General features: G+C 71.3%; 54 protein-coding genes (2 of these 54 cut by a window edge). 19 read left to right on the top strand and 35 right to left on the bottom strand.

Annotated elements, in window-relative coordinates:
- The 4 genes from ACIO1C_RS08285 to ACIO1C_RS08270 form a co-directional block, all read right to left on the bottom strand.
- On the bottom strand, nt 1-1,402 hold the beginning of the coding sequence (locus ACIO1C_RS08285) for a polymorphic toxin-type HINT domain-containing protein (protein ID WP_401859810.1). The gene continues 5,603 nt to the left of window position 1, outside the view; only the first 1,402 of its 7,005 coding nucleotides appear in the window; its start codon is at nt 1,400-1,402; the stop codon falls past the left edge of the window.
- 113 nt (nt 1,403-1,515) lie between these two features.
- Nucleotides 1,516-5,049: a LamG-like jellyroll fold domain-containing protein gene (locus tag ACIO1C_RS08280; protein WP_401859808.1), complete on the bottom strand. Its 3,534-nt coding sequence runs from the start codon at nt 5,047-5,049 to the stop codon at nt 1,516-1,518.
- A 258-nt stretch (nt 5,050-5,307) separates the two neighbouring features.
- Nucleotides 5,308-5,568, bottom strand: a complete 261-nt coding sequence (locus ACIO1C_RS08275) for a hypothetical protein (RefSeq protein ID WP_401859806.1) — start codon at nt 5,566-5,568, stop codon at nt 5,308-5,310.
- Nucleotides 5,565-5,738 (bottom strand): hypothetical protein, encoded by a 174-nt coding sequence (locus tag ACIO1C_RS08270; protein WP_401859804.1) that lies wholly within the window; start codon nt 5,736-5,738, stop codon nt 5,565-5,567. Before ACIO1C_RS08270 ends, ACIO1C_RS08275 begins: the two co-directional genes overlap by 4 nt.
- 110 nt (nt 5,739-5,848) lie before the next feature.
- Between ACIO1C_RS08270 and ACIO1C_RS08265 the strand changes: the two genes are divergently transcribed.
- The 3 genes from ACIO1C_RS08265 to ACIO1C_RS08255 are packed head-to-tail and all read left to right on the top strand — an operon-like array spanning nt 5,849 to nt 7,098.
- Complete coding sequence (locus ACIO1C_RS08265; protein WP_401859802.1) at nt 5,849-6,685, top strand: helix-turn-helix domain-containing protein; 837 nt, start codon at nt 5,849-5,851, stop codon at nt 6,683-6,685.
- A complete protein-coding gene (locus ACIO1C_RS08260) occupies nt 6,682-6,876 on the top strand; it encodes a DUF397 domain-containing protein (RefSeq protein ID WP_401859800.1) in 195 nt (64 codons plus the stop codon). The genes ACIO1C_RS08265 and ACIO1C_RS08260 overlap by 4 nt, the downstream gene beginning before the upstream one ends.
- A 21-nt stretch (nt 6,877-6,897) precedes the next feature.
- Nucleotides 6,898-7,098: a DUF397 domain-containing protein gene (locus ACIO1C_RS08255; protein ID WP_401859798.1), complete on the top strand. Its 201-nt coding sequence runs from the start codon at nt 6,898-6,900 to the stop codon at nt 7,096-7,098.
- Between the two features lie 25 nt (nt 7,099-7,123).
- On the opposite strand, the gene dusB is transcribed toward ACIO1C_RS08255, so the two are convergent.
- Nucleotides 7,124-8,293 carry a tRNA dihydrouridine synthase DusB gene (gene dusB, locus ACIO1C_RS08250; protein WP_401859797.1) on the bottom strand — a complete coding sequence of 390 codons (1,170 nt, stop codon included), beginning with the start codon at nt 8,291-8,293 and terminating at the stop codon, nt 7,124-7,126.
- Between the two features lie 64 nt (nt 8,294-8,357).
- Here dusB and ACIO1C_RS08245 point away from each other — a divergent pair, with 64 nt between their 5' ends.
- Complete coding sequence (locus tag ACIO1C_RS08245; RefSeq protein ID WP_401859795.1) at nt 8,358-9,830, top strand: MFS transporter; 1,473 nt, start codon at nt 8,358-8,360, stop codon at nt 9,828-9,830.
- Nucleotides 9,831-9,935: 105 nt separating this feature from the next.
- Here ACIO1C_RS08245 and ACIO1C_RS08240 read toward each other — a convergent pair whose 3' ends face one another.
- Complete coding sequence (locus ACIO1C_RS08240) at nt 9,936-10,877, bottom strand: helix-turn-helix transcriptional regulator (RefSeq protein ID WP_401859793.1); 942 nt, start codon at nt 10,875-10,877, stop codon at nt 9,936-9,938.
- 92 nt (nt 10,878-10,969) lie between these two features.
- Between ACIO1C_RS08240 and ACIO1C_RS08235 the strand changes: the two genes are divergently transcribed.
- Complete coding sequence (locus ACIO1C_RS08235) at nt 10,970-12,478, top strand: MFS transporter (RefSeq protein WP_401859996.1); 1,509 nt, start codon at nt 10,970-10,972, stop codon at nt 12,476-12,478.
- A gap of 132 nt (nt 12,479-12,610) precedes the next feature.
- Nucleotides 12,611-13,438: an enoyl-CoA hydratase/isomerase family protein gene (locus ACIO1C_RS08230; protein ID WP_401859791.1), complete on the top strand. Its 828-nt coding sequence runs from the start codon at nt 12,611-12,613 to the stop codon at nt 13,436-13,438.
- 70 nt (nt 13,439-13,508) lie between these two features.
- Here the strand turns inward: ACIO1C_RS08230 and ACIO1C_RS08225 are convergent, their stop codons facing one another.
- Nucleotides 13,509-13,778, bottom strand: a complete 270-nt coding sequence (locus ACIO1C_RS08225; RefSeq protein WP_401859789.1) for a DUF6243 family protein — start codon at nt 13,776-13,778, stop codon at nt 13,509-13,511.
- A 234-nt stretch (nt 13,779-14,012) separates the two neighbouring features.
- Between ACIO1C_RS08225 and ACIO1C_RS08220 the strand changes: the two genes are divergently transcribed.
- On the top strand, nt 14,013-15,050 hold the full coding sequence (locus ACIO1C_RS08220) for an aldo/keto reductase (RefSeq protein ID WP_401859788.1): 1,038 nt from the start codon (nt 14,013-14,015) through the stop codon (nt 15,048-15,050).
- A gap of 99 nt (nt 15,051-15,149) precedes the next feature.
- Nucleotides 15,150-15,734, top strand: a complete 585-nt coding sequence (locus ACIO1C_RS08215; protein ID WP_401859786.1) for a TetR/AcrR family transcriptional regulator — start codon at nt 15,150-15,152, stop codon at nt 15,732-15,734.
- A gap of 17 nt (nt 15,735-15,751) precedes the next feature.
- Here ACIO1C_RS08215 and ACIO1C_RS08210 read toward each other — a convergent pair whose 3' ends face one another.
- Both ACIO1C_RS08210 and ACIO1C_RS08205 read right to left on the bottom strand, forming a co-directional pair.
- Complete coding sequence (locus ACIO1C_RS08210; protein ID WP_327236716.1) at nt 15,752-15,958, bottom strand: hypothetical protein; 207 nt, start codon at nt 15,956-15,958, stop codon at nt 15,752-15,754.
- A 120-nt stretch (nt 15,959-16,078) separates the two neighbouring features.
- A complete protein-coding gene (locus ACIO1C_RS08205; protein ID WP_401859784.1) occupies nt 16,079-17,461 on the bottom strand; it encodes a glycine--tRNA ligase in 1,383 nt (460 codons plus the stop codon).
- Nucleotides 17,462-17,605: 144 nt separating this feature from the next.
- Here ACIO1C_RS08205 and ACIO1C_RS08200 point away from each other — a divergent pair, with 144 nt between their 5' ends.
- The 4 genes from ACIO1C_RS08200 to ACIO1C_RS08185 all read left to right on the top strand — a co-directional run bounded on the left by ACIO1C_RS08200 (nt 17,606) and on the right by ACIO1C_RS08185 (nt 20,828).
- Nucleotides 17,606-18,577: a metal ABC transporter substrate-binding protein gene (locus tag ACIO1C_RS08200; protein WP_401859782.1), complete on the top strand. Its 972-nt coding sequence runs from the start codon at nt 17,606-17,608 to the stop codon at nt 18,575-18,577.
- Nucleotides 18,574-19,362: a metal ABC transporter ATP-binding protein gene (locus ACIO1C_RS08195; RefSeq protein WP_401859780.1), complete on the top strand. Its 789-nt coding sequence runs from the start codon at nt 18,574-18,576 to the stop codon at nt 19,360-19,362. The genes ACIO1C_RS08200 and ACIO1C_RS08195 overlap by 4 nt, the downstream gene beginning before the upstream one ends.
- Nucleotides 19,363-19,364: 2 nt before the next feature.
- Nucleotides 19,365-20,315 carry a metal ABC transporter permease gene (locus tag ACIO1C_RS08190; protein ID WP_401859779.1) on the top strand — a complete coding sequence of 317 codons (951 nt, stop codon included), beginning with the start codon at nt 19,365-19,367 and terminating at the stop codon, nt 20,313-20,315.
- 72 nt (nt 20,316-20,387) lie between these two features.
- On the top strand, nt 20,388-20,828 hold the full coding sequence (locus tag ACIO1C_RS08185; protein ID WP_401859777.1) for a Fur family transcriptional regulator: 441 nt from the start codon (nt 20,388-20,390) through the stop codon (nt 20,826-20,828).
- 70 nt (nt 20,829-20,898) lie between these two features.
- Here the strand turns inward: ACIO1C_RS08185 and ACIO1C_RS08180 are convergent, their stop codons facing one another.
- From ACIO1C_RS08180 to leuA, 7 genes are all read right to left on the bottom strand, one after another.
- Entirely contained in the window at nt 20,899-21,744 is an 846-nt protein-coding gene (locus tag ACIO1C_RS08180; RefSeq protein ID WP_401859775.1) for an isoprenyl transferase, read from the bottom strand.
- A gap of 74 nt (nt 21,745-21,818) precedes the next feature.
- A complete protein-coding gene (recO, locus tag ACIO1C_RS08175; protein WP_167033230.1) occupies nt 21,819-22,568 on the bottom strand; it encodes a DNA repair protein RecO in 750 nt (249 codons plus the stop codon).
- Nucleotides 22,565-23,392, bottom strand: coding sequence for a response regulator (locus tag ACIO1C_RS08170; RefSeq protein WP_401859773.1), 828 nt, complete (start codon nt 23,390-23,392; stop codon nt 22,565-22,567). The genes recO and ACIO1C_RS08170 overlap by 4 nt, the downstream gene beginning before the upstream one ends.
- On the bottom strand, nt 23,389-24,714 hold the full coding sequence (locus ACIO1C_RS08165; RefSeq protein ID WP_401859772.1) for a sensor histidine kinase: 1,326 nt from the start codon (nt 24,712-24,714) through the stop codon (nt 23,389-23,391). Before ACIO1C_RS08165 ends, ACIO1C_RS08170 begins: the two co-directional genes overlap by 4 nt.
- 95 nt (nt 24,715-24,809) lie before the next feature.
- On the bottom strand, nt 24,810-26,903 hold the full coding sequence (locus tag ACIO1C_RS08160; RefSeq protein WP_401859770.1) for an MMPL family transporter: 2,094 nt from the start codon (nt 26,901-26,903) through the stop codon (nt 24,810-24,812).
- A gap of 158 nt (nt 26,904-27,061) precedes the next feature.
- Nucleotides 27,062-27,724, bottom strand: coding sequence for a TerB family tellurite resistance protein (locus tag ACIO1C_RS08155; RefSeq protein WP_401859768.1), 663 nt, complete (start codon nt 27,722-27,724; stop codon nt 27,062-27,064).
- A 208-nt stretch (nt 27,725-27,932) separates the two neighbouring features.
- Complete coding sequence (gene leuA / locus ACIO1C_RS08150) at nt 27,933-29,702, bottom strand: 2-isopropylmalate synthase (RefSeq protein ID WP_401859766.1); 1,770 nt, start codon at nt 29,700-29,702, stop codon at nt 27,933-27,935.
- 280 nt (nt 29,703-29,982) lie between these two features.
- On the opposite strand from leuA, the gene ACIO1C_RS08145 reads away from it, so the two are divergent.
- Nucleotides 29,983-31,053, top strand: coding sequence for a M4 family metallopeptidase (locus tag ACIO1C_RS08145; RefSeq protein ID WP_401859764.1), 1,071 nt, complete (start codon nt 29,983-29,985; stop codon nt 31,051-31,053).
- Nucleotides 31,054-31,139: 86 nt separating this feature from the next.
- On the top strand, nt 31,140-31,406 hold the full coding sequence (locus ACIO1C_RS08140) for a protealysin inhibitor emfourin (protein WP_401859762.1): 267 nt from the start codon (nt 31,140-31,142) through the stop codon (nt 31,404-31,406).
- Here ACIO1C_RS08140 and ACIO1C_RS08135 read toward each other — a convergent pair.
- The 4 genes from ACIO1C_RS08135 to ACIO1C_RS08120 all read right to left on the bottom strand — a co-directional run bounded on the left by ACIO1C_RS08135 (nt 31,380) and on the right by ACIO1C_RS08120 (nt 34,260).
- A complete protein-coding gene (locus ACIO1C_RS08135; RefSeq protein WP_401859760.1) occupies nt 31,380-31,865 on the bottom strand; it encodes a TetR-like C-terminal domain-containing protein in 486 nt (161 codons plus the stop codon). The genes ACIO1C_RS08140 and ACIO1C_RS08135 overlap by 27 nt on opposite strands.
- Nucleotides 31,866-31,936: 71 nt before the next feature.
- The gene (gene era / locus ACIO1C_RS08130) at nt 31,937-32,908 is read right to left on the bottom strand and encodes a GTPase Era (protein WP_401859759.1); all 972 of its coding nucleotides are present in this window, start codon (nt 32,906-32,908) and stop codon (nt 31,937-31,939) included.
- Between the two features lie 84 nt (nt 32,909-32,992).
- The gene (locus tag ACIO1C_RS08125; protein WP_401859757.1) at nt 32,993-33,358 is read right to left on the bottom strand and encodes a cytidine deaminase; all 366 of its coding nucleotides are present in this window, start codon (nt 33,356-33,358) and stop codon (nt 32,993-32,995) included.
- Between the two features lie 80 nt (nt 33,359-33,438).
- Nucleotides 33,439-34,260 carry a helix-turn-helix transcriptional regulator gene (locus ACIO1C_RS08120; RefSeq protein WP_401859994.1) on the bottom strand — a complete coding sequence of 274 codons (822 nt, stop codon included), beginning with the start codon at nt 34,258-34,260 and terminating at the stop codon, nt 33,439-33,441.
- A gap of 149 nt (nt 34,261-34,409) precedes the next feature.
- Here ACIO1C_RS08120 and ACIO1C_RS08115 point away from each other — a divergent pair, with 149 nt between their 5' ends.
- The gene (locus ACIO1C_RS08115; RefSeq protein ID WP_401859755.1) at nt 34,410-35,918 is read left to right on the top strand and encodes an MFS transporter; all 1,509 of its coding nucleotides are present in this window, start codon (nt 34,410-34,412) and stop codon (nt 35,916-35,918) included.
- Between the two features lie 166 nt (nt 35,919-36,084).
- Nucleotides 36,085-37,494: a polysaccharide pyruvyl transferase family protein gene (locus ACIO1C_RS08110; protein WP_401859753.1), complete on the top strand. Its 1,410-nt coding sequence runs from the start codon at nt 36,085-36,087 to the stop codon at nt 37,492-37,494.
- Nucleotides 37,495-37,566: 72 nt separating this feature from the next.
- On the opposite strand, the gene ACIO1C_RS08105 is transcribed toward ACIO1C_RS08110, so the two are convergent.
- The 11 genes from ACIO1C_RS08105 to hrcA all read right to left on the bottom strand — a co-directional run bounded on the left by ACIO1C_RS08105 (nt 37,567) and on the right by hrcA (nt 47,839).
- Nucleotides 37,567-37,926 carry an MmcQ/YjbR family DNA-binding protein gene (locus ACIO1C_RS08105; protein WP_401859992.1) on the bottom strand — a complete coding sequence of 120 codons (360 nt, stop codon included), beginning with the start codon at nt 37,924-37,926 and terminating at the stop codon, nt 37,567-37,569.
- 41 nt (nt 37,927-37,967) lie between these two features.
- Entirely contained in the window at nt 37,968-39,257 is a 1,290-nt protein-coding gene (locus tag ACIO1C_RS08100) for a hemolysin family protein (protein WP_401859751.1), read from the bottom strand.
- Nucleotides 39,254-39,751, bottom strand: coding sequence for an rRNA maturation RNase YbeY (gene ybeY, locus ACIO1C_RS08095; protein WP_161312613.1), 498 nt, complete (start codon nt 39,749-39,751; stop codon nt 39,254-39,256). The genes ACIO1C_RS08100 and ybeY overlap by 4 nt, the downstream gene beginning before the upstream one ends.
- Nucleotides 39,752-39,815: 64 nt before the next feature.
- On the bottom strand, nt 39,816-40,847 hold the full coding sequence (locus tag ACIO1C_RS08090) for a PhoH family protein (RefSeq protein WP_401859749.1): 1,032 nt from the start codon (nt 40,845-40,847) through the stop codon (nt 39,816-39,818).
- 184 nt (nt 40,848-41,031) lie between these two features.
- On the bottom strand, nt 41,032-42,153 hold the full coding sequence (locus ACIO1C_RS08085) for a carbohydrate kinase family protein (protein WP_401859747.1): 1,122 nt from the start codon (nt 42,151-42,153) through the stop codon (nt 41,032-41,034).
- Between the two features lie 199 nt (nt 42,154-42,352).
- Nucleotides 42,353-43,261, bottom strand: a complete 909-nt coding sequence (locus tag ACIO1C_RS08080) for a ribonuclease Z (protein ID WP_401859746.1) — start codon at nt 43,259-43,261, stop codon at nt 42,353-42,355.
- A gap of 5 nt (nt 43,262-43,266) precedes the next feature.
- Complete coding sequence (locus tag ACIO1C_RS08075; protein ID WP_401859744.1) at nt 43,267-43,626, bottom strand: histidine triad nucleotide-binding protein; 360 nt, start codon at nt 43,624-43,626, stop codon at nt 43,267-43,269.
- 85 nt (nt 43,627-43,711) lie between these two features.
- Nucleotides 43,712-44,461: a 16S rRNA (uracil(1498)-N(3))-methyltransferase gene (locus tag ACIO1C_RS08070; protein ID WP_401859742.1), complete on the bottom strand. Its 750-nt coding sequence runs from the start codon at nt 44,459-44,461 to the stop codon at nt 43,712-43,714.
- Nucleotides 44,458-45,534, bottom strand: coding sequence for a nitronate monooxygenase (locus tag ACIO1C_RS08065; RefSeq protein WP_401859740.1), 1,077 nt, complete (start codon nt 45,532-45,534; stop codon nt 44,458-44,460). Before ACIO1C_RS08065 ends, ACIO1C_RS08070 begins: the two co-directional genes overlap by 4 nt.
- A 148-nt stretch (nt 45,535-45,682) precedes the next feature.
- A complete protein-coding gene (dnaJ, locus tag ACIO1C_RS08060; RefSeq protein ID WP_401859738.1) occupies nt 45,683-46,822 on the bottom strand; it encodes a molecular chaperone DnaJ in 1,140 nt (379 codons plus the stop codon).
- Nucleotides 46,823-47,839: a heat-inducible transcriptional repressor HrcA gene (hrcA, locus tag ACIO1C_RS08055; RefSeq protein ID WP_356422269.1), complete on the bottom strand. Its 1,017-nt coding sequence runs from the start codon at nt 47,837-47,839 to the stop codon at nt 46,823-46,825.
- A 192-nt stretch (nt 47,840-48,031) separates the two neighbouring features.
- On the opposite strand from hrcA, the gene ACIO1C_RS08050 reads away from it, so the two are divergent.
- Both ACIO1C_RS08050 and ACIO1C_RS08045 read left to right on the top strand, forming a co-directional pair.
- Nucleotides 48,032-48,793 (top strand): MBL fold metallo-hydrolase, encoded by a 762-nt coding sequence (locus ACIO1C_RS08050; protein ID WP_401859736.1) that lies wholly within the window; start codon nt 48,032-48,034, stop codon nt 48,791-48,793.
- Between the two features lie 30 nt (nt 48,794-48,823).
- Nucleotides 48,824-49,645, top strand: a complete 822-nt coding sequence (locus tag ACIO1C_RS08045; RefSeq protein WP_401859734.1) for a DUF3097 domain-containing protein — start codon at nt 48,824-48,826, stop codon at nt 49,643-49,645.
- Nucleotides 49,646-49,672: 27 nt separating this feature from the next.
- Here the strand turns inward: ACIO1C_RS08045 and ACIO1C_RS08040 are convergent, their stop codons facing one another.
- From ACIO1C_RS08040 to ACIO1C_RS08030, 3 genes are all read right to left on the bottom strand, one after another.
- Nucleotides 49,673-50,806: a serine hydrolase domain-containing protein gene (locus ACIO1C_RS08040; protein WP_401859733.1), complete on the bottom strand. Its 1,134-nt coding sequence runs from the start codon at nt 50,804-50,806 to the stop codon at nt 49,673-49,675.
- Between the two features lie 80 nt (nt 50,807-50,886).
- Nucleotides 50,887-52,119: a radical SAM family heme chaperone HemW gene (hemW, locus tag ACIO1C_RS08035; protein ID WP_401859731.1), complete on the bottom strand. Its 1,233-nt coding sequence runs from the start codon at nt 52,117-52,119 to the stop codon at nt 50,887-50,889.
- Nucleotides 52,120-52,541: 422 nt separating this feature from the next.
- Nucleotides 52,542-54,686 carry a SpoIIE family protein phosphatase gene (locus ACIO1C_RS08030; protein WP_401859729.1) on the bottom strand — a complete coding sequence of 715 codons (2,145 nt, stop codon included), beginning with the start codon at nt 54,684-54,686 and terminating at the stop codon, nt 52,542-52,544.
- A gap of 204 nt (nt 54,687-54,890) precedes the next feature.
- Between ACIO1C_RS08030 and ACIO1C_RS08025 the strand changes: the two genes are divergently transcribed.
- On the top strand, nt 54,891-55,475 hold the full coding sequence (locus ACIO1C_RS08025; RefSeq protein WP_401859728.1) for a two-component system response regulator: 585 nt from the start codon (nt 54,891-54,893) through the stop codon (nt 55,473-55,475).
- 78 nt (nt 55,476-55,553) lie between these two features.
- Here ACIO1C_RS08025 and ACIO1C_RS08020 read toward each other — a convergent pair whose 3' ends face one another.
- Nucleotides 55,554-55,853 carry the final stretch of an AMP-dependent synthetase/ligase gene (locus ACIO1C_RS08020; RefSeq protein WP_401859726.1) on the bottom strand. It continues 1,590 nt past the right edge of the window, so only the last 300 of its 1,890 coding nucleotides appear in the window; its start codon lies off the right edge, out of view — the gene reads right to left on this strand; it ends in the stop codon at nt 55,554-55,556.

The following is a 55,853-nucleotide window of genomic DNA, read 5'->3' as shown; positions in this document are numbered from 1 at the left end:
AGGTGGCGGCGTGGCAGTCCTCGCCGGTGTCGTCGCCGAAGACGGGGGCGGTCCAGGTGGAGTTCGTCTCGGCGGCGCCGGTCGTCCAGCCGGGCAGGCGGTTCTTGCCGAAGACGTACTGGGTCCCGTCGGTGGTGGTGACGGTCCAGAACTCGCCGTCGTTGTCACCGTTCGAGGCGCCTGTGGACCGGACGATCCTTTCGCCGTCGTCGTCCTTCGGGTGCCACGCGCCGGTGGTCTTGTCCTTGATCAGCGGGGTGGATTTGCCCCCGAGGGTCAGGGTCGCGTTGTCGTTGGCCCAGCACTCGTCGTGCTTGTCCTTCTGACCGTCGTCCTCACAGGAGTCGTACGACCGCTCGATGAAGGACGTCGTGAGGTCGAAGCCCTCACCCACCCAGGACGGCTGGTTGTTGGTCGAGGGCAGGCGGCCGTCCACGGACTGGGCGTCGTAGGCCAGTGCCAGGCTGGGTGAGGGGCCGCCGGCGGAGGGCGGCACGGTCAGCGGGTACGACCAGTTGAAGTCGCCGCTGGAACTTCCGGCGGCCCATGAGGCGGAAGGGCTGAGTGAGGTCGCCTGGTAGGAACCGGCACCGGACTTGGTGTCCGCCGTCGCGGCCAGCACGGTCGGCGCGGCGGCCGGGGCCGCGTGCCCGGACGGTGACGCGGGCCCGGACGGTGATACGGGCGCGGCGGGGAGGGCGACGGTCGCGGTCAAGGTGTGGTGCTCGACGTCGTTGGCCGTCTTGAGCGGCGTCTGGACCTGGCACTTGGCTTCGGCGGGGGTCGTCAACGCGCAGGCGGGCAACCGGACCAGGGCGAGCCTGGAGGCATAGTCACCGCCGTAGGCGCCCGCGAAGCCGGAGTAGTCCAGGCTGAGGTCCGTCGAGGCGGAGGCGGCGCTGCCGTCCGCGCGTACGACGGAGAGCAGGGCTCCCTTGATCCCGGCGGCCAGGGCCTGGTCGCGCGTCGCGGTCTTCACCGAGACTTTCGCCGGAGCCGCTGTCTGCTTCTTCGTCCCGCCCGCCTTCGGGGGACTCACGGAAACGGGCAGATGCCCCACCGGCGTGCGCACCGCCGGCTTGTCCTTCGCGGTGACGGCCAGCGTGGTGGTCTGTGCGCTCGGCCAAGTGACCGGTTGTGCGAGGCTCTTGGCGGTCCGCTCGGCGGCGGCCCCGGTCGCCGGGTCCGCCTTCTTGTGCCCGGCTGCCTTGAAGGGCACGGCCGTGCCGGGTGCGACCTTCGCGAGAGCCACCGAGCGGTGGCCCTGGTGCTCCGTCGCCCACGAAGCGGGCGCGGCGGTGAGCCCCGTCGCGGCGATCGCGCCGGCGGTCACCGCGACGATCCACAGACCGGCTCTTCGGCTCAGCCGTTTCCCGGCGAGCCCTACCCCTGTGCCACCCATCACTGCACTCCACGTCTGTGAGATCACGCCGAACCGGGACCGCACGAGCGCGTGCGGGTGCTGCATGTCTTGTCGCTGCTGTCGCTGCTGTCGTCGCCGCCGGGGCCCGCCGCTTACAGGGGGATGGGCAATTCGTCCAGGTAGCGCTGGTTGATGTCGCTCGCGGAGGTGACACCGGTCCACACGCGTACGTCGTCGAGCAGAGCGGTCGCGGGGTTGCCGTACGTTCCGCCGGCGGTACGCCCACGCCCGGCCGAGAAGGCTCCGGTGGCCTGCCACGGAGTGTCGAAGACCGTCCCGTCCCCGGTGTTGTCGTCGGTGTCCGCGTCACCGAGCGCCCCTTGGCGTACGCCGTTGACGTACAGGAGCAGTTGATGACGCGCGCCGTCATAGACGCCGGTGAGCATCGTCCAGGACCCGGGGTCGACCTTTTGGGCGGAGGCGATGTCGGCGGGTACGGACACGACGGCGGCGCCGGTGGAGTCGGAGGCGGTCCGGCCGAACACCCACATGCCCTGGTCCGAGCCGGCCGGCTGGCTGTACCAGAGAGCCCAGGAGTCGCGGGTCGTGCCGGACTGGCCGGCGACCGCGACGGTGTGGGCCACGGTGGTGTCCGACAGGGAGGCCGCGTCGAGCTGGGTCCAGGCGGAGACGGTGAAGTCCCCCCGGGAGTCGACGAGCGGGCCGGGCGCGGAAGCGTAGCCGGTGGCGGTTCCGTCGAGGGAGAGGACGTCGCCCTTGCCGCCGGCGTCCGACACCAAGGAGGCGCCTGAGCCCAGAGACATGGTGTGCCCGTAGCCGGAGGTGTCGGCGAGGGTGCCGCCCGGACCGTCTTCCATGGTCCACTCGGACACCAGCGCGGGCTGGGCGTGTCCGGTCTCCGGATTCTCTTCGGCTTGGAGGTCCGCCGTCTCCTGCGGTGCGACGACCCGGTTCCAGACGCGTACGTCGTCGATCCGACCGCCGAAGTAGTTGTTGGGCACGGAGTTGTACAGGCCGCGGCCGACGTCCAGGGCGCCGGTCGCCTTCCACGCCGTCGTGAACGGGACGGGGCTTCCCTGCGGCTCACCGTTCACGTACAGCTGGATGGTCTGGTCCTGCTTGTCGTACGTTCCGGCCAGATGCGTCCAGACTCCGGGCACCGGTGGCACCTCGGACTTCGACTGGATGATCGTGGTGCCCGTGGCGTTGGCCGTGTATCCGGCGAAGATCCATGCGTTCGCGCCCTGCGAGTAGTACAGCGCGGACGACGCGTTGGTGGTTCCTTCCTGGGAGACGGCCACCTGTGTACGGGAGAGATCGGTGACGCGCACCCATGCGGAGAGAGTGAAACTGCCGGAGGTGTCCACGCCGGGCGCCGCCGTCGCGGCGTAGGAGGAGGTCCCGTCGGTCGACAGCGCGGACGCGCCCTGGCGGGCGAGCGGTGTCCACTGCGCCCCGTGCAGTGTCATGGTGTTCGAGGAGGCACTGTCGGCCGCCAGGGATCCGGTGTTCTCGTCGAAGGACCAGGCAGCCGAAGGCGGCGTGCCTGGGGCGACCTTGAAGAAGTACGACGCGCTCTCGGACGAGTTGCCCGCCGCGTCCCAGGTGGTCACGGTGAGCTGGTTCAGGTCGCGCCGGTCCGGCGCCAGCGTGAGCGCGCTGCTGGTGGTGCCGGCCGGGATCGTCCTGGTGACGGCCTTGTTGTCGTTGAGGGTGTAGGTGTACTTGACGACGTCGTTGGCCGTCTTGACGGTGAAGGCCCCCGAGGCGCCGACACCTCCGAAGGCCGTGCACGTGCCGGGGTCTTCGGCGGTGGCGCATGCCGGATACGTGGTCGAGCTGATCACCGGAGGGGCCGGTTTCTTGGTGTCGATGTGGAAGGCGCAGGCTCCGGTGGTCGTCCAGCCCGAGTACATCGAGGCGGCCGTGCCGTTGAACGAGTAGTGGTACTCGGTACGGGCCTTGAACCAGTAGGTCTGCCCGTCCTTGAGCTTCGGTGTGGTCCAGGTGCCGGTCTTGCCGTCGGTGACGTAGGCCGAGGGGCTCCCGGACGCCACCTGCGGGTCGGCGATGTCCGGGTCGTACTGGTAGAGGGCGAAGTTGGGCCGCAGCGTCGCCTGCGAGCCGTCCGCCGACTGCACGACGGCCGACAGGGTCGGCGTCAGGGTCCTGATGTTGACGGCCACGCTGGAGCTGGCGCCGCACGCCAGCAGCGGGGACGAGAGCTTGAGCCCGGTCGGGGTGCTGGGCGCGCTCACGAACGTGACGGACAGGGTGGGCTTGGTGTCCGACGGCGACGCGAACTGCTTCCAGGCGATCGAGTCCGTCTCACTGGCCCGCAGGCCGAGGGTCGTGGTCGCGGACGACTGGCCGGCCGTGTAACTGACGGCGGAGGTCGCGTCGAAGGAGACGTTTCCGCCGGGGCAGGAGGACGAGTAGCCCTTGGCCGTCGATACGGAGTCGACCTGGGCGGACCAGGACGGCTGATGCGCCCAGGTGGTCGAGGAGGAAATGGCCCCCGTCCGCCACAACTGGACGCTCTTCGCGGAGCAGTTGGCGGACCAGACCTCCAGTGCCGTGAAGGTCGCCGACAGGACCTTCTTGCCGCCCAGGGTGTGGGTGTCGAACTGGTAGAGGGAACGGGCGAATTTGTCGTCCAGGAAGGCGTCGTATCCGACACCGAGCGCGTGGGACGTCTTCCAGAAAGAGGTGGAGGTCGAGTTGGACCAGACCGTCGTCCAGCCGGACAGGGACGCGCTGGTCGTCTGCGGGTCGAGGACCACCGGGAAGGTCGTATCCGGATCGGTCAGGAAGTCCTGATCCGGTGTGATCGTCAACTCGGCGGACGTGAGGGCCACATCCATGACGGAGGTCTTCGCGCCGGGGTCGGGGCCGTCCAGGACGCTGCCGGTGTCCTGCGCGGGCGTTGACGCCGGCGTTGCGGTCCGCCGTACGGTCGCCGACCCTGCGACCGTCGCCGTCGAGTCGTACATCAGCCCGGTCCCGGTCGTGAACACCGGTCTGCCGTCACCGCTCACCAAGGCCGCGCCGCCCGCGCCGCTATCCCGGACGGCGACACCGTCCAGCGACACCGGGAACGCTATGCGGGCCAGGTCGGCGCCGGTGGCGGCGCCGCGGGTCTTGACGACGAGGTTTTCACTGAAACCGTCGGGCGTGGCTTCAACGACCAGGTCGATCCCCGGCATGACGTTCTGGTACGTGGCGGTCGCACCGGCCAGGACCGGCGCGGGAAGCGTCCACGGGGAGCCCACGGTGTACGTCTTGCCCGCGTCGCCCATGCGGGCGAGCGGGGCGGTGGAGCCGCCACCGGAGAACTCCATCGGCACGGCGGCGGCCTTGGGCACGACCGCTCCCGCCGCGTCCAGCCGCAGGTCCGTATCGACCGGGACCCAGGCGCCACCCTGCTGCACCCGGACCGGCCCCGGGCTGACATCGACGGTGAACGTGCCGTCCGGGTGGGCGGTGACGAGTTGGGTCGGTGTCGTCTCGTCGGCCACGACGACCGGCGCGTCGGACGACACCGCCTTCTGGGAGGCGGCCGCCTCGGGCGACAAGTTGTCGCTCGCTGAGCTGGCTTGACCGGTGGCGGTCGGTGTGGCGGCAGCCGCCTGCTGGGCGGCGAACCCGCCCAGTGCCTGCGCCACGAGCCCCACGGACAGCACCCAGGTCCAACGCGCGGACCTAGGTCTGCCAGACCCCTTGGACGTCGACAACTGACCCACCCCACCCCTACGGGGCTTCAGCCGCCCCTCCCGCCCCCAGGCACCAAGTAGTTGGCGCCTGCATCTACTGATCATGGAGCTTGACAGGAGTAGACCAATCCAAGGGCAACCGGAACCCCACGATCCGGTCATGTGATCACCATGCCTTCACATGGGACACGAAAACTTCCCAAAATCGAGTTACGGCCGACCTCGTCGGCTGCGCCTGTTGCGCTCGGCAAGGCGCGCACTGAGGGTGCCCGGGGCCGACTCGGAAGGCTCTTCGTAGTCGGGGCAAAGGGAATTGCCGCATTCGCAGGGCGGCCAGCGGAGGGTGGAGCCCGGAATCAGGTCCGCGCCTTCGGCGCCGGGATCCGACTTCGGAACGATCAGGACGCCGTCCTTGCCGAATTCCTCCGTCAGCCGCGCGAGAACTCGCCGTGCGTTGCTCTTGTCCGTCATTCCGCCAACCGCCTCAGTCCATGGAGCACCCGCTCCAGCAGTTCGTCCGTCACCGGGGCGAAGGCCGCCCCGTCGTCCGGTACGAGGCGATGGAAGCCTCGGCCGTCCACGGCGGCCTCAAGCTGGGCCGATCCGTCGGGGGCCGGGGGTTCCAGGGCTCGGTCACACATGGGGGTTGGGCCCTCCGTCATCGCTTCATCACCGTCTGTGCAACAAGGATCGGTGTCCGCGAGTAGGCTCCAACAGGGGGTAGACCTTGACGGCCCGAGCATTAAGAGCGGTGATTCCTCTGGCAGGCAAAGAGTTGGACCCGTACACCAGTCCGGAGGCGTTCCTGGGCGCGGAGTTACGTCTCCGCAGAGAGGCCCGGGGATGGAGCCAGACGAAATTGGCGGCGGTGGCGCATATGACGGGGAGTCGTATCGCGCAGATTGAACTCGGTTCCGTACCAGCGACGTTGCCCAACGCGACGGCGCTTGACGTCGCGCTGGAGACGGGCGGGTTGTTCGCCAGGCTGCACAGTTTCGCGAGTATGTCTCCCAGTTCCACGGATCGGGTCCGGCCATACGCGGACCTGGAGAGTGCCGCCACAGCCATCAGCAGCTACACGTCGTCGTTCATCCCCGGGCTGTTGCAGACGGAGGGATACGTACGAGCCCTGATCAATGGGTCGCGTTTGCAGGACAGCGACGAAGAGGTGGAACGCCGGATCCAGCACCGCCTGCAACGTCAGGAGATCCTTCACCGGGCGAAGTCACCGACTCTCTGGTTCGTCCTGGAGGAGGAACTGCTCCGGCGCCCCACCTGCGGGCCCGAGGCCATGGCCGAGCAGCTCGACCACTTGGCCCAATTGGCGCAGAGCTCAAGAGCCGTCATTCAGATCATCCGCACCGACGTGGGCGCCCACCCCGCGCTGGGCGGGACACTGTGCCTTCTGGACCTTCCAGACAGGCCAAGGGTGGCTTACCTTGAAGGAGCCTTTACGGGCCAACTCTTCATGAATCCGGAGCGAGTTGCGAAGTACGCGCTGGCCTATGATCACTCCCGGATCAGGGCTTGTAGCCCCGCAGAGTCAGCTGACCTGATCCAGGCCGCGATGAAGGAGATCCGGAGATGATCAGCAGTCACGACGCCGCCATTCGCTGGCGCAAGAGCAGCTACAGCAACGGCGAGGGTGGAGAGTGTCTGGAGGTCTCCGACGACTTCCCCAGTCTCGTCCCCGTCCGCGACAGCAAGAACCCGGGCGGCGCCACCCTCACGCTCGCCGCCCCCGCCTGGGCGAAGTTCGTGGCCCACATCGCCCGCTGACACACAAGAGGAGACGCAGTCATGAGCAACGTCCGACCCGATCTCAGCACCGCCCACTGGCGCAAGAGCAGTTACAGCAGCGGCGACGGCGGGGAATGCCTCGAAGTGGCCGATGGCTTCGCCGGGCTCGTCCCCATCCGCGACAGCAAGATCCCCACCGGGCCGACGCTCACACTCCCCGCCGCCGCGTGGGGCGACTTCGTCGCGTACGTCGCGCGCTGAGGCCCGTACCAACGCAAAGGCGGCTTCAGCCGCCCGACGTGTCGAGTTCCGCGTCCGCGCTCACGCCCGAGCAGTCGTACGGGTCCTTCAACCAGCCGTCCGGCAGGACCACCCGGTTGTTGCCCGACGTGCGGCCCCGAGGGCCATCCGCGCCGTCGGGCCACGGCTGGTCCAGGTCCAACTCCGAGAGCAGCGCGTCCAGTTCGGCCAGGGACGAGGTGATCGCCAGGCGTCGGCGCATCTCGGAGCCGACCGCGAAGCCCTTCAAGTACCACGCCACGTGCTTACGGAAGTCGATCACGCCCCGCGCCTCGTCGCCGATCCACTCCCCCAGCAGCTGCGCGTGACGGAGCATCACGACCGACACCTCGCGCAGGCCGGGGCGCGCCGGGGCCCCCGTACCCTCGAAAGCGGCCACCAGGTCGCCGAACAGCCACGGCCGGCCCAGGCAGCCACGGCCGACGACCACTCCGTCGCAGCCGGTCTCGCGCATCATCCGCAGCGCGTCGTCCGCCGACCAGATGTCGCCGTTGCCGAGGACCGGGATCTCCGGCACGTGCTCCTTGAGGCGCGCGATCGCGTCCCAGTCCGCCGTACCGCCGTAGTGCTGCGCCGCCGTCCTGCCGTGCAGGGCGATCGCCGTGACGCCCTCCTCGACCGCGATCCGCCCCGCGTCGAGGTAGGTGATGTGGTCGTCGTCGATGCCCTTGCGCATCTTCATGGTCACGGGGAGGTCGCCGGCGTTCGAGACCGCTTCGTGGAGGATCGCGCGGAGCAGGGGCCTCTTGTACGGGAGCGCCGAGCCGCCGCCCTTGCGGGTGACCTTGGGGACCGGGCAGCCGAAGTTCAGGTCGATGTGGTCGGCGAGGCCCTCGTCCACGATCATGCGGACCGCTTTGCCGACGGTGACCGGGTCGACTCCGTACAGCTGGATCGAGCGCGGGGTCTCCGACGCGTCGAAGCGGATCAGCTGCATCGTCTTCTCGTTGCGTTCCACGAGCGCGCGTGTGGTGATCATCTCACTGACGAACAGTCCCTTGCCCCCGCTGAACTCGCGGCAGAGCGTCCGGAACGGCGCGTTGGTGATCCCGGCCATGGGGGCGAGCACCACCGGCGGACGTACCGCGTACGGGCCGATGGCCAGCGGAGACAGCGTCGCGAGCGGCGCGGCGGACGAGGAGAGTGCTGCGGTCATCTCACCATTGTGGCCCACCACCCCCTCCCGCCGAGAATGGTTAGTTAGACGTACTATCGTGCGCATGCCTGAGCTGAGCCCCCGGCGGCGGACGCTGGTGCTGGTGATCTGCTGCATGAGCCTGCTGATCGTCAGCCTCGACAACACCATCCTGAATGTCGCCCTGCCCACGTTGCAGAAGGAACTGCACGCGTCGGTAGCCGGGCTCCAGTGGACCATCGACGCGTACACCCTCGTCCTGGCCTCGCTGCTGATGCTCGCGGGTTCCACCGCCGACCGGATCGGCCGGCGCAAGGTCTTCATGACCGGGCTGGTGATCTTCACGGTCGGCTCGGCGCTCTGCTCCGCCGCGCCGAACCTGGAGTCGCTGGTCGCGTTCCGGATCCTCCAGGCCGTCGGCGGCTCGATGCTCAACCCGGTCGCGGTGTCGATCATCACCAACACCTTCACCGAGCGGCGCGAGCGCGCCCGCGCCATCGGCGCCTGGGGCGCGGTGGTCGGGATCTCCCTGGCGCTGGGGCCGATCATCGGCGGGCTGCTGGTGGACACGATCAGCTGGCGGGCGATCTTCTGGCTGAACATCCCGATCGGGATCACCGCGCTGATCCTGACCTGGCGGTACGTCCCCGAGTCCCGCGCGCCCAAGGCCCGCAGGCCGGACCCGGTGGGCCAGCTGCTGGTCATCGGGATGCTGGCGACCCTCACGTACGCGATCATCGAGGCGCCCAAGTCCGGCTGGACCTCGCCGGAGATCCTGTCCTTCGTGGGCTTCTCGATACTGTCGCTGGTCGCGCTGATCCTGTACGAGCCGAGGCGCGACGAGCCATTGATCGACCTGCGGTTCTTCAGCAGCGCGCCGTTCAGCGGCGCGACGCTGATCGCCGTGTGCGCGTTCGCCGGGCTGAGCGGGTTCCTCTTCCTGAACACGCTCTATCTCCAGGATGTGCGAGGGCTGTCGGCCTTGAAGGCCGGGCTGTACATCCTGCCGATGGCGGCCATGACCTTTGTGTGTGCCCCGCTGTCGGGGCGGCTGGTGGGCAACCGGGGGCCCCGGCTGTCGCTGCTGGTCGCCGGGGTCGCGATGACGGCGAGCGGGGTGCTGTTCGCCGTGTTCAAGGCGGAGCAGCACACTCCGCTGCTCTTCACCGGGTACGTGATCTTCGGCATCGGCTTCGGCATGGTGAACGCGCCGATCACCAACACCGCCGTCTCCGGCATGCCCAACGCGCAGGCGGGGGTGGCCGCCGCTGTCGCCTCGACCAGCCGTCAGATCGGGCAGACGCTGGGGGTGGCGGTGATCGGGGCCGTACTGGCGGGCGGGGTGGCCTTGTCGGCCACGGGCCGGATGGCCTCGGCTGCCGGAAGGCAGGACTTCGCGGACGCGAGCCGGCCGGCGTGGTGGATCATCACGGGGTGTGGTCTCGCCGTATTGCTGGTGGGGTTGCTGAGCAGCGGGCGGTGGGCGCGGGGCACGGCGGTGCGTACGGCACAGCGGCTGGATCCGACGGGGGCTCAGGCGGCGGCGGCGCGGGCGTGAAGGGTCCTCTTCTGTAGGAGGCGGGGCCGGCTTCCGTAGGGGGACGGGTTCGCTTCCGTAAGGGGCGGGTTCGCTTCCGTAGGAGACGGGTGCGCCTCCGTACGGTCAGACCGCCGCCGGCTGCCGCGCCTCAAGCGTCTTCAGCATCAGGAGCTTCTCCAGCCGGGCCTGGGACTCGTCGTCCTCGGGGACGTAACTGACCAGCCGGGGCCCCGACGTCGGCCCGAGCCAGAGATTCGTGTGCACCACGTTGAGCGTGCCGACCTGGGCGTTCACGAACCGCTTGCTCCTGCCCGTGTTGCCGATCACCTCGTGCCGCTCCCAGATCTCGCAGAACTCCGGTGAGGCGTTCCGCAGCCGCGCGAGCAGGGCCTTCCAGGGCGGCTCCGCGAGGTGTTCGGCCATGTCGGAGCGGAAGCGCGCCACCAGGGTCTGCTTGGTCTCCCGGGGACTGGTGAGGGCGGCCTGCCACTGCGCATTGGTGAAGGCGAGCCAGATGCAGTTACGGTCCTCGGGCGGCAGGGCGTCCATGTCGCACATCATCACGGCGTAGGTGCGGTTGTACGCGAGGATGTCGTACCGGCTGTTCTGCACACAGGCCGGGAAGGGCTCCAGGCGCTCCAGCATCCGCCGTACCGACGGGGTGATGGTGGGGCTCGGCGCGCCGGGCGCGGGGTCCACGGCGCCGGCCAGGGCGAAGAGGTGGGAGCGCTCGCTGGGGTCGAGGAGCAGGGCGCGGGCGAGGGCGTCGAGCACCTGGGCGGAGACCTGGATGGGCCTGGCCTGTTCGAGCCAGGTGTACCAGGTGACGCCCACGGCGGAGAGCTGGGCGACCTCTTCCCGGCGCAGTCCTGGCGTACGGCGGCGGATGCCGCGCGGCAGGCCGACCTGTTCGGGCATGATGCGCTCGCGTCGGCTGCGCAGGAAGCCGGCCAGTTCGTGGCGCCGGATGTCCGGCTCCCGGAGGGCGTGTCCTTCGGGGGTGGATGCGCCCGGTATCGCCGCCTGGGGGGCCATCGTGCCGTGTTCCTGCACCATCGTTGCCATTCCTCCAGGTTGCGGGAGACCTCAGCCCATTGCCAGGTACTCCTGGTACCAGGATAAAGACACTCTGGTACCAGGCTTCGTCCGGGGTGACTCTGGCTCTCGTGAGTACAGCATCCCGTCCTCAGTCCGGCGTTCCGGCCCCGGCTCCTCTTGTTTCCTCCGTCCCCGCTCCCGCTCCGGGATCCGCCCCGGGATCCGCCCCGGCCGTCCATGACCACGGTCCGGTCCTCGGCACCCTCGGCCTGTTCACCGTGCTCCTCGGGGCGGCCCTTCCGCTGATCGACTTCTTCATCGTCAACGTCGCCCTCCCGACCATCGACAAGGACCTGTCGGCGGGCCCCGCCCTGCTCGAACTGGTCGTGGCCGGTTACGGAGTCGCGTACGCCGTCCTGCTCGTCCTCGGCGGACGGCTCGGCGACACGCTCGGCCGCAGGCGCCTGTTCATGGCCGGCATCGCGGCCTTCGGCATCACCTCGCTGGCCTGCGGCCTGGCGCCCAACGCCTGGACGCTGGTGGGCGCGAGGGTGGCCCAGGGCGCGGCGGCGGCGCTGATGCTGCCGCAGGTGCTGGCCACCATCCACGCGACGACGGCCGGGGAACGGCGGGCGAAGGCGATCAGCCTGTACGGCGCGACCGCGGGGCTCTCCATGGTGGCGGGCCAGATCCTGGGCGGCGTGCTGGTGGCGGCGGACATCGCCGGGACCGGCTGGCGGGTGATCTTCCTGGTGAACGTACCGGTCGCGCTGGTCGGTCTGTTCCTGGCGTTCCGTACGGTGCCGGAGACCAAGTCGCAGAAGCCCGCGCCGATCGACGTACCGGGCACGCTGCTGCTGACCACCGCGCTGGTGACCCTGCTGGTGCCGCTGACCGAGGGGCGGGCGGCGGGGTGGCCGCTGTGGACCTGGGTCACGCTGGGGGTCTTCCCGGTGGCCACGGCGGCGTTCCTTTGGGTGGAGCGGCGGGAGGACCGGCAGGGGCGGATACCGCTGCTGCCGCCGAGCCTGTTCCGGCTGGTCTCGCTGCGGCGCGGGGTGGGCCTGACCGTCCCGTTCGCGATCTGCTTCGGCGGGTTCATGTTCGTGCTCGCGATCGCGCTCCAGCAGGGCCTCGACATGAGCGCCATCGGGTCGGGGCTGGCGCTGGTGCCGCTGGCGGTGACGTTCTTCGCGGCGTCGCTGGCGGGCCCGCGGCTGCTCGCGCGCTTCGGGACGCGGGTGCTGACGGTCGGCGCGGCGATCCAGTTCACCGGGCTGGGGCTGCTGGCCCTGCTGGTCTGGCGGGACTGGCCGTCGGTCGGCGCGCTGGACCTGCTGCCGGGGGTGGCTGTGGCCGGTCTGGGCGGTGGCCTCCAGCTGCCGAACCTGTTCCGGATCGTGCTCTCGGACGTACCGCCCGAGCGGGCGGGCGTGGGCAGTGGCGTGATGGTCACGGCGCAGCAGGCGTCGCTGGCGCTGGGGGTGGCCACGCTGGGGACGCTGTTCCTGAGCCTGACGGACTCCGACGGCATGGGGGACGCGCTGGCGGTCACCCTGGTGGCGATGATGGGGCTGATCCTGCTGACGGGGCTGCTGAGCCTGCGGCTGCCGCGCACGGTGAGCTGAGGACGCGTTGTCCGTCCCCGTACCCTCACCGCCTGACTCGCGGCCTCACCACCTGACTCGTACCCTCACCACCTGACTCGCGGCCTCACCGCCTGAGTCGGAAATTCCGAATCGCCCCATAGGGTCTATTTCATGACACAGCTCACACTCACCAAGTCCTCCCCCTCCCTGTGGCGGGTGTCCATCAACAACCCCCCGGTCAACCTGGTCGGGGCGCGGTTCATCATCGAGCTGCGCGCGATCCTCGAAGCCGCCGAGAGCGACCCGGACCTCGCGGTGGTCCTTTTCGAGAGCGCCGATCCCGAGTACTTCATCGCGCACTGGGACCTCGCCGACGACGGTTCGGCGCTCGCCGGCCAGCCGCCGCTGCTGGAGGGCATGTCGCCGTTCACGGACGTTCTGATCCGCCTGAGCAAGCTCCCCGCGCTCACCGTGAGCGCGATTCGCGGGCGGGTACGGGGGGCGGGCAGCGAGTTCGTACTCGCCACGGACATCCGGTTCGCGAGCCTGGAGCGCGCCGTGCTCGGCCAGTTCGAGATCACGGCCGGCGTCATCCCGGGCGGCGGCGCCGTCGCGCGCCTGCCGCGTCTGGTGGGGCGCGGGCGGGCGCTGGAGATCCTGGCGGGTGGCGAGGACTTCGACGGGGCCCTCGCGGAGCGGTACGGATACGTCAACAGGGCGGTGCCCGACGCCGAGTTCGACGCGTTCATCGATGAGTTCGTGCGGCGCGTCTCGGGGTTCTCGGTCAGCGCGATCCGGGAACTGAAGCGCGAGGTCGATCCGCGGACGCTCCCGAAGGAGGACGAACTCGCCACACAGGCGAACCTGTTCCTCGCGGCACTGGCGACTCCTGAGGTGCAGGAGTGGGCGAGGCAGGCGTTCGAGAACGGTCTTCAGAAGGACGGGCCGTTCGAGGAGAACCTCGCGGAGTACTCGGCGAGGTTCGCCCCGAAGCGATAGGCCGGGCGTCGGTGGTGGCCCGGTTGGTGGCGCGGCCGGTCGCGGTTGGGGCGCGGCCGGTCGCGGTTGGTCAGGACGCGGACGTGTCGGTCGCTCCGCCCGCCGTACCGGCCTCGCTGTCGGCGCCGGTGGCGTCGGCGGCACCGGTGGCGCCTTCGGTGTCGGGCTGCTGGTCGTCGCCGACGGCGCGCTCGCGCATCTTGCGCAGCAGCTCCTGCTTCTGGTCGGCGGCGACCGCGCGGTCGGCGTTACGGGCCGGGCCGTTGCCCTGCTGGTCGGCGCGGGACAGCTTCTTGCGCTGCCCGCCGACGCCGAGAAGATTGTTGCGGCTCTTTGCCACGGGGTTCTCCCGAAGTGATGTGAAGTGATCTGCGGAATCGTCGGTGGGGGGCGGCCCGTGGCCGCCGCGCTCTCACTCGTAGATCTGGAAGAACATGCCCGTGACGCTACCACCGGGTGGGGGGCGGTCGTCACGCGGTTATTCGCCCACATCGGCCGAAACCCCAGGAAGGGTCGCTCGAAGTAGTGAATGACAGATATTGAAATCTGTCATCGGTCATGCCAAGGTTGTCGCATGACATCTTCCGAGAAGGTCGCTCCCGCTTCCGTCCCCACCCGCACGCTCGGCTCGACCGGCCCCCGGGTCTCCGCGCTCGGCCTGGGCGCGATGGGCATGTCCGCGCTGTACGAAGGGGGTGACCGCGCCGAATCCCTCGCCACGCTCCATGCCGCGCTGGACGCCGGGGTCACCCTGATCGACACGGGCGACTTCTACGGCATGGGCAGCAACGAGATGCTGATCAACGAAGCGCTCCGCACCGCCCCCGCCGGCGCCCGGGAGCGCGCGGTGATCAGCGTGAAGTTCGGCGGCATGCGCGACCCGGACAACGGATGGGGGCCGGTCGACGGCCGCCCGGCCGCGGTGCGGAACTTCGCGGCGTATTCGTTGCAGCGCCTGGGCACGGACCACATCGACATCTACCGGATCGCGCGCGTCGACCCGGCCGTGCCCATCGAGGAGACGGTCGGCGCCATCGCCGAGCTGGTCCAGGCGGGGCATGTGCGGCACATCGGCCTCTCGGAGGCGGGCGCGGACACGATCCGCCGGGCGGCGTCCGTCGCCCCGATATCCGACCTCCAGATCGAGTATTCGCTGATCTCGCGCGGCATCGAGGACACGATCCTGCCGACCGTCCGGGAGCTGGGCATAGGCATCACGGCGTACGGCGTGCTGTCGCGCGGTCTCATCAGCGGCCACTTCACCCCGGACCGCGAGCTGGCGGCGACCGACTTCCGGGCGATCAGCCCCCGCTTCCAGGGAGAGAACCTCCGCCACAACCTCGATCTGGTCGAGTCCCTGCGCAAGGTCGCCGAACAGAAGGGAGTCACGGTCGCGCAGATCGCCATCGCCTGGGTGCTGTCGCGTGGGGAGGACATCGTGCCGCTGGTCGGTGCCCGCCACCGCGACCGGCTGACCGAGTCCCTCGCCGCGCTGGACGTGACGCTCGACGCCGGTGACCTGGCCGCGATCGAGCGGGCCGTCCCGGCCGGCGCGGCCCTGGGCGACCGGTACCCGAGCGCCCAGATGGCGCACCTGGACAGCGAACACTGAGCGGCGGGCGGCGCGGACCGGACACCGGCCCGGCGGGGTGGCCGGCGGGTAATGTCAGTGGGTGAGGGCCGCCGCACCAGCCAGAAAGGTCGCTCCCCGATGACCACCGAGACCCTGACCGCCGAGCGCATCCTCGAAGCGACCGAAGAGGTCCTGCGCCGTTACGGTCCGGCGAAGGCCACGGTTGTCGACGTGGCACGGCTGCTCGGTGTCAGCCACGGCAGCGTGTACCGCCACTTCCGTACGAAGGCGGCGCTGCGCGAGGCGGTCACCCAGCGCTGGCTGGAGCGCACGGAGAGCACGCTGGAGGGCATCACCGACGCCACGACCCCCGGGGGCGCGGAGAAGCTGCGCGGCTGGCTGCTGGCGCTGTTCGACGCCAAGCGGCACAAGGCGGGCGACGACCCGGAGTTGTTCGCCACGTACAACACGCTCGCCCGGGAGAACAGCGGGGTGACGGAGACGCACCTGTCGATACTGACCGGCCAGCTCACCCGGATCGTCGAAGAGGGCGTGCGGGCGGGCGAGTTCACCGCCCCGGACCCGCAGCGGGTGGCCGTCGCGGTCTTCGCGGCGACGGCCCGGTTCCACGACCCGACGTACGCCCCGGAGTGGCAGAAGCCGTCGATGGACGACGAGTTCAGCGCGGTGTGCGACCTGGTGGTCCGGGGCCTGCGGACCTGAACCGGGCGCGGCCCCTCTCAGTCCTTCGCCGGGTTCACCGTGGCCTGGTGAGCCTCCGTCAGGTGTTCCTCGGCCTTGAGCCAGGGCAGGAACTGCGCGTTGATGCGCCAGTCGCAGGTGTCACATATCAACGAGCGCAGGACACCTGACTTCTGGACGCGTACGACATGCTCGCGTCCGTGCTGGTCCCATCGGCGGACGGTGCTGGTGGTCGTGGACGGCATCCGAGCCTCCTGTTGTGACGCGTGGGGCATGGGGCATGGGGCGTTGACGTACCGCCAGTGTGCGACGAAGCCCCCGGCTCCGTAACGGAACCGGGGGCTTCGAGCCGGGAACGTGATGCGTCAGCAGCCGAGGAGACGGCCGCCGAGGTACGCCTGGATCTGGTCCAGGGAGACCCGCTCCTGCTGCATGGTGTCGCGCTCGCGCACGGTCACCGCGTTGTCGTCCAGGGTGTCGAAGTCGACGGTGACGCAGAACGGCGTACCGATCTCGTCCTGGCGGCGGTAGCGGCGGCCGATGGCGCCCGCGTCGTCGAACTCGATGTTCCAGTTGCGCCGCAGGTCCTCGGCGAGGCCCTTGGCCTTCGGCGAGAGCTGCGCGTTGCGGGACAGCGGCAGGATCGCGACCTTCACCGGCGCGAGGCGCGGGTCGAGGCGGAGCACGGTGCGCTTCTCCAGCACGCCCTTCGCGTTGGGCGCCTCGTCCTCGTTGTACGCGTCGAGGAGGAAGGCGAGCATCGCGCGGCCGACACCGGCGGCCGGCTCGATGACGTAGGGGGTCCAGCGCTCGCCGGCCTCCTGGTCGAAGTACAGCAGGTCGTGGCCCGAGGCCTTGGAGTGGACGGTGAGGTCGTAGTCGGTGCGGTTGGCCACGCCTTCCAGCTCACCCCACTCGCTGCCGCCGAAGGAGAAGCGGTACTCGATGTCCACGGTGCGCTTCGCGTAGTGGGCGAGCTTCTCCTGGGCGTGCTCGAACCAGCGCATGTTCTCCTCGCGCAGGCCGAGGTCGCGGTACCAGTTCCAGCGCTGCTCCATCCAGTACTCGTGCCACTTCTCGTCCTCGCCCGGCTTGACGAAGAACTCCATCTCCATCTGCTCGAACTCACGGGTGCGGAAGATGAAGTTGCCCGGAGTGATCTCGTTCCGGAAGGACTTGCCCATCTGCGCGATGCCGAAGGGCGGCTTCTTGCGCGACGTCTGGAGGACCTGGCCGAAGTTGGTGAAAATGCCCTGCGCCGTCTCGGGGCGCAGGTAGGCGACCGAGCCGGTGTCCTGGGTCGGGCCCAGGTGGGTGGAGAGCAGACCCGAGAACGACTTGGGCTCGGTGAAGGTGCCCTTGTTGCCGCAGTGGGGGCAGTTGATGTCGGCAAGGCCGTTCACCGGGGGCTTGCCGTGCTTCTCCTCGTACCCCTCCTCCAAGTGGTCCGCGCGGTAGCGCTTGTGGCAGGAGGTGCATTCGGTCAGCGGGTCCGTGAAGGTCGCGACGTGGCCGGACGCCTCCCAGACCTCAGTGGCAAGGATCACCGACGAGTCGATACCGACGACGTCCTCGCGCGAAGTGACCATGGAGCGCCACCACTGGCGCTTGAGGTTTTCCTTCAGCTCGACTCCGAGCGGCCCGTAGTCCCAGGCGGCCCGCTGACCACCGTAGATCTCACTGGACGGGTAGACGAAGCCACGGCGCTTGCTCAGGTTGACGATGGTGTCGATCTTGTCGGCGGCCACGGTGCTCTCTTCATTACGACGGCGACGAACGGCGAATGCCCCAGATTAGCGGCGGCCGCACCCCCTGTATCAAATCGGTGTGCGGGAACGGCCAGGACCGCACCTTGTTGACAATCGTTTCCACTTTTGTTGAAAATGACTGTCATGAACGTACGACGCCTGATACCCACCGCCGCCACCGCCGGAGCAGTCACGCTCGGCCTGCTGGCACTGTCCGCCTGCTCCTCCTCAGACACGGCCGGGGGGAAGAGCGGCGGCAAGCTGGCGGTGACCGCGTCGTTCTACCCCATGCAGTTCCTGGCCCAGCAGATAGGCGGCGATCATGTCTCCGTCACGACGCTGACCAAGCCGGGCACCGAGCCGCACGACCTGGAACTGAGCCCCCGGCAGACCGCCGGCCTCGGCCAGGCGGACGTCGTCCTGTACCTCAAGGGCATCGCCCCCGCCGTGGACGACGCCATCGGCCAGTCCGGAGCGCGGGAGATCGTCGATGCGACCGCGCTCACAACGATGGAGCGGCACGGCACCGAGGTCGGCCCCGCCCACGAAGGCCACGAAGGGGACGAGAGCCACGGGGAGGAGGAATCCGCGGACGGCAACGACCCGCACATCTGGCTGGACCCGGTGAGGTACGCCCAGGTCGCGAAGGGTGTCGGCGCCGCCCTGGAGAAGGCGGACCCGGACCACGCCGCCACGTACCGTACGAACACCGCCACCCTCGTCGGGAAGCTCGGCGCCCTCGACACCGCCTTCAAGCAGGGCCTCGCCCACACCACCACCAAGACCTTCATCACCACCCACGCCGCCTTCGGCTACCTCGCCGAGCGGTACGGCCTGGAGCAGGAGGCGATCGCCGGGGTCGACCCCGAGGCGGAGCCCAGCCCCGCGCGTGTGAAGGAGCTGGGGACCATCGCCCGGCAGGACAAGGTCAGCACCGTGTTCTTCGAGACGCTCGCCAGCGACAGGACCGCGAAGACCATCGCCGGGGACACCGGCCTGAAGACCGACGTCCTGGATCCGCTTGAGGGAATCACGGCGAAGTCCAAGGGGTCGGACTACCTCCAGGTCATGAAGGCCAACCTGGCCGCGCTCCAGAACGCGCTGGGCGCCAAGTGAGCGCCCCCGGCACCCCCGGCGCCCCCGGCCCCCCCGTCATCGCGCTCCGCGGCGCGACGGCCGTCCTCGGCGCCCGCATCGTGCTGCGCGGCATCGACCTCACCGTGCACCACGGCGAGGTGGTCGCCCTGCTCGGCGCCAACGGCTCCGGCAAGTCCACGGCCGTCCGCGCGGTGATCGGCCAGGTCCCGCTCACCACCGGCGAGGTCTCGCTGTTCTCGACCCCCCTGCGCCGCTTCCGCGACTGGTCGCGCGTCGGATACGTACCGCAGCGCACCACGGCGGAGGGCGGGGTGCCCGCGACGGTCCGCGAGATCGTCTCCGCCGGGCGCCTGTCCCGTACGAAACTGCGGTGGCCCGGCAGGGCGGACCGGGCGGCCGTCGAGCGCGTCATCGAGCTGGTGGGCCTCGCGGACCGCGCCAAGGACTCCGTGAACGCGCTGTCCGGCGGCCAGTACCAGCGGGTGCTGATCGCCAGGGCGCTCGCCTCCGAGCCCGAACTCCTGATCATGGACGAGCCGATGGCCGGCGTCGACCTCGCCAGCCAGGAGATCCTCGCGGCGACCCTGCGCGAACAGGTCGCGGCCGGTACGACGGTGCTGCTCGTCCTGCACGAACTGGGGCCGCTGGAGCCCCTGATCGACCGCGCGGTGGTGCTGCGCGAGGGCTGTGTCCTGCACGACGGACCGCCGCCCCGGGCCGTCGGCCAGCACGCCCTCCCGGGCCACGACCACGTCCACCCCCACGCGGTCGGCGAGCCGCTCCGTACAGGACTGCTGAGCTGACCATGGAAATCCTCCAGGCCCCGTTCATGCAGCGCGCGCTGATCGCCGCCGTGCTGATCGGCGTCACCGCCCCCGCCATCGGCATCTACCTCGTACAGCGCCGCCAGGCGCTCATGGGCGACGGCATCGGGCACGTGGCCCTCACCGGCGTCGGTCTCGGCTTCCTGCTGTCCTGGAGCCCCGTGTGGACGGCGACGCTGGTCTCGGTGGCCGGCGCGATCACGATGGAACTGATCCGGGCGTACGGGCGCACCCGCGGCGACATCGCGCTCGCCATGCTCTTCTACGGCGGGATGTCCGGCGGAGTCCTGCTGATCAACCTCGCGCCGAACGGCTCCAACGCCAATCTGCTCTCGTTCCTCTTCGGCTCGCTGTCGACGGTCTCGTCCCAGGACGTGATCTCGATCTCCGTGCTCGCCGCCTTCGTGGTGCTGGTCACGGTGGGGCTGCGGCGCCAGCTCTTCGCGGTCAGCCAGGACGAGGAGTTCGCGCGGGTCACCGGGCTGCCCGTACGGACCCTGAACCTGCTGGTGGCCGTCACGGCGGCCGTGACGGTGACCGTCGCGATGCGGGTCGTGGGGCTGCTGCTGGTGAGCGCGCTGATGGTGGTGCCGGTGGCGGCCGCCCAGCAGGTCACGCGGTCGTTCGCGGTCACGTTCGTGCTCGCCGTCGTGATCGGGACGGCGGTCTCGGTGGGCGGCACGGTCACCTCGTACTACCAGGACGTGCCGCCGGGCGCGACCATCGTATTGCTGGCCATCGGGCTGTTCGTGGTCCTGACCGTCCTCGCCACCCCGCTGGCGAGGAGGCGGGCGCGGGCCCTGGATGGTGAACGGTCCGACCCGGCGACGGAACCGTCCGAACTCGCGACGGAACCGTCCGTACCGGCCACGGAACCGTCCGCACCGGGCCTCCCCGCCGCCCGGCGGGCCGGTGATGACATCCCGGTGTGAGCGCGAGCTGGCAGAATGGCCCGACGTAAGCGGGCGACGCCCGGCGGTACGGGCAGAGGCAAGGAGGCACCTGTGACGACTGCGACCGGCGATGGAGCGGGCCCGGCCCCCGTGCGCGGCCGATCCACCCGCCAGCGGGCCGCGGTGGCGGCGGCGCTGGACCAGGTGGACGAGTTCCGCAGCGCGCAGGAGCTCCACGACATGCTCAAGCACCGCGGTGACTCGGTCGGCCTGACGACCGTCTACCGCACCCTCCAGTCCCTCGCCGACGCCGGCGAGGTGGACGTCCTGCGGACGAACGACGGGGAGTCGGTCTACCGGCGCTGCTCGACCGGCGACCACCACCACCATCTGGTGTGCCGGATCTGCGGCAAGGCCGTGGAGGTCGAGGGCCCCGCCGTCGAGCAGTGGGCGGAGACGGTCGCCGCGCAGCACGGCTATGTGGCGGTGGCGCACACGGTGGAGATCTTCGGCACCTGCGCGGAGTGCGCGGCGGCGGCGGTCAAGAACTAGAACGAAGCCCGGGGTCGCCGTACAGGTCACAGTCCATGGCCCGTACGGCGTTCCCGCGCCGCCCCGCCGCTCAGTTGTCCTGCGGCTCCTCGATCTCGTTGTCCTCGCCCGTCGACAGGTTGGGCAGCGCGCCGCCGAACCGCCGGTCCCGGGAGGCGAATTCCAGACAGGCCCGCCACAGGTCCCGCCGGTCGAAGTCGGGCCACAGCACGTCCTGGAAGACCATCTCGGCGTAACTGCTCTGCCAGATCAGGTAGTTGGACGTACGCTGCTCACCGCTCGGACGCAGGAAGAGATCCACGTCCGGCATGTCCGGGTAGTACAGGTACTTGGCGAAGGTCTTCTCGTTGACCTTCGACGGGTCGAGCTTTCCCGACGCGACATCGGCGGCGAGCGCCTGCGCCGCGTCCGCGATCTCCGCCCGGCCGCCGTAGTTGACGCAGAAGTACAGCGTCATGGCGTCGTTGTCCTTGGTCTGCTCCTGCGCGACCTGGAGCTCCTGGACGACCGACTTCCACATCTTCGGCATCCGGCCGACCCAGCGGATCCTGATGCCCAGCTCGTCCATCTCGTCGCGGCGGCGGCGGATGACATCGCGGTTGAAGTTCATCAGGAACCGCACCTCGTCGGGGGTGCGCTTCCAGTTCTCCGTGGAGAACGCGTACAGCGAGAGGTTCTTGACGCCCATCTCCAGGCAGCCCTTGAGGACGTCGAGTACCACACCCTCGCCGACCTTGTGCCCCTCGGTGCGCGGCAGGCCGCGCTCCTTGGCCCAGCGTCCGTTCCCGTCCATCACGCACGCCACGTGCTTCGGCACCAGCTCGCTCTGGATCCGCGGCGGTACCGCGCCGGAGGGATGCGGCTCGGGCGTCTTGTACTCGCGGCGGGTACGTCCCAGGATTCCGCGTCGTGCCATGCGCTCTTGTCTCCTCGTGCTGCCGTGCTCTTCAGGTGCCCGTACTCTTCAGGTCTTCTCCGCGGACGCGGTCTTCAGGTCTTCTCGACGTATCTGAGCGAGCGCAGACCGCGCTCCAGATGCCAGTGCAGATAGGCGGACACCAGCCCGCTGCCCTCCCTGACATGCCGTGCCTCGCACGCGTCGGCCGTCTCCCAGTCACCGGTCAGCAGCGCGCTGAGCAGGACGACGGCCTCCGCAGAGGGTACGACGCTGCCCGGCACCCGGCAGTCGCCGCATATCACTCCGCCCGCCGCGACCGAGAAGAAACGGTTCGGCCCGGCGAGCCCGCACTTCGCGCAGTCGTCGAAACTCGGCGCGTAGCCGTTGACCGCGAGGGAGCGCAGCAGGAAGGCGTCCAGGATCAGATGCGGGGCGTGCTCCCCGCGGGCGAGCGTGCGCAGCCCGCCGACGAGCAGCAGGTACTGCTGGACGGCCGGCTCGCCCTCGTGGTCCGTGAACCGCTCCGCGGTCTCCAGCATCGCCGTGCCGGCGGTGTAGCGGGCGTAGTCGGTGACGATGCCGCCCCCGTACGGGGCGATGGTCTCGCTCTGGGTGCAGAGCGGCAGCCCGCGCCCGATCAGCTCGCTGCCGCGCGCGAAGAACTGCACGTCGACGTGGGAGAACGGCTCCAGCCGCGCCCCGAACTTCGACTTGGTGCGCCGCACCCCCCGGGCGACGGCCCGGACGCGTCCGTGGCCGCGGGTCAGAAGCGTGATGATGCGGTCGGCCTCACCGAGCTTCTGGGTGCGCAGCACGACGCCGTCGTCCCGGAACAGACTCATGGGCCCCATTGTCCCGCATGGCCGGGGCTCTCCCCCGCGCCCGGGACCACCAGTCCCGACTCGTACGCCACGATGACCAGTTGCGCGCGGTCGCGGGCGCCCAGTTTGCCCATGATGCGGCTGACATGGGTCTTGGCGGTGAGCGGGCTGAGCCCGAGGGTCTCGGCGATCTCCGTGTTGGTGAGGCCGCGGGCGACCAGGGCGAGGACCTGGCGTTCGCGGGTGGAGAGGCATGCGGGGCCGCCCTTGCCCGAGGGGGCGGCCGGGGCGCGCAGGACGCGGGCGATGAGCCGGGAGGTGGGGCCCGGCGAGAGGAGCGCGTCGCCGGCGGCGACGGTACGGATGGCGGCGAGGAGGTCGGCGGGGCGGGTGTCCTTGACCAGGAAGCCGGACGCGCCGGCGCGCAGCGCCTCCAGGATGTGGTCGTCGGTGTCGTACGTGGTCAGGACCAGCACCTTCACCCCGGCGAGGTCGTCGTCCGCCGCGATGAGGCGGGTGGCCTCGATGCCGTCGAGGTCGGGCATCCGTACGTCCATGACGACCAGGTCGGCGCGGGCCGAGCGGGCCAGGGCGACGGCCTCGCGGCCGGTGCCCGCCTGGCCGACGACCTCCATGTCGCCGGCGGAACCGACGAGCATCGCGAAGGCGGCGCGTACGAGCGTCTGGTCGTCGGCGAGCAGCACCCTGATGCGGCCGGGCGCGCCCGGACCGCCCGCGCCGCCGCGTCCCTCCGTACCGCTGAGTCCTCCCGCACCGCCGCGTCCCTCCGTACCGCCGAGTCCTCCCGCACCGCTGAGTCGCCCCGTACCGCTCTCCCCGTTCATATGACCGCCCCGGGTGCCCCGTCGGGTTCCTGTGCCGCGTACGGCTCCTGTACGGGCCGCACGGCCTGCGCCGCCCGCGCGCGCAGCGGCAGGATCGCGGCGACCTCGAACCCGCCCTCCTCCCGTGGCTCCGCGCTGAGCGTGCCACCGACACTGCGGGCGCGCTCCCGCATGCCGACGATGCCGAAGCCGGATCCCGGCGTACCGCCACCGCCACCGCCGGACGACGGATCGCCGTCGTCGGTGACCACGACCCGCAGCACCGCGTCGCTCGCCTCGACGCGCACCGCCGCCGCGGCGCCCGGACCCGCGTGCCGTACGGAATTGGTCAGCGCCTCCTGCACGATGCGGTACGCGGCCGCCGCCACCGCGGGCGGGACGTACGGCGCCTCGTCGGTACGGAGCGTGAGCCGGGCCCCCGCCCTGCGGACCAGCCCGGGCAGCGACGCCAGATCGGGCAGCGGCCCCTCCCCCGCCGCGCCCGCCGCCGGGCGCCGTTCCGCCGGGCCCGTCCCCTCACCCGTCCCCTCCCGCAGCACCTCCAGCGTGGTGCGGACCTCGGCGCGGGCGTCGCGGCAGGTCTCGGCGATCTCTTCGAGCGCCTGGGCGACGGCCGCGCGGTCGAGCCGGTCGGGCGTGACGGTGAGGATGTGCGAGGCCACGGAGGTCCGTACCCCGATGAGCGTGATGCTGTGCGCGAGCAGGTCGTGCAGGTCCCGGGCGATCCGCACGCGCTCCTCGGCGACCCGGCGGGCCGCCTCCTCCTCGCGGGTGCGCTCCGCCCGCTCCGCGCGCTCGACGAGCGAGTCGGCGTACCGGCGGTAGATCCGTACGTCCATGCCGACCATGAGGAAGGCGACGATCCAGCCGGAGATGCGCAGCACCTCCAGCGCGTCGTGCGGACTGGAGGTGCCGGCGATCGCCGTCGTCACCCCCACCACCATGGCCCCGGTCAGCAGCGTGCGACGCGGCCGGCCGGTGGCACCGACGGTGTAGAGCGCGGTCATGGTGGCCGGGATGGGCGCGTTGTGGTTGTAGTCCAGCGCGTGGTACGGCGCGACAAAGGCCACCATGGTCAGCAGGACCAGTAGCGGGGCGCGCCGCCGCCACACCAGGGGCAGCACAACGGCGAACAGCAGCGCCCACCCGAGCACGTCCGGCCGCCTTCCGTCACCGCCGACCAGAGCGATCACCACGGCGACCACGCCGAGCCCGGCGGCGAGCAGCGCGTCGTTGCGCCGCGCGTGCGGGGCGGTGAGGGGATCGCGGATCAGGACGGCGGCCACACGCTGGCCGAGGCTCACGTTCCGGGCGGTTTCCACACGCACATCCTCCGACAGAAGTCCGGCAGCAGTCCGGCAGCAGTCCGGCAAGGGACGCCCCTCCCGGAGGGAGGGGCGTCCGTGGCTGACATCTCTCAGACCGCGACCCGCTCCGGCTCCTCCGGCGCGGGGGCCTGCGCGGCGCCCGGCCTGCTCAGCGCGCCCGGCCACCAGATCTTCCGGCCCAGGAGCACCGAAGCCGCCGTGACCAGGTAGGTGCGGACCAGGAAGGTGTCGAGGAGTACGCCCACCGCGATCACGAAGCCCAGTTCGACCAGTTGCACCAGGGGCATGTTCGTCAGGACCCCGAAGGTCGCGGCCAGGACGAGGCCCGCCGAGGCGATGACCGCGCCCGTCGCGCGCAGGGAGCCGAGGGCCGCCTCCGTCGGGTCCGCGCCGGCCAGTGCCTCCTCGCGGGTCCGGTGCATCAGGAAGATGCCGTAGTCGACTCCGAGGGCGACGAGGAAGACGAACGACATCAGGGGGAGTCCCGGATCGGTGCCCTCCAGGCCGAAGACGGGGCCGAAGAACAGGCCGCCCAGGCCCAGTGCCGCGCCCCACACCGCGACCACCGCGGCGACCAGCACCAGGGGCGCGACCAGGCTGCGCAGCAGCGCGATCAGGATCAGCAGGACGGCGGCCAGCACCAGCGGGACGATGATGTCCCGGTCCCGCGCGTTGGTGTCGTCGAGGTCGATCTGCTCGGCGCTCGCCCCGCCCACGTACGACCCGTCGAGGCTTCCCCGCAGCGCCTCGATCGTGGCCGTCTCCGCCGCGGACTGGGGCGGGCTGTCGGCGAGGACGGTGATCTCGGTCCAGCCGTCGCCGGTACGGCCCCGCTCGGCGGACCCGACTCCTTCGGTGGCGCGGGCCGTGGCCAGTGCCTGGTCCGCCCGCGCGGCCGGGGCGATCACGCTGATGGGCCCGCTGCCCTGCTCCGGGTAGGCCTCGGCGAGGGTCTTCATCGCGGTGATCGAGTCGGGGGTGGAGGTGAAACTGTCCTCCTGCTTGACGTTGCCGGGCAGGTTGAGGACCCCGAGGGCGAGCGCGCCGAGGATCACCACACCGGCCGCGAGCACCGCGACCGGCCGGCGCCCGGCCGAGCCGCCCATCGCGGCGAACAGGCCGCGCCGCTCCTTGTGTTCGCCGCCGTACGCGGGCACCAGCGGCCAGAAGACCCGCCGTCCCAGGAGGACGAGCAGTGCGGGCAGCAGGGTGGTCATGGCGACCAGCGCGCACAGCACACCGACCGCCGCCGCGGGGCCCATCCCCCGGCTGCTGTTGAGGTCCGCGGCGAGCAGGCACAGCATCCCCGCCGAGACGGTGCCGGCGGAGGCGAGGATCGCGGGGGCGCTCCGGCGCAGGGCGGTGCGCATCGCGTCGTACGGCGCCGGGACGCGGCGCAGCTCCTCCCGGTAGCGGGCGACGAGGAGCAGCGCGTAGTCCGTCCCCACGCCGAAGACGAGGATCGTCGTCACCCCGGCGCTCTGTCCGCTGACGGTGAGGCCGAAGGCCTGGTGGAGTCCGTACGTGACCCCCATGGACAGCACGTCCGCGATCCCGGCCACGACGAGCGGCACGAGCCACAGGACCGGGCTGCGGTAGATCAGGATCAGCAGGACGGCGACGACGCCCACGGTCGTGTAGAGCAGCGGGCCGCCGAGCGCCTCGTAGACCTCCTCCGCGTCGGTGGCGAGCGCCCCGGAGCCGCCGACGTCGACGCGCAGCCCGTCCCCGCCCTCGGCGACCGCGCGTACGTCCCCGACGAAGACGTCCCTCGCCGCCTCGTCCTGTCCCGGCTCGGTGCTGGAGACCGGGTACATGAGGGTCGTGCCGTCCTGGGACGGGATCGCCCGCGGCGCCCGGCCGCCGGTGAGTTCGTGGGTACGCGCGATCTCGGCGGTCTGCTCCGCCGCCGTGCGCCGGTCGGCGGCGGTGAGTCCGCCGTCGCGGTGGTACACGAGGACGAGGTCGGTGGAGTTGCCGCCGGGCAGCCGCTCCTGGATCTTCGCGACCTGCGTGGAGTCGGCGCTGGCCGGCAGGTAGTCGATCGGCCGGTCGCGCTGGACGTCGCCGAGCTTCCCGGCGAAAAATCCGCCGACGGCGATGACGGCGATCCACAGGACGAGCACCGCCCAGGGCAGTGCGGTACGGCGCGGGCCTGGCGGCGCGCTCGGTGTGGCCCTCATCGTGGATCCCCTCTGCGTGACGGTCCGGTCGAGTCCAGACTTCCGTGGCGGGGGATCCGATACGTCGGGCGCGGGGGCGAGTTCGGCACTACCGCCCGGGGTGGCGGCCCGGCCCGGTTACTCCCGGGGGAGTACAAGGCCCACAGGAGGGCCCGCCGTCAGGACGGCGTACGCGCCGCCGCCAGCAGCAGTCTCTCCGTGTCCGCCACACACAGCCGCAGCGCGCGCCCGACCGTGGACAGCACCTCGCGCTCCGCCGGGATGTACGGCCCGTCGGCGAGGGCGATCCGGGCGCCCTGCACGAGGATCGACTCCCGCCCCGCCGGGGCCAGGTGCGGGGCCAGCGGCTCCAGCGCCTCGTGCAGCTCGATGGCGAGCGCGGCCCCGCACGGTCCCGGGTCGATGATGAACCGGCCGGTGTCGGCGGCGAGCGCCTCCACCAGCTCCGTCAGCCGCTCCTCCGTACAGTCGTCGAAGCCCGCCGCGCGGACCGCGTGGACGGCCGTCTCGCGCACGGTGGAGGAGGAGGTGCCGCCGGCCACCAGGACGGCGAGCGCGACCGTGTGGACGGCGTCGCGCAGCATCGCCGAGAAGCGGACCGTGGTGGGGTGGTCGAGCGCGTCCGTACCGAAGTGGCCGTGGCAGGCGGCGCATTCGACGACAGGACCGGCGGTCCCCCGGTTCAGGAGCGGCACACCGAGGACCGTGAAGCGGCGACGGCCGGTACGGCGGCGGTAGTTGCGGTCGCCTCCGCAGCCGGGGCAGAAGAACTCCCCGTCGCCCACCGTGTTCCAGGACGTACGAATGCCACATATGCGCACTTTTCGGCCACTTGATCCCTGAGCTGGCAGCACGTCGCGCACCTCCGTAACGCTCCGGCAACATTGCCGCGTTGACGTGATGTTAGCCACATCTTCGAAGCGGCGTCAGCACCCCGGCGCGAGATCGCCATGAATGGCTGAACCCCGCCCACCGGTTCGGGTGGGCGGGGTTCGCAAAACCTCAGGTCAGCGGCGTCGGCGGGACGGATCAGCGCGTGGCGCGGTTCACCGCGGAAATGACCGCCTTGAGTGACGCGCGTGTGGTGTTCGCGTCGATCCCGATGCCCCACAGGACCTTTCCGTCGATCGCGCACTCGATGTACGAGGCGGCCTGCGCGCTCGCGCCCTCGCTCATCGTGTGTTCCTGGTAGTCCAGCAGCCTGGCGTCCACGCCGACCGCCGCCAGGGCGTCGAAGAAGGCCGAGATCGGGCCGTTGCCGGTGCCGCTCAGGACCGTTTCCGTACCGTCGACCACGGCCCGTACGGTCAGCGCGTCCTGTCCGTCGGTGCCGGTCGTGGTCTGGCCGGACGTGAGCTGGATCCGGCCCCAGGCGTTGTCGGCGTTGGGCAGGTACTCGTCCTGGAAGACCGACCAGATCTGGCCGGGCGTGATCTCGCCGCCCTCGGCGTCGGTCTTGGTCTGGATGATCCGGGAGAACTCGATCTGCATCCGGCGCGGCAGGTCCAGCTTGTGCCCGTTCTTCAGGACGTACGCGACACCGCCCTTGCCGGACTGCGAGTTGACCCGGATGACCGCCTCGTACGAACGGCCCACGTCCTTCGGGTCGATCGGCAGGTACGGCACCGCCCACTCGATCTCGTCCACCGTGACCCCGCGTGCCCCGGCGTCCGCCGCCATCGCGTCGAAGCCCTTCTTGATGGCGTCCTGGTGGGAGCCGGAGAAGGACGTGTAGACCAGGTCGCCCACGTACGGGTGGCGCGGGTGGATCTCCATCTGGTTGCAGTACTCGCTGGTGCGGCGGATGTCGTCGATCCGCGAGAAGTCGATCTGCGGGTCGATGCCCTGCGAGAAGAGGTTCATGCCCAGGGTCACCAGGTCGACGTTGCCGGTGCGCTCGCCCTGCCCGAACAGACAGCCCTCGATCCGGTCGGCACCGGCCATCAGCGCCAGTTCGGCGGCGGCGACGGCCGTCCCCCGGTCGTTGTGCGGGTGTACGGACAGGCAGACGAACTCACGGCGGGACAGGTTCCGCGACATCCACTCGAAGCGGTCCGCGTGGGTGGACGGCGTCGAACGCTCCACCGTGGCGGGCAGGTTGAGGATGATCTCGCGGCCGGCCTCGGGCTGCCAGACGTCCATGACCGCCTCGCAGACCTCCAGGGCGAAGTCCAGCTCGGTGTCGGTGAAGATCTCCGGGCTGTACTGGTAGCCGAAGATCGTCTCGGGGCCAAGGATCTTCTCCGCGTACTCCATCACCAGCCGCGTACCGTCCACGGCGATCTGCTTGACCTGCTCCTTCGTCCCCCGGAAGACCACACGGCGGAAGGTCGGCGCGGTCGCGTTGTACAGGTGGACCGTCGCGCGGTGGGCGCCTCGCAGGGACTCCACCGTGCGCTCGATCAGCTCCTCGCGCGCCTGCGTCAGGACGGAGATCGTCACGTCCTCGGGGATCGCGCCCTCTTCGATGATCGACCGTACGAACGCGAAGTCGGTCTCGCCCGAGGACGGGAAGCCGACCTCGATCTCCTTGTAGCCCATGCGCACCAGCAGGTCGAACATCTCACGCTTGCGCGCCGGTGACATGGGGTCGATCAGGGCCTGGTTGCCGTCCCGCAGGTCGGTGGAGAGCCAGCGCGGCGCGGTGGTGACCCGCTTCTCGGGCCACGTACGGTCCGGGATCGCCACGGCCTCGTACGGGCCGTACTTGTGGATCGGCATTCCGGAGGACTTCTGGGTGTGGGTCGCGTTGGTCAGGGGCGTGGGGCGGCCGACAGAAGTGGCGGAGGGGTCAGACATGGCGCAGGGGCTCCTCGTGTGTCCGCTGGGACGGCCGACGGGGCGGGAAAACCGCAACACCAGACTCCGCGGGGAGGGGGTCGGCCTGCGACTACAGACCCTCGCCGCGGCAGCTAAGGAGAAGCAGCCCGAAACGCATGATGCGTGGCACTGTAGCCGAGCCCGGGCGTCCGGGACCGTCCGTATCAGTATGCGGGACCGAATACCGGCAGATCACTCCATTTCAGCCATCATGGTGGCTTTGAGTGACAGTGCGGCTACGCGATGCCACATTCTTCTTATGGAAGCCACTCGTTCAGCAGCCCCGAACCCCGTCTTCTGCACGATCGTGCCGCCGCACGTACTCGACAAACTCGCCAGGTCCGACGATCCGGCCCTCTCCGGACCCGCCCGCCGCACGCTGGAGGCGGACTCCGCGCGCCGTACGCGCCGCGCGCTCACGACCACCCTGGGGGCGCCCGCGGCCTCCGACGCGCCGACCGGCAAGCCGGTGCGCACGATCCACGACTGCGGGCACCGTACGGCCCTGCCGGGCAGGAAGGTCAGGTCCGAGGGCGACGAGCCGGGCGCGGACGCCACCGTCAACCGCGCGTACGCCGGGCTCGGTGCCACGTTCGAGCTGCTGCTGTCGGCGTACGGACGCGACTCGCTGGACGGCGCCGGGCTGCCGCTCGTCGCGAGCGTCCACTACGACCGGGACTACGGGAACGCGTTCTGGGACGGCGAGCAGATGGTGTTCGGCGACGGCGACGGGGAGATCTTCCTCGACTTCACGCTGCCGGTCGACGTGATCGCGCACGAACTGGCCCACGGCCTCACGCAGTACACGGCGAACCTCAGCTACTACGGCCAGCCGGGCGCCCTCAACGAGTCCGTGTCGGACGTCTTCGGCTCCCTGGTCAAGCAGTACACCCTGGACCAGACCGCCACCGAGGCGGACTGGCTCATCGGCGCCGGGCTGCTCGCCCCGCGCGTCACGGGTGTGGCGCTGCGCTCGATGAAGGAGCCGGGCAGCGCGTACGACGACGACGTCCTCGGCAAGGACCCGCAGCCGGGGTCGATGGACGACTACGTGCGCACGGGGCGCGACAACGGGGGCGTGCACATCAACTCCGGCATCCCCAACCGCGCGTTCCACCTGCTCGCCACGCAGCTCGGCGGGAAGTCCTGGGAGCGGGCGGGGCAGATCTGGTTCGACGTGCTGACCGGCGGCGGCCTGGAGGTCGACGCGAACTTCACGGACTTCGCCGGGCTGACGGTCGCGGCGGCGCGCACGCGCTTCGGGGACGGCACGGCGGAGCACGAGGCCGTGGTCAAGGCGTGGGCGGAGGTCGGCGTCCCGACTGCGTGAGCCGCCCTCCCACCCGTCGGGGTCCGGGCGCGTGAGCGGCGTGAGTCGCCCTCCCGCGAACGGCCGGTGTGCGTTAGACAGGACCCATGCGGATCGACGTACGGCGCACAGGCGGTTTCGCGGGCATCGAACGCAGGGCCGGGATCGACATCTCGGCCCTGCCCGACACGGCCGGCTGGCGGGCACTGGCGGAACAGGCGGTCGCGGACGCCCAGGAGGCGCCCGCGCCGGTGGTGCCCGATGGCTTCAGCTATACGGTCACGGTCGACGGCCGGGTCTTCCACTGCGCGGACCCACATCTGTCCGAGGCACAGCGCACGCTCGTCTCACGCGTCCTCAAGGAAGGCGCCTGAGGCGGTCGCCGCCTCGAAGGTGTCACCCGCGCCGACCGCGAAGTCCCGTACGGCCGCGTCCAGGAAGGCCCGGTGGCCGTAGCGCCCCGGGAGGTAGCCGGTCCGCTCCAGCTCGGCCATGCCGTGCAGCAGGCACCACAGGCGGCGGACGAGCAGCCCCTCGTCGGCCGGCCGGAACCGGCCCGCCGCCACGGCCCGCTGGATCGCGCCGTTCGGCACGCGGAGCACGTACAGCCCCATCTCCCGGTGCGCGACGCCCGGTTGGAAGCCGGACAGTCCGGAGCCACCGAACAGCACGGCGTAGACGTCGGGTTCGGCGAGGGCGAACTCCCGGTACGCGCGGCAGAGCGCGAACAGCTCGGCGACCGGGTCCTCCTCGTCCTCACCGACCTCTCGGAGCCGTTCCAGGAAACGTGCGAACCCCTCACGCAGGACATCGGTGTGATCAGTGGTCGACACGACAAGAAGAATAACGGCGTGACGGGGCGATCACGGGGTGTCGGCCGGACCCAAGAGGTGGGGGCCGGACCTCAGAAGCCCAGCTTGCGCAGCTGCTTCGGGTCGCGCTGCCAGTCCTTGGCGACCTTCACGTGCAGGTCGAGGAAGACCGGCGTACCGAGCAGCGCCTCGATGTGCTTGCGGGACTTCGTCCCGACCTCCTTGAGCCGCTTGCCCTTCGGGCCGATGATGATGCCCTTCTGGCTGGGCCGCTCGATGTAGACGTTCGCGTGGATGTCGAGCAGCGGCTTGTCCGCCGGGCGGTCCTCGCGGGGCAGCATCTCCTCGACGACCACCGCGATGGAGTGCGGCAGCTCGTCCCGTACCCCTTCCAGCGCGGCTTCCCGGATCAGCTCGGCGACCATGACCATCTCGGGCTCGTCCGTGAGGTCGCCCTCGGGGTAGAGCGGCGGGCTCACCGGGAGCAGCGGGACGAGGAGGTCGGCCAGAAGGCCGATCTGCTGGTCGCCGACCGCCGACACGGGGACGATCTCGGCCCACTCCAGGCCGATCTCCTTGCCCAGCTGGTCGATGGCGATGAGCTGCTCGGCGAGCGTCCTGGACTCGACCAGGTCCGTCTTGGTGACAACGGCGACCTTCGGCGTCTTCTTGATCGCCGCCAGTTCCTTGGCGATGAACCGGTCACCGGGGCCGAGCTTCTGGTCGGCGGGCAGGCAGAAGCCGATCACGTCGACCTCGGACCAGGTCGCGCGCACGATGTCGTTGAGGCGCTCGCCGAGGAGCGTGCGCGGCTTGTGGAGGCCGGGGGTGTCGACCAGGATCAGCTGCGCCTCGGGCCGGTGGACGATGCCCCGGACGGTGTGACGCGTGGTCTGCGGCCGGTTCGAGGTGATGGCCACCTTCTGACCGACCAGAGCGTTCGTGAGGGTGGACTTGCCCGCGTTGGGGCGGCCGACGAAGCAGGCGAAGCCGGCCCGGTGGGGGGCTTCGGCTGCTTCGGCTGCCTCGGACGAAGAGGGGGTACGAGCGCTCATGGCGCCCATTGTCCCCGATCGTTCACGCCCCGCCGACCAGATGTGCGCCGATCCGGCCCCGGGCGCCCGGGGCGGCGGGCCGCCGGGCCGCCCTCAGCCGGCCTGGACGGTCGCGCGCGGAACGCCGTCGGGGCCCGCCAGCAGCACGGGGGTCAGGTCCCCGCCGAGGTCACGCACGGCGGCGCGGTCCTCGTCCGCGACGGCGGCGGCCTCCGAGACGACCGCCGCGGCCTCCAGGGAACCGGCCCCGCTGGCGACGGCCATCGCGACGGCCGTCCTGAGGGCGCTGAGCTTGAGGGAAGGCAGGTCGACCGTTCCGGCGACGTACGTCCTGCCGGTGTTGTCCCGTACGGCCGCGCCCTCGGCGACTCCGTTGCGGGCGCGGGCGCCGCGGGCCAGCGTGATGATCTTGCGGTCCTCGGGGTCGAGTTCGGGACCGGGGCCGGTGCTCTGCGTCATGGGGTGAGCATAGGAGCCGGACCGCCGCGCCCGCGACGGCCCCCGGCCGGTCAGGCTCCCACCGGTCAGGCCTCCGCCGGTCAGACCGCGAGCGGGTACAGCGAGCCGCGCCGGCCCTCCGGGCTCGCCAGCCACTCCAGCTTCGCCGCCGTCCCCGTCTCGGGCAGCGGGGTCTGGAGGACGATCGCGAGGTCGGGCCTGGCGGGCACCCTGAGGTGCGTGGACTCCACGTACAGCGTGCCGACCACCGGATGCTCCAGCTCCTTGCGCACCTGCCCGGCGGGCGCGATGTCCCGCTGGTTCCAGAGCACCGCGAACTCCTCGCTGGACGCCATGACCTCCTCAACCACGGCCTGGAACCCCTCGTCGTCGGGGCACTCCGAGCGGGCCGCCCGGAACTGCGCGACGACCAGCGGCGCGATCTTCTCCCACTGCTTGTGCCGGGCGCGGTAGATCGGGTCGGTGAAGAACGTGATGAGGCAGTTCCGGGGACCCCCGGCCCGCATCCCGAGCACCGCGCCGGCCGCGTCGTTGAACATCACCGTGTTCCAGTAGCAGTCCATGATGTGCGCGGGGTACGGCATCCACGCGTCGATCATCCTGCGCAGCCCGTCACACATGTCGGCGGCCTCCGGATGCACCTGCGGCGCGGGCGGGTTGAGCCCCGCCAGGACGTACAGGTGACGGCGCTCGATGGCGGTCAGCCGCAGCACCCGGGCCACCGAGTCGAGGACCTGCGGCGAGACGGTGATGTCCCGTCCCTGCTCCAGCCATTGGTACCAGGACACCCCGACACCCGCGAGGACGGCGACCTCCTCGCGCCGCAGTCCTGGTGTACGGCGCCGGGCACCGCCGCCCGGCAGCCCCGCCTCGCCCGGGGTGACCCGGGCGCGCCTGCTCATCAGGAACTCGCGCAACTCGCCGAGGCGACGCGTCCTGCCGGTCTCCGTGGTCACGAAGAACTCCCCCTGCCGCCCTGCTGTCTGGTGGTCCCACCAACAGGATAAGTTCCCGCTCCCCACGGCTATTCCGGCGACCGCAGGCTGTGGCCATGGCACTCGAGACCTCCGCCCCGACCCCGCCGGACAGCACCGGCACCCCTGCCCAGGCATCCGCCCCGGCCCCCGGCCAGGCCACCGTCCCGGCCTTCGACCACCCCCCGGCGCCCGCTCCCGCGCGGCTCACCGGCCGCGCCAGACTGATCCTCTTCGTCCTGTGCGCCGCGCAGTTCATGGTGGCGCTCGACTTCTCCGTACTGAACGTGGCCCTGCCGGTCCTCGGCAAGGACCTGGGGATGAGCCGGTCGGCCCTCCAGTGGGGCGTCACCGCGTTCGCCCTGCCGTCCGGCGGCTTCCTGCTGCTCTTCGGCCGGATCGCCGACCTCTACGGCCGCCGCAGGCTCTTCCTCACCGGCCTCGCCGTCTTCGGCTCCGCCTCGCTGCTCGCCACCCTCGCCCGGAGCCCCGAGGTGTTCCTGGCGGGCCGGGCGCTCCAGGGCCTCGGCGCCGCGGTCATCGTGCCGACCGGGATGTCGCTCCTCACCACCACGTTCCCCGAAGGCCCGCAGCGGGACCGGGCGCTGGGCATCAGCGGCACGCTGCTCTCGCTGGGCTTCACCGTCGGGATGGTGCTCGGCGGAGTGATGACGGACACGCTGGGCTGGCGGTCCACCATGGGGCTGCTGGCGGTCGCCGCGGTGATCGTGCTCGCCCTGGCGCCCGGGCTGCTGCCCGAGTCCCGTACCCCCGAGCGGCCGCGCCTCGACGTCCCCGGCGCCGTCACCGTCACCGGCGGTCTGCTCGCGCTGATCTACGCCCTGTCGACCGCCGCCGAGCGCGGCTTCGGCGGCGCCGACGTCCTGACGACGCTCGTCGCGGGCATCGCGCTGCTGGTGGCGTTCGCCGTGGTCGAGTCCCGCAGCCCCGCTCCCCTGGTCTCCCTGCCGATGCTGCGGCGGCGGACCGTGGCGTGGGGCAATCTGGGCGGACTGGTCACCTTCTCGATGATGAGCACGGTGGTGTTCGTCCTCACCCTCTACTTCCAGGAGACCCTGGGCCTCAGCTCGTTCGAGACGGGTCTGGTCTTCGGCTTCCAGGGGGTGATGTCGGTGGTCGCGGGCATGCTGGCCCCGAAGGTGATCGGCCGCCTCGGCGCCCGCAGGACGCTGGCGGGCTCCCTGCTCGGCCAGGGGGTGTTCACCGCCGCGCTGCTGGGCATCGGCGCCGGTTCGGGGGTGCTCCTGGCCACGGCGGCCATCTCGCTGGCGAGCATGTGCCATCTGGGCGCGATCATCTCGTACGGCCTGACCGTGACGTCCGGCGTGCCGGACGAGGAACAGGGTCTCGCCACGGGCCTGGTGACCACGACCCAGCAGGTCGGCCTCACCATCGGGATCCCGCTGCTGGGCGTCCTCGCCACCACGCACGGCGGCCTCTACGACGGGGTCAGGCTGGTCCTCGCGGCGGACGCGGCGATCGTGGTCGCGGCGGCGCTCCTGGTGGCGGTGGGTCTGAGGGGGCGGCGCGCGGTGGGGCGCGGGCGTCCTGAGGAACGGCCGTGAAGGGCTCCGCCCAAAGCACTCCATAGCGTGAAATATTCCGGCCTTCCCTTGTTTGACCTGGGGTATCGTCCCGTTCACCCCCTGTTCAAGGTTTCCTTGACCGGCGCCGCGAGCAGCGATCGCTCTCCCCCCTCCGCCGGTGAGCCGAGCAAGAGAGACAAGGCCCATGAAGCGCATACTCATCCGCTCCGGCAAGAGCCCGTTCCATGTCGCGTCGCGTGAGGAGTTCCTGCACCAGGATCTGATCGGCACGAACTCCGGCAACCTGCTGTTCAGCGACGCCACCCACAAGATCCTGCTCACGGAGCACACCGAGATCACGTCCAACGGTCTGCGGACCGACACGAGCGCCGCGCGGGCGAAGGAGATCAACGAGCGGTACGACGTTTTTGTCGTCCCGCTCGCCAACGCCTTCCGCCCGTCCTTCAAGACCTCCCTGGACCGGCTGTCCGCCCTCATCGAGCAACTCACCATTCCCGTGGTGGTCCTGGGCGTCGGGGCCCAGGCCAACGAGAACTTCGACGTCAAGCGGCTGGGCCCCATCGAGGCGTCCGTGAGACGGTTCTGCCGGGCGGTGCTGGAGAGATCGGCGTCCATCGGCGTCCGCGGTGAACTGACCGCCTCGTACCTCCACAACCTGGGCTTCTCCGAGGACGAGGTCGACATCATCGGCTGTCCTTCGATGTTCCTCCACGGGGAGACGTTCCCCGCCCTGAGCCGGCCGGGCACGATCGACGCGGCGTCCCGGATAGCGATCAACCTGTCGCCCGGGGCCGTCACGGTGGGGGACGTGGCCGGGCTCGCCGACCACGCGTACCGGCGCTTCCCCCACCTCACGTACTTCGCGCAGAACATGACCGACGCCCAGCTGCTCTTCTGGGGCGACACCTCGGAGGCCTCGGGGACCGAGGAGGCGCTGCCGCGCCGGCTGTCGCACCCGCTGTTCCAGGAGAACAAGGTCAGGGTCCCGCTGGACCCCAGGACGTGGCTGGAGGAGCTGTCCACGTTCGACTTCGCGTACGGGACGCGCATCCACGGCAACATCGCGGCGCTCCTCTCCGGCACCCCCGCCGTCGTCCTGGTCCACGACTCGCGGACGCTGGAGCTCTGCCAGTACTTCGACATACCGCACCGGATGCTCCGGGGACTGCCCGGCGACATCCACCCCGCGGACCTGTACGAGCGGGCCGACTACCGGCCGCTGGTGGACGGGCACCCGGAGCGCTTCCGCCGCTTCCGCGACTTTCTCGACCGGAACAACCTCCAGAACACCTTCACCCACGGGGACGGCGGCGCGGCCTACGAGGCCCGCCTCGCCGCGCTGAAGCTGCCGTCGCCGATCGGCGTGTGGGACGGCTCCGACGACGGCGCGCTCCAGTACCGCATCAGCCGGCTGCACGAGCGGGCGGAGCGGAGCGAGCGCGCCGTGACCTCGCTCACCAAGCAGAACAAGGAACTCCAGAAGCTGGTCGCCGATCTGGAGAAGCGGCTGTCGGGCGTCGAGCGCCGGGCCGCGGTACGGATAGGCCCGGCCATACGCCGCCGGGTCCGCCGCACCAAGACCGACAACGCGTAAAGGGGCGGCGGCCGTTCGGGAGCGGCCTCGGAGGGGCGGCCTCACAGGCGCGGGCCTCACAGGCGCGGACTCTCAGGGGCGGTCGAGCCGGAGCCGGTCCGCCCTGGGCAGGGCGGCCACGACCAGGTCGTACGAGTCCTCGATCAGTTCGCGGACCATCCGGGCGGGCAGGCCCGCGACCGTCACCGTGTTCCAGTGGCGCTTGTTGAGGTGCCAGCCGGGGACGATCTGCGGGTGGGCCGCCCGCAGCCGGACCGCCTCCTCCGGATCGCACTTGAGCGAGACCTTGAGCGGGCGCTCCTCCGGCGCGCAGAACGCGAAGATCCTGCCGCCGACCCGGAACACCGTCAGGCCGGGGCTGCCCGGGAACGGGACGTCGTGCGACGTCCCGTTCAACTCCAGGCAGCAGGACCGCACTTCGGCCGCCGTCAGGTCACCGGCCGCACCGGCAGCCGCGGGCTCCCCCGGTGCCGTCACGGATGCGGCTGCCGCGCGGGCTCCGGCTCCGCCAGGACCGTCACGATCTTGTTGCGGCGGCCCGCCGGGGACTCCGCCGTCAGCCGCAGCGTCCGGCCGTCCGGCAGGTCGACCTTGGCGCTCGCCCCGGCGATCGGCACCCGGCCCAGCGCCTTCGCAAGCAGCCCGCCGACCGTCTCCACGTCCTCGTCGTCGAACTCGTCGAGCCCGAACAGCTCCCCGAGGTCCCCGATGTCCAGCCGGGCCGTGACCCGGTAGGAGCCGTCGCCGATCTCCTCGACCGGGGGCAGCTCACGGTCGTACTCGTCGGTGATCTCGCCGACGATCTCCTCCAGGATGTCCTCGATCGTGACGATGCCCGCCGTACCGCCGTACTCGTCGATGACGACCGCGACGTGGCTACGCTCCTGCTGCATCTCGCGCAGCAGGTCGCCCGCGTTCTTCGTGTCCGGGACGAAGGCCGCCGGGCGCATCGCCGTAGAGACCAGGTCGGCCTCCGAGTCCCGGTTGATGTGGGTCTTCCTGACCAGGTCCTTGAGGTAGACGATCCCGACGATGTCGTCCTCGTTCTCCCCCGTCACCGGGATGCGCGAGAAACCGGAGCGCAGCGCCAGGGTCAGCGCCTGACGGATCGTCTTGGACCGCTCGATGGCCACCAGATCCGTACGCGGCACCATCACCTCGCGCACGAGCGTGTCCCCCAGCTCGAAGACGGAGTGCACCATCCGGCGCTCGTCGTCCTCGATCAGGGACTCCTGCTCGGCGAGGTCCACCATCGCGCGCAGCTCCGCCTCGCTGGCGAACGGCCCCTTGCGGAAGCCCTTGCCGGGAGTGAGCGCGTTGCCGAGCAGGATCAGCAGCTGCGGGATCGGGCCCATGACCCTGGCCAGCGGCAGCAGGACGTACGCGGACGCCGTGGCCACGTTCAGCGGATGCTGGCGGCCGATCGTGCGCGGCGAGACCCCCACCGCGACGTACGACACCAGGACCATCACGCCGATGGCGACGACCAGCGCCACCCACGTGTCGTCGAACCCGTTGAGGCAGACGTACGTGACGAGCACCCCGGCGGCCATCTCGCAGGCGACCCGCACCAGCAGGGCCACGTTCAGGTAGCGCGTGGGGTCGGCGGCGATCTGGGCGAGCTTGGCCGCGCCCCGGCGCCCCGACCTGACGGCCTCGGCCGCCCGGAAGCTGGAGACGCGCGCCAGCCCCGCCTCGGCCGACGCCGCCAGCCAGGCGACGACGACCAGGGCGACGGCCCCGACGATCAGTTGGGCGGTCACGAGACGGTCGGCGCGGGCGAGGGCCCTTCGAGCCCGTGCTCGGCCCGCCACCCGTCGACGATCGCCGCCTGGAGGCCGAACATCTCGGCCTTCTCGTCCGGCACCTCGTGGTCGTACCCGAGGAGGTGCAGCACCCCGTGGACGGTGAGGAGCTGGAGCTCCTCGTCCATGGAGTGCCGCGTCGGCGCTTCCTCGCCCTGCCTCTTGGCGACCTCGGGGCAGAGCACGATGTCACCGAGGAGCCCCTGGGGGGGCTCCTCGTCGTCCTTCACCGGCGGACGCAGCTCGTCCATCGGGAAGGACATGACATCGGTCGGACCCGGCAGGTCCATCCACTGGAGGTGCAGTTGCTCCATGGCGGCCTCGTCCACCACGATCACCGAGAGCTCGGAGAGCGGGTGGATGCGCATCCGGGTGAGCGCGTAGCGGGCGACGTCGAGAATCGCCTGCTCGTCGACCTCGGTGCCTGACTCGTTGTTGACGTCGATCGACATGGTGCGGTGTGACTCTCCCGATTAGTGCCGCGCGGGCTTCGTTCAGCGGTGCTGTTCGCTTCGTTCAGCGGTGCTGTTCGTTGCCGTTGAGGCTGTCGTACTGCTCGTAGGCGTCGACGATACGGCCGACGAGCTTGTGCCGTACGACATCCTCCGACGTCAGCCGGGAGAAGTGCACGTCGTCGACGCCTTCCAGGATCTCCTGGACCTGCCGCAGACCGCTCTTCGTGCCGCCCGGGAGGTCGACCTGCGTGACGTCACCCGTGATCACGATCTTCGATTCGAAGCCGAGGCGGGTGAGGAACATCTTCATCTGCTCGGGGCTGGTGTTCTGCGCCTCGTCCAGGATGATGAACGCGTCATTCAGGGTCCTACCGCGCATGTACGCCAGCGGCGCGACCTCGATCGTGCCCGCCGCCATCAGGCGGGGGATCGACTCGGGGTCGAGCATGTCGTGCAGCGCGTCGTAGAGCGGGCGCAGGTACGGGTCGATCTTCTCGTAGAGCGTCCCCGGCAGGAAGCCGAGCCGCTCCCCCGCCTCGACGGCGGGTCTGGTCAGGATGATCCGGCTGACCTGCTTGGACTGGAGCGCCTGGACCGCCTTGGCCATGGCGAGATAGGTCTTGCCGGTACCGGCGGGGCCGATGCCGAAGACGATCGTGTTCTTGTCGATCGCGTCGACGTACCGCTTCTGGTTGAGGGTCTTGGGGCGGATCGTGCGTCCACGGCTGGACACGATGTTCTGCGTGAGCACCTCGGCGGGGGTCTCCTCGCCGTCGGCCCCGCCGTTCTCGCTCGCCCTGAGCATGGCGATGGAACGTTCCACTGCGTCCTCCGTCATCGGCTGACCGGTGCGGAGCACCAGCATCATCTCGTCGAGCAGGCGCTGGACGAGCGCGACGTCCGCCGCGCTGCCTGTCGCACTGATCTCGTTTCCCCGGACATGGATGTCTGCGGCCGGGAACGCCTTCTCGATCACACGCAGCAGGGAATCCCTCGAACCCAGGACCGTCACCATCGGGTGGCTGTCGGGGACGGTGAACTGGGCACGCGCCTGCGCCGGTGCGGGGGTCCGGTCTGTAGGTGTCTGAGTCATGGGCCGGCACTGTGGCCTGCACATACCTCCCGTTGCAGGGTTCTCGCCGCTCGACAACCTCTGGAGCACCAGCCTACGACTCCGCACCGACAACACCGTAGGACTTTTCCGCGCGCCTTCCGCGCGCCCTTCCTCCGCGCCCCGCCACGCCCCCCGGGCGGCGGTATGCCGCCCGGGGGCCGGATCAGCCGACGCGGCCGAATCCGATGGTCGGTACGGCCCTGCGCAGCGGCCACGGCCTGCTCGGCGCGGGCAGCAGGCCCTCCAGGAAGCCGTACCGCCGCAGCGCCGCCGGATCCTGGTCGGGAACCCCCTGCACCGACCGCCACCAGGTCGCCACCTCCGACCAGCCGGGCGCGGAGAGCGACCCGCCGAACTCCTGCACCGACAGCGCGGCGGTCAGCCCGGCGAAGGCCAGCCGGTCCGCGAGCGGCCAGCCGGCGAGCGTACCGGTGACAAATCCGGCCACGAAGACGTCCCCCGCGCCCGTCGGGTCGAGGGCCTCCACCGCGATGGCCGGGACCCGCGCGCTCTCGCCGGTGCGCCCGTCCACGGCGTACGCGCCCTCCGCGCCCAGCGTGACGACCGCCAGCGGCACCTTCTCGGCCAGCTTCCAGGCGGCCTTCCTGGGGTCGTCGGTGCGCGTGTAGCGCATCGCCTCCTCGGCGTTGGGCAGGAACGCCTCGCAGTGCTCCAGGTCCACGAGCCCGGCGAGGTCCCAGCGGCCCGAGTCGTCCCAGCCGACGTCGGCGAAGATCAGCGACCCGTGGGAGGCGGCCCGGCCGATCCAGGGGTCGCCCCGGCCCGGCAGCAGGGCGGCGATGGCGGCCCGCGCGCGCGGCGGGCACTCGGGCAGGGCGCCCTCGGGCGGCGGGGCCTCGTGGCCGTGCGAGACCATCGTCCGCTCGCCCTCGTACGCCATGGAGACGGTCACCGGCGAGTGCCAGCCGGGAACCTTGCGGGAGCCGGACAGGTCGATGCCCTCGCCCTGCTCCAGCGCGTCCCAGCAGTACTCCCCGTAGTGGTCGTCGCCGAAGGCCGCGGCGAGCGAGGTCCGCAGTCCGAGGCGGGCGAGGGCGGTCGCCATGTTGGCGATCCCGCCGGGGCTGGAGCCCATCCCCCGGGCCCAGGACTCGGTGCCGCGCACGGGGGCGGCGGCCAGGCCGGTGAAGATGATGTCGAGGAAGACCGTGCCCGTGAGGTAGACGTCGCACCGCGGATCGTCCGGGGCGCGCAGTGCGCCCAGCGGGTCGACGGCGGCGGTCCGGTCCTGCGGCTCTCCGTCGGGTGGGGTGAATGTGGTCACGGCGGGCTCCCCGATCGCGTGCGGATCAAGACAGTCTGCCCGATGCGCGGCGTGGCGGCAGGTCGGCAGGTCGGAGGCCCTTCCGTGTCCCGGGCGGCCGGACGAACCGTACGTTTCAGGCCGTCCGGGCCGGGCCGGGCACCGTCGCCCGGCCGCCGGCCCGGGCCGGCCCCCGCGCTGGTTCAGCCCGCGCTCCGGGTCAGGCGCCGCGCGGGGGCAGCGGCACCCGCACCAGGTCGGCCGCCACGGTCAGCTCGCCCGCGAAGCCCGCCGCCCGCGCCTGCCGTTCGAACGCCTCCGGGTCCCCGTACCGCTGCGAGAAGTGGGTGAGCACCAGGTGCCGTACCCCCGCGTCCCGTGCCACCCGCCCCGCCTGGCCCGCCGTGAGGTGGCCGTGGTCGGTGGCGAGCGCCTCGTCCTCGTCCAGGAACGTCGATTCGATCACCAGCATGTCGCACCCCTCGGCGAGCGTGTACACACCGTCGCAGAGGCGGGTGTCCATGACGAAGGCGAAGCGCTGTCCGGTACGGATCTCGCTGACCTCGTCCAGCGTGACCCCGCCCAGGACCCCTTCACGCGCCAGGCGGCCGACGTCCGGGCCCGCGATGCCGTGGGCGGCCAGCCGCTCCGGCAGCATCCGGCGCCCGTCGGGCTCGGTGAGGCGGTAGCCGTACGACTCGACGGGGTGCGAGAGGAGGTGCGCCTCCAGCGTGTACGCGGCTGTCCGCGCCAGGACTCCGTCGCCGGTGACCGGCGCCTCGGTCAGCCGGACGGTCTCGCGGTAGGCGGTCGCGTACCGCAGCCGCTCGAAGAAGTGCTGTCCGCTCGCCGGGTAGTGCGCGGTGACCGGGTGCGGGACGCGGTCGAGGTTGATGCGCTGGATCACCCCGGCCAGCCCGAGCGCGTGGTCTCCGTGGAAGTGCGTGACACAGAGGCGGTTGATGTCGTGCGCGGCGACCCCGGCCCGGAGCATCTGCCGCTGGGTGCCCTCGCCCGGGTCGAAGAGCAGGCCCTCGCCGTCCCAGCGCAGCAGATAGCCGTTGTGGTTGCGGTGGCGCGTGGGCACCTGGCTGGCGGTGCCCAGGACGACCAGTTCTCGTACGGACAAGGCGCTTATCCAGGAGGCCAGTTGAGGCCCCGGCCGCCCAGCAGGTGGGCGTGGGCGTGGAAGACGGTCTGGCCGGCGCCGCTGCCGGTGTTGAAGACGATCCGGTAGCCGGTGGTGTCGGCCTTCTCCTCGGCGGCGAGAACCCCGGCCTCGGTCAGCAGGTCCGCGGCGATCCGCGGTTCGGCGGCGGCGAGCGAGGCCGCGTCGGGGTAGTGCACCCGGGGGATGACGAGGATGTGCGTGGGGGCCTGCGGGTGGATGTCCCGGAAGGCGACGGTGGTCGCCGTCTCGCGGACGACGGTGGCCGGCACGTCCCCCGCCACGATCTTGCAGAACAGGCAGTCGGCCTGCGGTTCTCCTGCCATGGGTTCTGGCCCTCCTCGAATCCGGCGATCACGGTGACCACGGCGATCACGAGCGGCCCATGCTAGCGGGCGGAAGCCGTACGGATCAGGACCAGCGGCCGGTGCGGGCCATGACCACGGCCACCGCCGCCGTCCCCGCCGTGGACGTACGCAGGACGCTGTGGCCCAGCCGGTACGGCTTCGCGCCCACCGCGGCGAAAGCCGCCAACTCCTCGGGGGACACACCCCCTTCGGGCCCGACGACGAGCACGACGGAACCCTCGTGGGGCAGTTCGGCCGAGGCGAGCGCGGCGCTCGCCGCGTCCCGGTCCTCGTGCAGGACGGCGGCGAAGTCGGCCGTCGCCAGCAGCGCGGCGACCTGCTTCGTACTCATCGCGTCCGCCACCTCGGGGAACCGCACCCGCCGCGACTGCTTCCCCGACTCCCGTGCCGTGGAACGCCACTTGGCGAGCGCCTTCGCGCCCCGCTCACCGTTCCACCGCGTGACGCACCGGGAGGCCGCCCACGGGACGACGGCGTCCACGCCGGTCTCCGTCATGGTCTCGACGGCCACCTCGCCCCGGTCCCCCTTGGGCAGGGCCTGTACGACGGTGATGTGCGGGGTCTCGGGCGGTTCGTCGGCGTACGCGTCCAGCTGGACGATCAGCCGGTCCTTGCCCTCCGTCCCGAGCACCACGCAGTCCGCCCAGCGGCCCTTGCCGTCGGTCAGGACGACGTCCTCGCCGGCGTGCAGCCGCTTCACGGACACCGCGTGCCGCCCCTCGGCCCCGTCCAGGACAAACCGCCCGGCCGGTCCCGCGCCGAACCCGTCCACCACGAACACCGGCGCGGTCACGAGGCGTTGCCCGGCCTGCCGAGGGCCGCGCCGGCCACCTCGAACTCGGTGACGAGGACGTTGACCAGGGTCGCGGCCGGCAGGTCGCGGGCCAGCCGGTGGCCCTGCCCGGCCCACAGCGCCATGCCCTGCGCGTCGCCGACCTTCGCGGCGGCCTTGCGCAGCCCGGCGGTGACGTGGTGCACCTCCGGGTAGGCGGCCGGGGCGTACTTGCCGTGCTCGCTCATGAAGCGGTTGACGAGGCCCCGGGCGGGGCGGCCGGAGAACGCGCGCGTCAGCTGCGTCCGTACGAACAGCGGGTTGGTCATGGCGTCCTTGTGCAGCGCGCTCGCCCCGGACTCCGGGCACACCAGGAACGCGGTGCCGAGCTGCGCCGCGTCCGCGCCCGCCGCCAGCACCCCGGCGATCTGGCCGCCGCGCATGATGCCGCCGGTCGCGATGATGGGGAGGTCGACGGTCTCCTTGACCAGCGCGAGCAGCGCGAGCAGCCCGAGGCCCACGCCGTCGTTCTCCGGGTCGTCGCGGTGGGTGCCCTGGTGGCCGCCGGCCTCGATGCCCTGGACGCAGACCGCGTCGGCGCCGGACCACTGGGCGGTCTGGGCCTCTTCGGGGGTGGTGACGGTGACGACGGTGAGCGTGCCGACCTTCGCGAAGGCGTCGAGGGTCGTACGGGTGGGGCAGCCGAAGGTGAACGAGACGACCGGGACCGGGTCGTCCAGCAGGATCGCCAGCTTCGCCTCGTACCCGTCGTCCCGGCCGCTCTCCGGGTCGCCGAGCGGGGTCTCGTACCAGGTGGCCTCACCGGCGAGCTGGTTGCGGTAGACCTCGACGGCGGCGCTGTCCGCGTACTGCGGCTGGGGCATGAAGAGGTTGACGCCGAAGGGGCGCGAGGAGAGACCGCGCAGGTGCTTGATCTCCTCGTACATGACATCGACCGATTTGTACCCGGCGGCGAGGAACCCGAGCCCGCCGGCGTCGGAGACGGCCGCGGCGAGCTGCGGGCAGGAGGCACCGCCCGCCATGGGGGCCTGCACGATGGGATACCGGCAGAGATCGGTCAGTGCGGAGGACATGCGAAGCATGGTGCCATGTCGCTGGCCGCTCGGGGGATCCGGGTGTGCGCGGCCTGCGGCCGCAGTGTGTCCTCGATCGCCGGACGGGCTTGATTTCAGCCCCGCCCGGCGATCAAGGACAACGGTCAACGCTGATCAAGGACGTCTGTCAACGCCCGTTGAAAGCGTCCTTCAATCTGGAGAACAGGCCCTGCTGGCCCGGCTGGAACTGGCCCAGGGGCCGTTCCTCGCCGCGCAGCACCGCCAGCTCCCGCAGCAGGCGTTCCTGCTCCGCGTCCAGCTTCGACGGGGTCGTGACCTCGACGTGCACGATGAGGTCGCCGCGCCCGCCGCCGCGCAGGTGGGTGATGCCCCGCCCGTGCAGCGGGATCGACTGCCCCGACTGCGTGCCGGGACGTACGTCGATGTCCTCCAGGCCGTCCAGCGTCTCCAGCGGGCACTTGGTGCCCAGGGACGCCGCCGTCATGGGGACGGTCACCGTGCAGTGCAGGTCGTCGCCGCGCCGCTGGAACGTCGCGTGCGGCAGCTCGTGGATCTCCACGTACAGGTCACCGGCGGGGCCGCCGCCGGGGCCGACCTCGCCTTCGCCCGCGAGCTGGATCCTCGTGCCGTTGTCGACACCCGCCGGGATCTTGACCGTGAGCGTGCGGCGCGAACGGATCCGCCCGTCACCGGCGCACTCGGGGCACGGCGTCGGCACGACCGTACCGAAGCCCTGGCACTGCGGGCAGGGCCGCGAGGTCATGACCTGGCCCAGGAAGGACCGCGTGACCTGCGAGACCTCGCCGCGACCGCGGCACATGTCGCAGGTCTGCGCCGAGGTGCCCGGCGCCGCCCCCTCGCCCGAGCAGGTCGTGCAGACCACGGCCGTGTCGACCTGGATGTCCTTGGTGGTGCCGAAGGCCGACTCGTTGAGGTCGATCTCCAGCCGGATCATCGCGTCCTGGCCGCGCCGCGTCCGCGAGCGCGGCCCGCGCTGCTGCGACGTACCGAAGAACGCGTCCATGATGTCCGAGAAGTTGCCGAAGCCGCCGGCTCCGAAACCGCCCGCGCCACCGGCGCCGCCGCTCGCCGACAGCGGGTCCCCGCCGAGGTCGTAGACCTGCTTCTTCTGCGGGTCCGACAGCACCTCGTACGCGGCGTTGATCTCCTTGAAGCGCTCCTGCGTCTTGGGATCGGGATTGACATCCGGGTGCAGCTCGCGGGCGAGCCTGCGGAATGCCTTCTTGATCTCGTCCTGAGACGCGTCGCGGCGCACGCCGAGAACGGCGTAGTAGTCCGTGGCCACTTACGACTCCGCCAGGATCTGTCCGACGTAACGTGCCACTGCGCGTACCGCTCCCATCGTTCCGGGGTAGTCCATGCGGGTCGGTCCGACCACGCCGAGTTTGGCGACTGCCTCGTCGCCCGAACCGTAGCCGACCGCGACGACGGACGTGGAGTTGAGGCCCTCATGGGCGTTCTCGTGCCCGATACGTACGGTCATGCCCGGGTGCTCCGCCTCACCCAGCAGCTTGAGGAGCACGACCTGCTCCTCCAGCGCCTCCAGCACCGGCCGGATGGTGAGCGGGAAATCGTGCCCGAAGCGGGTGAGATTGGCCGTACCGCCGATCACCAGCCGCTCCTCGGTCTCCTCGACCAGCGTTTCGAGCAGGGTCGCGAGCACCGTCGTGACGACCCCGCGGTCCTCCTGCTCGAACGAGTCGGGAAGATCCTGCACGAGCTGCGGGACGTCCGAGAAACGGCGTCCGACGACCCGGCTGTTGAGCCGGGCCCGCAGATCCGCGAGGGCGGTCTCCCCGAAGGGCGCGGGGCAGTCGATCATGCGTTGTTCGACCCGGCCGGTGTCCGTGATCAACACGAGCATCAGCCGGGCGGGCGCCAGGCCGAGCAGCTCCACGTGCCGCACCGTCGAGCGGGTCAGCGAGGGGTATTGCACCACCGCGACCTGCCGGGTCAGCTGCGCGAGCAGCCGTACCGTACGGCCCACGACGTCGTCGAGGTCGACCGCGCTGTCCAGGAAGTTCTGGATGGCCCGGCGCTCCGGCGACGACAGGGGCTTGACCCCGGCCAGCCGGTCCACGAAGAGCCGGTAGCCCTTGTCGGTCGGGATACGGCCGGCGCTGGTGTGCGGCTGGGCGATGAAGCCCTCGTCCTCCAGCACCGCCATGTCGTTGCGGACCGTCGCCGGCGACACGCCGAGCTTGTGCCGCTCGGTGAGCGCCTTGGAGCCGACCGGCTCCTCGGTGCCGACGTAGTCCTGGACGATCGCGCGGAGCACTTCGAGTCTGCGTTCACTGAGCATCGCGCACACCTCCCGCTGTCGTCCGTCGGATCCGGCTTGGCACTCACCCGGAGGGAGTGCCAGCATCCCCCCGACAGTGTACGGCTGTGGGGTACGCCCCTAGCAAGGGTGACCGACCACGCTACCGCGCGAGACCGCGCGTCATGAGGCCGACCGGCGAATCGGGGGCGGTCCTGCCGCTAGCGTCGTCGTATGGACATCCGTTGGGAAGAGCACGGGTGGGAGCGGCTGTCCGCGCGGGCGGGCCGGTGCCGGCTGCCCGGGTGGGACGCGACCGCCGGACTCGTGGCCGGTGAGACCGGCGTCCTGCTGTACGACACGGGCTCGACGCCCCGGGAGGGCGCGGCGCTGCGGGCGGACGTGGCCGCCCTGCTGGGCCCCGGGCGGCCCGTCACGCACGTCGCGCTGAGCCATCCGCACTTCGACCACGTGCTGGGGACGGCGGCGTTCACGGAGGCGTCCACGGAGACGTCCACGGAGGCGGAGGTGTACGGGGCGGTGGGCCTCGCGGAACTGCTGGCCCGGGGCGGCGGCGCGCTGTACGAGGACGCCGTGCGCGAGGGTGTGGACGCGGCGGAGGCGGCCGGGGCGCGCGACGCGCTCGTCCTGCCGGGACACGCGGTGTCGGGCGAGCTGACCCTGGACCTCGGCGGCCCGCGGGTGCTGCTGGCGAACGTGGGGCCCGGCCACACGGCCCACGACCTGGCCCTGCTGGTCCCGGCGGGGGACGGCTCCGCGCCGGTGGTCTTCTGCGGCGACCTGGTGGAGGAGTCGGGGGAGCCGCAGGCGGGTCCTGACGCGATCCCGGCGCGGTGGCCGGCCTCCCTGGACCGGCTGCTGGCGCTGGGCGGGGAGGACGCGGTGTACGTACCGGGGCACGGGGCGGTGGTGGACGCGGCGTTCGTACGGGCCCAGCGGGACGCGCTGGCGGTACGTTTCGGCGTGTCGCTGTAGCGGGCCTCCCGTCCGTTTATCGTCTTGGCCATGCGCAGCTACAGCCCCGACCTGACCCCTCCGTGGAAGAAGCCGACCCCGGCGCCGGAGGTGCCCGCCGAACCGGATCTGGTGGTCGAGGAGGCCGCGACCGGGTTCTGCGGCGCGGTGATCCGCTGCGAGAGGACGGCGGAGGGGCCGACGGTGACCCTGGAGGACCGCTTCGGCAAGCAGCGCGTCTTCCCGCTGGCGGTCCGGGGCTTCCTGCTGGAGGGCCGGGTGGTCACGCTGGTCCGCCCGACGGCGGGGGGTCCGGTACGGCCCACCCGTACGGCCTCCGGATCGATCGCCGTCCCCGGGGCGCGCGCCCGCGTGGCCCGCGCCGGGCGGATCTATGTGGAGGGCCGGCACGACGCGGAGCTGGTCGAGCGCGTCTGGGGCGACGACCTGCGGATCGAGGGCGTGGTGGTCGAATACCTGGAGGGTGTGGACGATCTCCCGGCGGTGGTCGCGGAGTTCGCCCCGGCGCCGGACGCGCGGCTGGGCGTCCTGGTCGACCATCTGGTGCCGGGATCGAAGGAGTCCCGGATCGCGGCGGCGGTGACGGGCGCGGACGTCCTGGTCGTGGGCCACCCGTACATCGACGTCTGGGAGGCCGTGAAGCCGTCCTCCGTGGGCATCACGGCCTGGCCCCGGGTACCGAGGGGCGAGGACTGGAAGACGGGTGTGTGCCGGGCGCTGGGCTGGCCGGAGAACACCGGGGCCGCCTGGCAGCACATCCTGTCCAGGGTCCACTCGTACCGCGACCTGGAACCGACGCTGCTGGGCTCGGTGGAGCGCCTGATCGACTTCGTCACGGAACCGGCCGCCTGAACGTCAGGCCTCTGCGAAACGTCAGGCCTATGCCGCCGCGTACCGCCAGAACTCACGCATCAGGGCGGGCGGGGTGGGACTGGCCATCGCCCGCTGGGTGAGCAGGATGCTGACCGCGCCGGTCGACGGGACGACGTGCGCGGCGGTGCCCGTACCGCCGACCCAGCCGTACCGCCCCGGCACGTTCCACGGATCGACGGCCTCCACGTCGACCGAACCGCCGTAGCCCCAGCCCTGGCCCTCCAGGAACAGCTCACCGGCGGCGCGCTGGGCGCGGGTCAGGTGGTCGGTGGTCATCAGCCGCACCGACTCGGCCGACAGCAGCCGCTTGCCGCCCGTGCTGCCGCCGCCGAGGAGCAGCCGGGCGAAGGCGTACCAATCGTCAACGGTCGAGACGAGCCCGCCCCCGCCGGAGGGGAACGGCGGCGGCTCGCTCCACTGGCCGGCGGGGGCGTCGATCAGGGTGAGGTCGTCGCGGTAGTAGCTGGTGAACCGGTCGAGGCCGCCGGCCGGCAGGGAGAAGCCGGTGTCGTTCATGGAGAGCGGCTCGAACAGCCGCTCGGCCAGGAACTCGCCCAGGGGCCGGCCGGTGACCCGGGCGACCAGGACGCCCTGGATGTCGGAGCAGATGTTGTACAGCCACGCCTCGCCCGGCTGGCGCAGCAGCGGGATGCGGCCGAGCCTGGCCATCCAGTCGTCCGGCTCCGGGACGGCCTGCGGCTGCGGGGGCCCTTGCAGCAGCTCGCTGAAGAGCAGCGCGACGGCGGGCAGCGAGAAGTCGGCGGGGAAGCCGTACCCGGCGCGGGAGGAGAGCAGGTCGGCGACGGTGATCGGCCGGTCGGCCGGTACGACGTCGTCGACAGGAGCGTCGGGCGTACGGACGACCATCGGCGCGACCAGCTCGGGCAGCCACCGCCGGACGGGATCGCCGAGGGCGATCAGCCCGTCGTCCACCAGCATCATGACCGCCGCGGCGGTGACGGGCTTGGTGAGCGAGGCGATACGGAAGATCGAGTCCCGAGCCATCGCAGAGGTGCCCTCGGTGTCGACGGCCCCGGCGACCGCCACCTCGACCTCTCCGTCCCGGGCCACCAGCCCTACGGCGCCGGGCACGGTTCCGTCGTCGACACGGGCGAGCAGCAGGTCGTGCAGCGTGGTCATGGCTCCACCTCTCCGAAAATCACGGTCAAAGGGAGGGACCCGCCCCGCACCAAAAATTCATCGGTGCCCCGTCCAGTTCCTCAGTCCACCAGATCCCTGACGACCGCGTCCGCGAGCAGCCTGCCCCGCAGGGTCAGGACGCCCCGGCCCTCGTCGTACGGTCCGGGCTCCAGCAGGCCGTCCGCGACGGCGCGGGCGGCGGCGGCGAGTCCGGCCGTCGCCAGCAGCGGGAGCGGCACGCCGTCGGACAGCCGCAGTTCCAGCAGGATCCGCTCGACGCGGCGGTCCTCCGCCGTCAGGATCTCCCGGCCCGCGCCGGGTGAGCGGCCCTCGGCGAGGGCGGCGGCGTACGCGCCCGGGTGCTTCACGTTCCACCAGCGGACCCCGCCGACGTGGCTGTGGGCGCCGGGGCCGGCGCCCCACCAGTCGGCGCCGCGCCAGTACAGCTCGTTGTGCAGGCAGCGGCCCGCCTCGGTCGTCGCCCAGTTCGACACCTCGTACCAGGAGAACCCGGCCTTCGCGAGCACCTCGTCCGCGATCAGATAGCGGTCCGCGTGCTCGTCGTCGTCCGTCATCGGGACCTCGCCGCGCCGGATGCGGCGGGCGAGCTGGGTGCCCTCCTCCACGATGAGCGCGTAGGCGCTGATGTGGTCGGGTCCGGCGCCCACGGCGGCGTCGAGCGAGGCGCGCCAGTCGTCGTCGCTCTCGCCGGGGGTGCCGTAGATCAGGTCGAGGTTGACGTGCTCGAACCCGGCGGCCCGCGCCTCGGCGACGCACGCCTCGGGGCGGCCGGGGGTGTGCGTGCGGTCCAGGACCTTGAGGACGTGCTGCCGCGCGCTCTGCATGCCGAAGGAGATCCGGTTGAACCCGCCGTCGCGCAGGGCCGCGAGGTATTCCGGGTCCACGGATTCCGGGTTCGCCTCGGTGGTGATCTCGGCGTCGTCCGCGAGCCCGAACTCGTCGCGGACGGCTCCCAGCATCCGTACGAGGTCTCCGGCGTCCAGAAGCGTGGGTGTGCCGCCCCCGACGAAGACCGTCCGGACGGGGCGCGGGTCGTCACCCAGGACCTTCCTGGCCAGGCGCACCTCGTCGATCAGGGTGTCGGCGTAGTTGTCCCGGGAGGCCAGCACGCCGCCGGAGCCGCGGAGCTCGGTGGCGGTGTAGGTGTTGAAGTCGCAGTATCCGCAGCGGGTGGCGCAGTAGGGGACGTGCAGGTAGAACCCCAGCGGCCGCTGGGCCGCGCCGTCGAGGGCGTGTGGGGGGAGGGCGCCGGTCTCGGGCATGGGGTCGCCGTCGGGCAGTACGGATGGCATGGACCCAGTGTCGCGCACGCGTGGCGGCCGGTGGGCCGCGCGTTCTCGGTGACCGGGTTGCGGTCACGGTTGTCCTCAATCGCCGGACAGGCTTGATTTTGCCGCTGCGGGCCGGCTTCTATCCGCAGGCCGGTTGCCGGGGGCCGGGCAGGGGCCGTGTCCTGCACTGCATGTTTTACGTCGCGTTCAGCAACTCCCATTTCTAACGTTCGCCATGCGACACAAAACACGCTCTACGTTCCGGACACGACCCCTGCCCGTCCCCCTTCCAGGCCCGCGCCAAAACAACCCGGCCCGCTCCGGGTCTTTAAGCCCGTCCGGCGCTTGAGGACGCAGTAACCCGTACCCGCCCACCGCGCAGGGGCACAATCCAGCCCGTCCGGCGCTTGAGGACATGAGTAGGCCGCGCCCAGCACCTGGCGTCACGCCGGCGGAACGTGGCCCACCTGGAAGACCAGCAGCGCCACGTCGTCCCCCGGCGGCGCCCCGTCGAAGTCGTGCACCGCCCGCCGTATCCGCTCCGCCACCCCCTCCGCCGAAAGCCCCACGCACCGCTCCAGCGCCCGCGCCAGCCCATCCCCGTCGTCGAGCATCCGCCGCCCCGAGCGCCGCTCGGTGACGCCGTCCGTGACGCACAGGAGCGTGTCCCCGGGGCCCAGGTCGAACGTGCGGCTCTGGTACGAGACGTTCTCCTCGACCCCCAGCAGCAGCTGCGGCGCCGCGGCGGGCGTGACCGTGCCGTCGGGTCTCAGCAGCAACGGCAGCGGATGCCCCGCGCTGGCGAGCGTGCACCGGGCACCCCCGCGGGGCCCGGGCAGCGGCATCAGCTCCCCGTACAGGAGCGACAAGAAGCGCGGCCGGCTCTCCTCCCGGGGACCGCCCTCCCGGGACCCGCCCTCCGGCAGCGCGGCGACCGCGGCCGCCGCCTCCGTCGCGTCGTCCAGGAGCAGCCGGTTGAGCCGGTCGAGGACCGCGCCGACGCGGTACCCCTCGCGGGCCAGCAGCCGCAGCCAGGGGCGGGCGAGCCCGGTGACGACGGCGGCCTCAGGACCGCTGCCCTGGACGTCGCCGAGCATGAAGCACCACCGGCCGCCGGGCGGGCAGGGGAAGATGTCGTAGAAGTCGCCGCCCGCGAGCCCCTCGTCGCTGGGCTCGTACACCAGGGCGCTCTCGACGCCGGGGATGCGCGCCACCTGGCTCGGCAGCAGTCCGCGCTGGAGGACCCGGCTGATGGTGGCCTGCCGGGTGTACCGGCGCGCGGCGCCGATCGCCAGGGCGACGCGCCGCGCGAAGTCCTCGATGAGGGCGGACACCTCGTCGGGCACGCGGGTGCGGCCCGCCCCGCCGAGCAGCAGCGTGCCGAGCGGACGCCCGTTGGCGACGAGCCGGCAGGCGAGGGCGGCGCCCTCGTCCGTACCGTCCTCACCCTCGCCGTCCGGCCACGGCACCGGCACGGCCACCGGGACAGGACCGCCCCGCAGGGACTCCGGCAGCCGGGGCAGTTCCTTCCGCAGGGACTCCTGTTCCAGGACCGTGCGCAGGTCGTCGATACGGGACTCCTCGGCGTGCCAGACCCGTGCGAGCCGGGGCGCCGCCCCCGCCTGCCCGCCCTCGACGTCGAGCCAGACCGCGCACCAGTCCCCGAGCCTCGGCACGAGCAACTGGCAGGCGAGCGCCGCGACCAGGTCCTCGTCGAGCTGCCCGGCGAGCAGGTCGGAGGCCTCCGCGAGGAACGAGAGCGCGGCGCGGCCGACCCAGTCGGGGTCGTCCCGTACGGCGCGGCGGGGCGCGGGGGTCAGGATCTCGGCGGCGCGCAGTTCCCGCCGTACCACCGGCTCGGCCTCGGGCCCACCGGCACCCACACCTACGCCGGTGCTCTCAGGGGCCTCAGAGGCCCCAGAGGCCTCTCCGGTATCCCCGTCGGCCCCGGCGCCACCGGGGCTCTCCCCAGCCGTCACAGGCGCCCCAGGGGCCGCTCCCGCCCCGTCCCTCACATCGAGCGGCAACCGCGCCCACACCGTCTTCGTCCCCGACCGGTACGTGATCCCCCAGCGCTCGGCGAGCGCGGCGACCAGTTCGAGGCCCCGCCCGTACTCCGGCGTCCCGGCCGGCGCCCGCCCCCGCCCGTCGCTCTGCACGCCACGGGCGGGATGGTGGTCGGACACCTCCAGGACCAGCGCGGCGCCCGCCTCGTCCGGCCCGTCGTCGCCGGCCGAGGGGTCCTGCGCGGGGTCTTCGAGCCGGCAGAGCAGCTCGACGTCGGTGCCCGCGTGCACCACCGCGTTGGTGACCAACTCGTCGACGATCAGCACCGCGTCGTCGGCGAGCAGGTCCGTGCTGTGCTGCCCGGGGGAACAACCGCTCTCCCCCTGGCAGAAGATGCAGGTGGCCAGCAGCCCGATGCTCGTCCAGTCCGCCAGCGCCGCCCGCGCGAAACGGCGGGCGGCGGCCGGGGCCAGGGGGTTGCCGGGCAGGCTGGTGCGTGACGTGGACCGCGCGTCCTTGCGTAACGGCACCTGCGGTGCCGGTCGACGTGTGGTCTCGCGCGGGATCGGAATGCGACCCACTGTGCGGCTCCTGGTCCGGTTCCGGTTCTGGCGTTGCGCCGCTTACGATCCCGACAGAGTGACAGACGGAGGCCGTCCGTACGCGCCGAGTCATGGAAGTGACACCGACCGGCAGCGACCAAACCGCCGGAACGGCGTGCGAACACGCCCCGGACAGAGCATTCTTGCCTCGCTGGCCGAACAGGGCCGGACAAGGAGCCCGGAATGAGCAGAACCGCGCCCGCCGAGGATCGCGCGAGCATCCTCCTCGTGGACGACATGGAGGACAACCTCGTCGCGCTGGAAGCGGTCCTGGCCTCCCTCGACGAGCCTCTCGTACGGGCCAGTTCGGGCGAGGAGGCGCTGGCTGCGCTGGGACGGCAGCCGTTCGCGGTGATCCTGCTGGACGTCCGGATGCCGGGCATGGACGGCTTCGAGACGGCCACCGCGGTCAAACGGCTCGACCACGCGAAGGACATCCCGATCATCTTCCTCAACGGGTCGGACTCCGACGGCGGTTACGCGTTCCGGGGATACGCGACCGGCGCCGCCGACTTCCTCACCAAGCCCTTCGACCCGTGGGTACTGCGCGCCAAGGTCCGGGTCTTCCTCGAACTGCACCGGGGGAAGCGCCAGTTGGAGCGGCTGCTGGCGAGGGAGCAGGAGCAGCTGGGAGTGATCGGGGACCGGCTGGCGGCGATCGAGAAGGAGCTGGCCCAGGGCGAGCCGAACGATCTCGCGGTCCTGGGCCATCAACTGAGGCGCATCGAGGACACGTTGGGCGAGCTGCGGCGCGAACGGGGCCAGTGAACGAGGTGGATACGGAGCGGATGCGAGGCGGAGAGGGGGCGCCCGTACCGGAGAACCCGGCCGGCCGCCCCGCCCTCGTCAGGACGCCTTGGATCCCGCGTACATCTCGTCCAGCAGGTCCCTGTACTCCCGCTCCACCACCGGCCTCTTGAGCTTGAGGCTCGGCGTCAGCTCGCCGTGCTCGATGTCCAGGTCGCGCGGCAGCAGCCGGAACTTCTTGACCGTCTGCCAGCGCTGGAGCCCCTCGTTGAGCCGCTGCACATAGCCGTCGATGAGCTGGACGACCGCGGGCGAGGCCACGACGTCCTCGTACGCCTTGCCCGCCATCCCGTTCTCCGCCGCCCAGCCGAGGATGGTGGGTTCGTCGAGCGCGATCAG

The sequence above is a fragment of the Streptomyces sp. NPDC087420 genome, from assembly GCF_044744165.1.
Taxonomy (GTDB): domain Bacteria; phylum Actinomycetota; class Actinomycetes; order Streptomycetales; family Streptomycetaceae; genus Streptomyces.
Note: the sequence above shows the minus strand (reverse complement) of the source record. Positions and strands in the feature narration are given on the sequence as shown.

Excerpts from the sequence above, each read along its gene's own strand:
- ACIO1C_RS08170 (WP_401859773.1), bottom strand. The coding sequence starts at position 23,392 with ATGAACGGGGAGAGCGGTACGGGGCGACTCAGCGGTGCGGGAGGACTC.
- recO (WP_167033230.1), bottom strand. The coding sequence starts at position 22,568 with ATGAGTCTGTTCCGGGACGACGGCGTCGTGCTGCGCACCCAGAAGCTC.
- ACIO1C_RS08065 (WP_401859740.1), bottom strand. The coding sequence starts at position 45,534 with ATGTCCTCCGCACTGACCGATCTCTGCCGGTATCCCATCGTGCAGGCC.
- ACIO1C_RS08210 (WP_327236716.1), bottom strand. The coding sequence starts at position 15,958 with ATGCCGTCCACGACCACCAGCACCGTCCGCCGATGGGACCAGCACGGA.
- ACIO1C_RS08270 (WP_401859804.1), bottom strand. The coding sequence starts at position 5,738 with ATGTGTGACCGAGCCCTGGAACCCCCGGCCCCCGACGGATCGGCCCAG.
- ACIO1C_RS08215 (WP_401859786.1), top strand. The coding sequence starts at position 15,150 with ATGACCACCGAGACCCTGACCGCCGAGCGCATCCTCGAAGCGACCGAA.
- ACIO1C_RS08160 (WP_401859770.1), bottom strand. The coding sequence starts at position 26,903 with ATGAGGGCCACACCGAGCGCGCCGCCAGGCCCGCGCCGTACCGCACTG.
- era (WP_401859759.1), bottom strand. The coding sequence starts at position 32,908 with ATGGGCGCCATGAGCGCTCGTACCCCCTCTTCGTCCGAGGCAGCCGAA.
- ACIO1C_RS08230 (WP_401859791.1), top strand. The coding sequence starts at position 12,611 with ATGACACAGCTCACACTCACCAAGTCCTCCCCCTCCCTGTGGCGGGTG.
- ACIO1C_RS08045 (WP_401859734.1), top strand. The coding sequence starts at position 48,824 with ATGCGCAGCTACAGCCCCGACCTGACCCCTCCGTGGAAGAAGCCGACC.
- ACIO1C_RS08115 (WP_401859755.1), top strand. The coding sequence starts at position 34,410 with ATGGCACTCGAGACCTCCGCCCCGACCCCGCCGGACAGCACCGGCACC.
- ACIO1C_RS08125 (WP_401859757.1), bottom strand. The coding sequence starts at position 33,358 with ATGACGCAGAGCACCGGCCCCGGTCCCGAACTCGACCCCGAGGACCGC.
- ACIO1C_RS08040 (WP_401859733.1), bottom strand. The coding sequence starts at position 50,806 with ATGACCACGCTGCACGACCTGCTGCTCGCCCGTGTCGACGACGGAACC.
- ACIO1C_RS08140 (WP_401859762.1), top strand. The coding sequence starts at position 31,140 with ATGCGGATCGACGTACGGCGCACAGGCGGTTTCGCGGGCATCGAACGC.
- ACIO1C_RS08275 (WP_401859806.1), bottom strand. The coding sequence starts at position 5,568 with ATGACGGACAAGAGCAACGCACGGCGAGTTCTCGCGCGGCTGACGGAG.
- ACIO1C_RS08075 (WP_401859744.1), bottom strand. The coding sequence starts at position 43,626 with ATGGCAGGAGAACCGCAGGCCGACTGCCTGTTCTGCAAGATCGTGGCG.
- ACIO1C_RS08025 (WP_401859728.1), top strand. The coding sequence starts at position 54,891 with ATGAGCAGAACCGCGCCCGCCGAGGATCGCGCGAGCATCCTCCTCGTG.
- ACIO1C_RS08050 (WP_401859736.1), top strand. The coding sequence starts at position 48,032 with ATGGACATCCGTTGGGAAGAGCACGGGTGGGAGCGGCTGTCCGCGCGG.
- ACIO1C_RS08200 (WP_401859782.1), top strand. The coding sequence starts at position 17,606 with ATGAACGTACGACGCCTGATACCCACCGCCGCCACCGCCGGAGCAGTC.
- hrcA (WP_356422269.1), bottom strand. The coding sequence starts at position 47,839 with ATGCTCAGTGAACGCAGACTCGAAGTGCTCCGCGCGATCGTCCAGGAC.
- ACIO1C_RS08240 (WP_401859793.1), bottom strand. The coding sequence starts at position 10,877 with ATGGCAACGATGGTGCAGGAACACGGCACGATGGCCCCCCAGGCGGCG.
- ACIO1C_RS08220 (WP_401859788.1), top strand. The coding sequence starts at position 14,013 with ATGACATCTTCCGAGAAGGTCGCTCCCGCTTCCGTCCCCACCCGCACG.
- ACIO1C_RS08145 (WP_401859764.1), top strand. The coding sequence starts at position 29,983 with ATGGAAGCCACTCGTTCAGCAGCCCCGAACCCCGTCTTCTGCACGATC.
- ACIO1C_RS08180 (WP_401859775.1), bottom strand. The coding sequence starts at position 21,744 with ATGGCACGACGCGGAATCCTGGGACGTACCCGCCGCGAGTACAAGACG.
- ACIO1C_RS08090 (WP_401859749.1), bottom strand. The coding sequence starts at position 40,847 with ATGACTCAGACACCTACAGACCGGACCCCCGCACCGGCGCAGGCGCGT.
- ACIO1C_RS08255 (WP_401859798.1), top strand. The coding sequence starts at position 6,898 with ATGAGCAACGTCCGACCCGATCTCAGCACCGCCCACTGGCGCAAGAGC.
- ACIO1C_RS08110 (WP_401859753.1), top strand. The coding sequence starts at position 36,085 with ATGAAGCGCATACTCATCCGCTCCGGCAAGAGCCCGTTCCATGTCGCG.
- ACIO1C_RS08120 (WP_401859994.1), bottom strand. The coding sequence starts at position 34,260 with ATGAGCAGGCGCGCCCGGGTCACCCCGGGCGAGGCGGGGCTGCCGGGC.
- ACIO1C_RS08190 (WP_401859779.1), top strand. The coding sequence starts at position 19,365 with ATGGAAATCCTCCAGGCCCCGTTCATGCAGCGCGCGCTGATCGCCGCC.
- ybeY (WP_161312613.1), bottom strand. The coding sequence starts at position 39,751 with ATGTCGATCGACGTCAACAACGAGTCAGGCACCGAGGTCGACGAGCAG.
- hemW (WP_401859731.1), bottom strand. The coding sequence starts at position 52,119 with ATGCCATCCGTACTGCCCGACGGCGACCCCATGCCCGAGACCGGCGCC.
- ACIO1C_RS08245 (WP_401859795.1), top strand. The coding sequence starts at position 8,358 with ATGCCTGAGCTGAGCCCCCGGCGGCGGACGCTGGTGCTGGTGATCTGC.
- ACIO1C_RS08260 (WP_401859800.1), top strand. The coding sequence starts at position 6,682 with ATGATCAGCAGTCACGACGCCGCCATTCGCTGGCGCAAGAGCAGCTAC.
- dusB (WP_401859797.1), bottom strand. The coding sequence starts at position 8,293 with ATGACCGCAGCACTCTCCTCGTCCGCCGCGCCGCTCGCGACGCTGTCT.
- leuA (WP_401859766.1), bottom strand. The coding sequence starts at position 29,702 with ATGTCTGACCCCTCCGCCACTTCTGTCGGCCGCCCCACGCCCCTGACC.